A 57,435-nucleotide genomic window follows, 5' to 3' on the forward strand; every position below is an offset into this window, starting at 1 on the left:
TGCGGATTTGGGGCGGCGGCGTCCTGGGCGTCCCCCCCCACGCAAGCTCCCTGCGCCGCTCTTCGGCCGCGCTGACCCAAACCGGTGCCGCCGGCAGTGTCCGGCAACTATCCCGGTTGAAAAAAAACATTCCGCCTTCTGCGTGGCGATCTAGCCAGGGGCTGACGTGAACCACAATCTCTTAACACGAGCACGATCATGAACAAGAATATTTTCCGGCGAAAACCCCTGATGACTCTCGCCATCGTCATCCTGATTGCCGGCCGGCTGGCCTTCGTCGTATTCGACAGCAAGGCGTCCGCCGGCGCTGCCGGCGCGGAACCGGCTCCTGCTTTCACCAGGCAAGGCGAACGCATCACGGTCCCGGAACATTCGCCGTTGCGGCAGCGCCTTGCCGTGCAAACGGTGGCGGCGCTGGATGCGGCGCATGCGCTGGAACTGCCGGCGCAGGTGGAGGCGGATCCTGCCCGCACCGTCAATATCGTGCCGCCGGTGGCCGGCAAGGTGCTGGAGCTGAAGGTCGGCCTTGGCGACCGCGTGCGCAAGGGGCAGCTGCTGCTGGTGATGACTTCCGGCGATTTTGCCCAGGCTAGCGCCGAGCTGCAAAAGACCCGCGATGCGCTGCAGCTGGCCAAGCGCGCGCTGGAGCGGCAGCGCGGCGTGCAGCAGGCTGGCGCCGGAGCGGCCAAAGATCTGGAGCAGGCAGAAAGCGCTTATGTCCAGGCCCAGGCTGAATTCGCCAGCGCCGATACCCGGCTCAAATCGCTGAGCGCCGGCGGCGCAAGTGCCGCCGACCGCAGCGGCCAGCGCCTCAACCTGGTTGCGCCGAACGCTGGCAGCATCACTGAATTGGCTGTCAGCGCAGGACAGTCGGCCAACGATACGAACGCCGTCCTGATGACGATCGCCAACCTGGAGAATGTCTGGATCACCGCCAACGTGCCGGAAAACATGCTGTCGTCGATCAAGAAAGGGCAGGCGGCCAGCATCAGTTTGCCGGCTTATCCCGGTGAACGGTTCCAAGGCAAGGTGTCGTTCGTCAGCGACGTGCTGCAGGCCGATACGCGCCGGGCGCTGGTGCGTATCAGCGTGCCTAATGCGGACGGCAGGTTCAAGCCGAACATGTTTGCCAATGTGTCTTTTGCCGTGGCCCAGGCTACGGCGCCGGCGGTGCCGCCGTCGGCGCTGCTGATGAATAACGAAAACACCACGGTATTCGTCGAAGTGGCGCCCTGGACGTTTGTCCGCCGCGCCATAGAAACCGGCAGCCAGGAGGACGGCAGCGTGCGCATCCAGAGCGGACTGCAGGCCGGCGAGCGCGTGGTGACCAAGGGCGGAGTGCTGCTCAATGATTAACAACGTCGTCCGTTACTGCCTGCAGAAGCGCTATGCCGTCATCCTGGTGACATTGATGGTGACGCTGTTCGGCTATTATTCCTGGACCCGGATGGCGGTCGAGGCGTATCCCGAGCTGTCCGATGTCACTGCCCAGGTGACGACCCAGGCGCCGGGCTTGGCCGCTGAGGAAATCGAGCAGCAGATCACCATCCCGCTGGAGCGCCAGCTGAGCGGTACGCCTGGCCTGGTGCATATGCGTTCGTCAAGTACTTTCGGCTTGTCGCTGATCACGCTGACATTCAAGGACGGCGCCGAAGATTACTGGCAGCGCCAGCGCGTCACCGAACGCATGACGCAAGCGGCGCTGCCGGCCGGCATAACGCCCAGCCTGGATTCGGTGACCAGTCCTGCCGGTGAAATCTACCGCTACACGCTGGAGTCCGACAGCAAGAACCTGATGGAGCTGTCGGAGATCCAGCGCTGGATCGTGATTCCTGAACTGCAGCAGGTGCCTGGCATCGCCGAAGTCGGCAATTTCGGCGGCCTGACCATGGAGTACCAGCTGGAAGTCGACCAGAAGCAGCTGGAACGTTTCGACGTTTCCCTGTCCGACGTGACTACCGCCATCAGCAACAACAACGCCAACGCCGGCGGCAGCCGCATCACGCGCGGCGAGCAGGGCTATGTGGTGCGCGGCATCGGCTTGATGCGCAGCCTGACCGATCTCGGCAACGTGGTGGTCAAGCAGACCAACGGCGTGCCGGTGCTGGTGCGCGACCTGGGCAAGCTGCAATACAGCCACCAGGAAAGGCAGGGCATCCTTGGCAAGGACAATAATCCCGACACCATCCAGGGCGTGGTCAAGCTGCTGAAATACCAGAACGCCTCGGAAGTCATCAAGGGCGTGCACGCCAAGGTGGACCAGCTGCAAACGCAGCTGGCGGCCATGGATGTCAAGATCGTGCCGTACATCGATCGCGACGACCTGATCCAGCTCACCATACACAAGGTCGGCCATACCGTCATGGAAGGCATCGGCCTGGTCTGCATCGTGCTGATCCTGTTTCTCGGCAGCCCGCGCAGCGCGCTGGTCGCCGCCGTGACCATTCCGCTGGCGCTGGTGACGGTCTTCATCATGATGTACCTGACCAAGATGCCGGCCAACCTGTTTTCGCTGGGAGCGATCGATTTCGGCATCATTGTCGACGGCGCGATCGTGGTCACCGAAGCGATCTTGCGGCGGCGCGAAGCGCGGCCTGAAGCGGAACTGACCGAGACCGACGTGCGCGACGCCACTACCGAGGTGATCCGGCCGATTTTCTTTGCCACCCTGATCATCATCGTCGCCTATCTGCCGCTGTTCGCTTTCGAGCGCGCCGAAGGCAAGCTGCTCTCGCCCATGGCTTTCACCGTAGCCTATGCCTTGATCGGGGCTTTATTGTGCAGCATCGTGCTGGTGCCGGGACTGGCCTACATGGCTTTGCGCAAGCCGCGCCGGATTTTCCATAACAAGCCGCTGGAATGGCTGGGCGCCGCTTACCGCAAAACCCTGGGCCGCCTGCTGAACAATCCTGCGGTTTCCTATGGTGTCGGGGCGGCAGCGCTGGCCGGCGTCATCGTGCTGGGCGCGGCTACCGGCCGCGAATTCATGCCGAACCTGGATGAGGGGACGCTATGGCTGCAGGTGCAGATGCCGTCCGGCCTGTCGCTGGAAAAAGGCAGCGAAATGGCCAGCGAATTGCGGCGTACGCTGCTGGAGTTTCCTGAAGTGTCTTATGCGGTTACCCAACTGGGCCGCAGCGACGACGGCACCGATCCCTGGACGCCGTCGCACATGGAAGTGCCGGTGGGCCTGAAGCCCTACGGCACCTGGGCCAGCGGCGAAACCAAGGAACAGTTCGTGCGCCGGCTCAACGCCCGGCTGTCGCAGCTGCCCGGCTTTTCGATCGGCATCAGCCAGCCGATCAGCGATGGCGTCAACGATGCGGTGGGCGGCGCCCACAGCCCTCTGGTGATTCGCGTGTACGGCGACGATTTCAAGGAGCTGCGGCGCATCGGCAGCCAGATCGTTGAAGTGTTGAACGGCGTGCCGGGATCGGCTGATGTGGCGATCTTCCAGGAGCCGCCGGTGCCGCAGGTGGCGATCGATATCGACCGTGCCGCCGCCGCTCGCCTCGGCATCAACGTCGCCGATGTCGCCAGCCTTATCCAGACAGGCATCGGCGGCGCGCCGGTGACCCAGCTGTACCTGGGTGACAAGGTGCATAACGTCACGGTGCGTTTCCCCGTGAGCAGCCGCAACAACCCGGAGGCGCTAGGCGAATTGCTGCTGACTGCGGCCGGCGGCGCGCGCATTCCCTTGTCGCAGGTGGCGCATATCCGCACCACCACCGGCGAGAGCACCATCGCCCATGAAAATACGCATCGCCAGCTGACCGTGCGGCTCGACTATGCGGACCGCGACCTGCTGTCGTACTACAAGGATGCGCAGGCGCAGGTAGCGCAGAAAGTCCATTTCGACAAAACCAGATACCGCCTCGAATGGGCCGGCCAGTTCGAGAACCAGGAACGCGCGCAGTCGCGCCTGATACTGGTGTTCGGCCTGGTGCTGGGATTGATGGCGGTCATCCTATATGCAGGGTTCGGCAAGTTGCGCCAGGCGCTGCTGGTCCTGGGCGTGGTGCCGCTGGCGGCGCTGGGCGGCCTGATTGCGCTGCGCGTCACCAACGGCACCATCAACGTCGCAACCGGCGTCGGTTTCATCGCCTTGTTCGGGGTGGCGGTGCAGAACGGCATCATCATGGTTTCCAATATCAACCGCGTCAGGCGCCAGGGCATGGCCTTGCTGGACGCGGTCCTGGCCGGCGCCTACGAACGTTTCCGGCCGGTGCTGATGACGGCCGCCGTAGCGTCGGTGGGCATGTTGCCGGCAGCCCTGGCTACCGGCGTCGGCACCGACGTCCAGCGTGGCCTGGCGACCGTGGTGGTGGGCGGCCTGGTTGTCGCCACCATGCTGACGCTGTTCATCCTGCCGGCCTTCTATTATTCGCTGGAGAGCTGGATTGAAAAACGGCGCGGGATCAGCAAGGAAAATGACGGCCGCTAGCGCGCAACCGACCACATCTTGAGCAGGTGAAAAATGAATGCAATCAAATTGAAACTACAGATGTCGGCGCTGGCGGTGTTCCTGTCCGGCTGCGCGGCCGGACCGGATTTCAAGCAGCCGGATGCACCGCAAGTGCAGGGATATACCAAGGAGCCATTGCAGCAAAAAACCTCTTCCGCGGCTACGCTGGGAGGCGATGCGCAGCAATTTGTCGAAGGCATGGACATTCCGGCCCAATGGTGGACGCTGTTCAATTCGCCGTCCTTGAATGCGGTAATCGAGGAAGCGCTGAAAGCCAGCCCCGACCTGCAATCGGCGCAAGCCGCATTGTGTGCGGCGCAGGAGCAGGTGTCGGCGCAGCAGGGCGCGTTCCTGCCGAGCGTCAGCGCCAGCCTGGCGCCGACCCGGCAGAAGCAGCCGATATCGGCCGGCCAGGGCGCCTCGCCGTTCAACCTGCACACGGCGCAGGTCAGCGTCTCTTACACGCTTGATGCTTTCGGCGGCAACCGGCGCCAGGTCGAGGGTTTGCAGGCGCAGGCGGAACAGCAGAAATTCCTGCTGGAGGCAGCGTACCTGACGCTGACTTCAAATGTGGTGGAAGCAGCGGTGCAGGAGGCCGGATTGCGGGCGCAAATTGCAGCGGCTCAGGAAGTGCTCAAAGTGCAGGAGCAATTGCTGGCGCTGTTGCAGCGCCAGTACGCACTGGGCGATGTGGCCCAGGCCGACGTCCTGACGCAGCAGGCGGCGCTGGCGCAGACCCAGGCCAGCTTGCCGCCCCTGCAGAAATCGCTGGCGCAACAGCGCGATCGCCTGACCGCGTTGGCAGGGCGCTTCCCGAGCCAGGAACTGGAGCAGAAATTCGACCTGGCCAGCCTCAGCTTGCCGCAGAAGCTGCCGCTCAGCCTGCCGTCCAGCCTGGTGCGGCAGCGGCCGGATGTGCGGTCGGCGGAAGCGCAGCTGCATGCGGCCGGCGCCGCGGTCGGCGTCGCTGCTGCGAACATGCTGCCGCAGATCACCTTGAGCGCGAATATCGGCAGCGCCGCGGCGGAAATGGGGAACCTGTTTACCTCTGGCACCGGTTTGTGGGGACTGGTGGGCGGCTTGACGCAACCTTTGTTCGCCGGCGGCGCGCTGCTGCACCGGAAGCGCGCCTCCGAAGCGTTGCTGGAGCAGGCAGCAGCGCAGTACAAGAGTACGGTGATCCTGGCTTTCCAGGATGTGGCGGACAGTTTGCGTGCCTTGCAATACGATGCTGACGCCTTGCAGGCGCAAGACGTCGCCGAACGTGCAGCGGCGCACAGCCTGGAAATTTCGCGCAGGTCGGTGCAGCTTGGGGCGGCCAGCCCGCAGACTTTATTGGCCGCGCAACAGGCCTACCAGCAAGCGGTGATCAACCTGGCGCAGGCACAGGCAGCGCGCTTCGCCGATACGGCGGCCTTGTTCCAGGCCTTGGGCGGCGGCTGGTGGAATCGCGGCGAGCTTGCGCTCAACAATCCTGCCAAGTAAACCTCCGGGCGCATATTTAGGCAGTTTAGCAACACGGCAGCTTGTGCACTTGCCATGCCGCAGCCATTTTCTGGTATGATCGGCGACATCCAGTTGCTGCTGTTGTTATTGCCGTTTTGCGGCAGGCAGGCTGAAACGAATTCCACATCTGTAAGAGCGAGAAAGGCATCCCGGTTATGACACCGCGAACTACCACCACAATCTGTGAGCGACGCTAGTCGAGGCCTTTTTCTACCTGCATGATGAAAAAAGCGCGGCTGGTCCGCGTTTTTTTTCGTCCGCGTTTTTGTAAAGCACACGTTAATTTCATTCAATCCGGCGTCGTCCCGAGTGACCGCCGATATGGGGCTCAAAATGATAGCAGTCAAACTTCCCGATGGTTCACAGCGTCAATTCGATGCGCCGCTGACTGTGGCGCAGGTCGCCGCCAGCATCGGCGCCGGCCTGGCCAAGGCGGCGCTGGCCGGCAAGGTCGACGGCAAGCTGGTGGATACCTCGTTCCTGATAGAGCGCGATGTCGAGCTGGCCATCGTCACCGACAAGGATGCCGACGGACTGGAAGTGATCCGCCATTCGACCGCCCACTTGCTGGCATACGCGGTAAAGGAACTGTTTCCCGACGCGCAGGTGACTATCGGCCCGGTGATCGAAAACGGCTTCTACTACGATTTTGCCTACAAGCGTCCGTTCACTCCAGAAGACTTGCAGGAGATTGAAAAGAAGATGGCGGAGCTGGCCAAGAAGGACGAGCCGGTGACACGCAATGTAGTGGCGCGCGACGAAGCCATTGCCTATTTCGAATCGATAGGCGAGGCTTACAAGGCCGAGTTGATCGGTTCAATTCCCCAGGACCAGGAAGTCTCCCTGTATACAGAAGGCAAGTTCACCGACTTGTGCCGTGGCCCGCACGTGCCGTCGACCGGCAAATTGAAGGTGTTCAAGCTGATGAAGCTGGCCGGCGCGTACTGGCGCGGCGATGCGAAAAATGAAATGTTGCAGCGTGTGTACGGCACCGCCTGGGCCAAGAAGGATGAGCAGGAAGCCTACCTGCACATGCTGGAAGAGGCCGAAAAGCGCGACCACCGCAAGCTGGGGCGCGCGCTCGACCTGTTCCATTTCCAGGATGAAGCGCCGGGCCTGATTTTCTGGCATCCGAAGGGCTGGACTATCTGGCAGCAGGTTGAGCAGTTCATGCGCCGTGTTTACCAGGATAACGGCTACCAGGAAGTCAAGGCGCCGCAAATCCTGGACCGCACTTTGTGGGAAAAGACCGGCCACTGGGATAATTACCGCGACAACATGTTCACTACCGAGTCGGAAAGCCGCAGTTATGCGCTGAAGCCGATGAACTGCCCCGGCCATATCCAGATTTTCAATTCCGGCCTGCATAGCTACCGCGACCTGCCGCTGCGCTACGGCGAATTCGGCCAGTGCCACCGCAACGAGCCGTCCGGCGCCTTGCACGGCATGATGCGGGTGCGCGGCTTTACCCAGGATGACGGCCATATTTTCTGTACCGAAGAGCAGGTACAGGAAGAGGTGGCGGCCTTCGACAAGGTGGTGCGCCAGGTGTACACCGATTTCGGTTTTACCGAAGTAGCGGTGAAGCTGGCTTTGCGCCCTGAAAAACGGGTCGGCGAAGATGTGGTCTGGGACAAGGCGGAAAGCGCCTTGCGCGAAGCGATCCGGGCTTCCGGCACGGAATGGGAGGAATTGCCGGGCGAAGGCGCGTTCTACGGCCCGAAAATCGAATACCACCTGAAAGACTCGATCGGCCGCTCCTGGCAGTGCGGCACCATGCAGGTCGACTTTTCGATGCCGGGCCGGCTCGGTTCGGAATATGTCACGGAAGACAACGGCCGCAAGGTGCCCGTCATGCTGCATAGGGCGATTGTAGGTTCGCTCGAGCGTTTTATCGGGATACTGATCGAAAATCACGCCGGTGCGATGCCCTTGTGGCTTGCTCCTGTGCAAGTTGTTGTTTTGAATATCTCGGATGCACAGTCGGAATATGTTAAAAATGTTGCACAAACGCTGAAAAAACAAGGGTTTAGAGTAGAGACCGATTTGCGTAATGAGAAGATTACCTATAAAATACGGCAGCATTCTTTGCAGAAGCCGCCTTATATACTGGTTGTCGGTGATAAAGAGCGGGATGCAAACACAGTGGCCGTGCGAGCGCGGGGCAATGTCGATCTGGGTGTGATGCCTATCGACGTACTGGTGGAGCGCCTCAAGAACGAGGTTGAAACCAAAGCCTGAACGGGGCAACCCGAAGCGCAAGAGCACGGCTTAATTATTTGATTTTTAAAGGAAACTGCAATAGCTACGGACAAGTCACATCGCATCAACGGCGAAATTACTGCGCCAGAATTGCGCTTATCCGGTGTCGAGAACGAAGCACTCGGTATCGTCAGTCTGGCTGAGGCCTTCCGCCTGGCGGAAGAGGCGAACGTTGATCTGGTGGAAATCGCACCGACCGCGCAGCCGCCAGTAGCCCGTTTGATGGACTACGGCAAGTTCAAGTACCAGGAGCAGAAGAAGGCGCACGAAGCCAAGTTGAAGCAGAAGGTGATCCTGGTCAAGGAAGTCAAGTTCCGCCCAGGCACCGATGATGGGGATTACAACATCAAGCTGCGCAATTTGACCCGCTTCCTGGATGAAGACGGCGACAAGGTCAAGATCACGCTGCGTTTCCGCGGCCGTGAAATGGCTCACCAGGACATCGGCGTACGCATGCTGGAACGTCTGAAGCAAGACCTGGAGCCGTACGGACAGGTCGAGCAGTGGCCGAAGATGGAAGGGCGCCAGATGATCATGATCATTGGCCCCAAGAAGAAAAAGTAATTCCATTTTAGGCGACTTGGATGAGCAGTCATCCGGGTCGCCCAAAAGCAGCAGGCCAGATTCTGCTGCGAAATCCAGTTGCGGTCATTGGTGCAGCTGGGTTTAAACAAGTGAGAGCAGGCATCCAAGCGTAACGTTATGTTGCCACCTGCAATCATGTTAAAAAAGGAGCTGTCCCTAGAGGACAGATAGTGTCATGCCAAAAATGAAGACGAAAAGCAGCGCCAAAAAGCGCTTTCGTGTGCGTCCGGGTGGAACCGTTAAACGCGGTCAAGCGTTCAAGCGCCACATCCTGACCAAGAAAACCACCAAAAACAAACGTCAATTGCGCGGTTCCGTTGGGGTCAATGACCACAACATGGTATCCGTTTCGCGCATGTTGCCGAACGCTTAACCTCATACTAAGGAGTTATTATGCCTAGAGTAAAACGTGGGGTTACAGCTCGTGCCCGTCATAAAAAAATCTTGGTGCAAGCCAAGGGTTACCGCGGTCGCCGCAGTAAAGTCTATCGCGTAGCCAAGCAAGCGGTTATGCGCGCTGGTCAATACGCATACCGTGACCGCCGCAACAAGAAGCGCGTATTCCGTGCATTGTGGATCGCCCGTATCAACGCCGCTTCGCGTGAGCATGGCGTTACCTACAGCGTATTCATGAACGGTCTGAAGCGTGCTTCGATCGAACTGGACCGTAAGGTTCTGGCTGATATGGCAGTGATGGACAAGCCAGCGTTTGCTGCGATTGTCAATCAAGTCAAGGCCAACATCGCTGCGTAACTTATTTGCGTAACGTATTGCGTAGTTTTGCCACTGCCGCGTAGTTCAGCGGCTAGGCAATCCCGAGCGGGGCAGAGGTCAACACCTTGTGCCCCGTTTGTGTTTTTAACCGCTGGTTTTTTGACGCTGTTTTTTACTCTGTTTTTTAATTTATCAGCGTATTTCGGTTTCATTGGAGCAGGAAAACTGCATGAATTCCCTAGAACAATTAGTAACGCAAGCCCAAGCTGATTTCACCGCCGCCGCCGATGCCGCCGCGCTGGAAAACGCCAAGGCCAAGTATCTTGGCAAGACCGGCCAGATCACCGAGCAGATGAAGGGGCTGGGCAAGCTGGCGCCGGATGAGCGCAAGGTCCAGGGCGCAGTCATCAACAACGCCAAGGAGCAGATCGAAGCCGCGCTGAATGCGCGCCGTGATGCACTGGCCAACGCGCAGATGCAAGAGCGCCTGAATGCGGAAGCGATCGATGTCACCTTGCCGGGCCGCGGCCGCGGCGTCGGCGGCATCCATCCTGTGATGCGCTCGTGGCAGCGTATCGAAGAAATTTTCCGTTCTATCGGTTTCGACGTGGCCGACGGCCCCGAGATCGAAACCGACTGGACCAACTTTACCGCGTTGAACAGCCCGGAAAACCACCCGGCGCGTTCGATGCAGGACACCTTCTACATCGACGGCAAGGACAGCGAAGGCAAGCAGCTGCTGCTGCGCACCCATACCAGCCCGATGCAGGTGCGTTATGCGCGCATGAACAAGCCGCCGATCAAGGTGATTGCGCCGGGCCGTACTTACCGGGTCGACAGCGACGCTACCCATTCGCCGATGTTCCACCAGGTCGAAGGCCTCTGGATCGCCGAGGACATCAGCTTCGCCGACCTCAAGGGCGTGTACCTGAATTTCGTCAAGGCCTTCTTTGAAACCGACGACCTGCAGGTGCGTTTCCGCCCGTCGTACTTCCCGTTCACCGAACCATCGGCCGAGATCGACATTGCCTTCGGCAGCGGTCCGCTGAAAGGACGCTGGCTGGAAGTGTCCGGCGCCGGCCAGGTACACCCGAACGTGGTGCGCAACATGGGGCTGGATCCTGAGCAGTTCATCGGTTTTGCGTTCGGCTCCGGCATCGAGCGCCTGACCATGCTGCGTTATGGCATCAACGATCTGCGCCTGTTTTACGAAGGCGACCTGCGTTTCCTGAAACAATTTAATTAAACTGGCTTCTGAAACGAGCCCATCGCCGAAGACGCCCGGGTTGTCTAGCCATCGTGCTCCGATGCCCCAGCGTTCCTTGCTTCTGTGACTAAAGGTTTTTGAAGGTTTTACCTATGCAATTCTCTGAAAGCTGGCTGCGTTCCATGGTCGATCCGAAGATGACTTCGGACGAATTGTCCCATCTGCTGACCATGTCCGGTCTCGAAGTGGAAGAGGTCGAGCCGGTTGCGCCGCCCTTTACCAATATCGTGGTCGGCCTGGTGGTCGAGACCGCCAAGCATCCGAACGCCGATCGCCTCAATGTCTGCCAGGTCGATGTCGGCACCGGCGCCATGCTCAATATCGTATGCGGTGCGCCGAATGTGCGCCCTGGCCTCAAGGTGCCTTGCGCGATGGTCGGCGCAATCTTGCCGCCGGGCGCGGATGGCAAGCCGTTCGAGATCAAGCTCGGGCAGCTGCGCGGCGTCGAATCGCAGGGCATGTTGTGCTCGGCGCGCGAACTGAAACTGTCGGAAGACCATGGCGGCTTGCTGGAATTGCCGGAAGATGCGCCGGTCGGCAAGAATTTCCGCGACTATTTCGAGCTGAACGACCTGAAGTTCACCATCAAGCTGACGCCGAACAAGGCCGATTGCCTGTCGGTGCTGGGTGTGGCGCGCGAAGTGTCGGCGCTCACCGGTACGCCGCTGAAGCAGCCGGTATTCAAGGCTGTCAGCGCCAACATCGCTGAAACGCTGCCGGTCAGGATTTCGGCGCCGGACCTGTGCGGCCGTTTTTCAGGCCGCGTGATCCGCGGCCTGAACGCCAAGGCGGCGACGCCGCGCTGGATGAAGCAGCGCCTGGAGCGCAGCGGCCAGCGTCCGATTTCTGCTTTGGTCGACATCTCCAACTATGTCATGCTGGAGCTGGGACGTCCTACCCACGTCTTCGACCTGGACAAGATCCACGGCGGCCTCGATGTCCGCTGGGGCAAGGCTGGCGAATCGCTCAAGCTGTTGAACGGCAATACGGTCAGCGTCGACGACTGGATCGGCGTGATCGCCGACGACCGGCAGATCGAATCGCTGGCCGGCATCATGGGCGGCGACGCCACCGCGGTGTCGCTGGAAACGCAAAACATCTACCTGGAAGCTGCATTCTGGTGGCCGCAGGCGATACAGGGCCGCGCCCGCCGTTTCAATTTCTCGACCGATGCCGGCCATCGCTTCGAGCGCGGCGTCGATTTTGCGACCACGGTTGAACACATCGAACGCATCACTGCCTTGCTGATCGACATTTGCGGCACGCCTCAGACCCAGGTCGGCCCGATCGACGATCAAAGCGTCAACCTGCCGAAACGCGATCCGGTCAAGGTGCGCACGGCGCGCGCCATCAAGGTCATCGGCGTGCCTTTGTCGGATAGCCAGATCGCCGACATCTTCACCCGCCTGGGCCTGGCGTTCACGCAAGAGAACGGCGTGTTTTCGGTGACGCCGCCGTCGTACCGTTTCGATATCGAGATCGAGGAAGACCTGATCGAAGAAATCGCCCGCGTCTACGGCTTTGAAAATATCCCGGCCTTGCCGCCGGTGGCGCCGAACGCGATGTACATCGCGCCGGAGAACCAGCGCTCGCTGTTTACGATCCGGCGCCAGCTGGCTGACCTGGATTACCAGGAAGTGATCAATTTCAGTTTTGTCGAAGAAGCCTGGGAAGCCGACTTTGCCGGCAACCTGGAGCCGATCAAGCTGCTCAATCCGATCGCCAGCCAGATGAGCGTGATGCGTTCGTCGCTGATCGCCAGCCTGGTGGCCAACGTCAAATACAACCTGAACCGCAAGTTGAACCGAGTCCGGATTTTTGAAACGGGCGCTGTATATACGCGTAACCAGGAAGTCCAGAACGGGCCGCTGGCAGTTGCCGGTTTTGAACAGCCGAAGCGGGTCGCCGGCCTGGCCTATGGCCCGCAAGCAGATGAGCAGTGGGGGCAAGCCAGCCGCACCGTCGATTTCTTCGACGTCAAGGCGGACCTGGAAGCCTTGTTTGCGCCCGCAACTTTGCGCTTCGCCAAACTGGCGCATCCCGCTTTGCATCCGGGCCGTTCGGCGCAGGTGCTGCTGGGCGACGTCGCGGTAGGCTTTATCGGCGAGCTGCATCCGCGCCTGCAGCAGAAGCACGAGTTGCCGCTGGCCCCGGTTCTGTTCGAAGTCGACGCCTTGGCGTTGCAGCAACGGCAAGTGCCAGCGTATGCCGAGATTTCGAAATTCCCGGCCGTGGTGCGCGATCTTGCGGTGGTGGTTAAACAAGCCGTTTATGCACAGGATTTACTGGATGTTTTTGCTGCTGAGCAGCAAGGAAATCCAGCCTGCCGGATTCTGCAAGCCATTGTTTTATTTGATGAATATCACGGCAAAGGACTGGAAAATGACGAAAAAAGTCTTGCTTTCCGTTTTACCTTGCAAGATACTGAAAACACCCTTCAAGATGACACTGTAGAAGCCGCCATGTCGGCTTTGATCGCTGCTGTCAGCAAGGTGCCAACAGCAAGATTGCGCGCCTGATCTGTAATTGAATGGCTTTAATGATATCTAAACCTGCAGCAAATACCGGTGCGCTCGACACACAGCGGCGCCGGCTGCAGCAATCCCAAAAAGACGGGGGCGTAACAACAGAATGAACAATATGCAGACAGTAGAATTTGAATCCGTTCTGGACGCCGATCTGAACCGGGCGATGCGCGAAGCGCAAGCCCGTTCGCAGGCAGAAAAGAATTTGCCGACATTGACCAAGGCGGAACTGGCTGAACTTTTGTTTGAACAGGTAGGCCTCAACAAGCGCGAAGCCAAGGACATGGTTGAAACGTTTTTCGATGAAATCCGGGACGCGCTGGAGCGCGGCGAGTCTGTGAAATTGTCGGGTTTCGGTAATTTCCAGTTGCGCGACAAGCCGCAGCGTCCGGGCCGCAATCCGAAGACCGGGGAAGAGATTCCCATCACTGCGCGCCGCGTGGTCACATTCCACGCCAGCCAGAAACTCAAGGGCATGGTTGAAGCCGCAAGCCTGCAACCGATCCAGCCTATCCAACAGTTTGCCGCCGCTCTCCCAGCTAATTCATGAACGATCGCATTGGTAAGTCCGAGCTTGTCGTATTGCCGCCGATTCCGGCCAAGCGTTATTTCACCATAGGCGAAGTCAGCGACCTGTGCGGCGTCAAGCCGCACGTGCTGCGCTACTGGGAACAGGAATTCACCCAGCTCAAACCGGTCAAGCGCCGCGGCAACCGCCGTTATTACCAGCACCACGAAGTGCTGCTGATCCGCCGCATCCGCGAATTATTGTATGAACACGGCTTTACCATCAGCGGCGCCCGCAACAAGCTTGACGGCCGCCTGGGCGGCGCCGCCGAAGCCGAGCTTGCCGAGGCCAGGCAAAACGAAGTCAACCTGACAGAAGTGCGGCAGGAACTGGAACAGATACTCGATTTGCTGATACCCAAGGTAGAGCAAGCCGCTCAGTAAATATTGAATCAACGAGGGAGAGCAATCTCCCTTTTTTGTATTTGGAATAATTACACTTATGCTCAGCGATCCGCGTTTTCCCAATCTCTTCATCCTCAACCATCCGCTGATCCAGCACAAGCTGACGCATATGCGGAGCAAGGAAACATCAACCCGCACGTTCCGCCAGCTGCTGCGCGAAATCACGCTGCTGATGGGTTATGAAATCACGCGCGACTTGCCGCTGACCACGCAGCAGATCGAAACGCCGATGCAAAGCATGGAAGCGCCGGTGATTGCCGGCCGCAAGCTGGCGGTGGTGCCGGTGCTGCGGGCCGGGATCGGCATGAGCGACGGCTTGCTGGACCTGGTGCCGTCGGCGCGGGTCGGCCATATCGGCGTGTATCGCGATCCCGATACGCATCAGCCGGTTGAATACCTGGTGCGTTTGCCGGACCTGGCGGAGCGGATCTTTATCGTGTGCGATCCCATGGTCGCGACCGGTAACTCGGCAGTGCACGCGGTCGATGTCCTGAAAAAACGCGGGGTCGGCGACGACCAGATCATTTTCCTGGCGCTGGTGGCCGCGCCTGAAGGCGTGCAGGTATTCCAGGACGCGCATCCCGGAGTCAAGCTGTACGTTGCCAGCCTCGATTCGCATCTCGACGCGCATGCCTACATCGTGCCCGGACTAGGCGACGCCGGCGACCGCATCTTCGGCACAAAATAATCTACCGCAACAGTTAAATAGGGTCAGAGTCGAATTGTTGACCGCTCAACAATTCGACTCTGACCCTATTTAATGGGCGGCGGAGTGGGGGTTATCGCATCCCGTGGCCGATATCCTTCCGTATTGCGTTAGCCCAGCAATTTCAACACTTGCTGTGCTACGGCAACCGAAGAGGCTGGATTTTGTCCGGTCACCAGGTTGCCATCGGCAACGGCATAGCTCTGCCAATCGGCCAGCTTGCTGTAGTTCCCGCCCAGGCGCTTCAATTCTGCTTCGACCAGGAACGGCACGATATCGGTCAACTGCACCGCCGCTTCTTCGCTGTCTGAAAAACCGGTTACCTTCTTGCCCTTTACCAGTGGCGCACCATCTGCACCACGCGCATGGCGTAATACGCCGGGTGCATGGCAAACCGCAGACACTGGCTTGCCTGCCGCATGCATGGTTTCGATCAGCGCGATCGAATCCTTGTCTTCCGCCAGGTCCCACAGGGGGCCATGGCCGCCCGGATAGAACACTGCGTCATAATCGCTGGCCTGCGCCGCAGATAACTTGATGGTGGAGGCTAGCGCTGCCTGCGCAGCGGTGTCTTTCCTGAAGCGTTCGGTGGCTTCGGTCTGCGCGTCCGGTTCGTCGCTTTTCGGATCCAGGGGCGGCTGGCCGCCTTTCGGCGAAGCCAGGGTGAGTGTGGCGCCGGCATCCAGGAAAGCGTAGTAGGGCGCTGCAAATTCCTCCAGCCAGAAACCGGTTTTCTTGCCGGTGTCGCCCAACTGGTCGTGGGAGGTAAGCACCATTAATATTTTCATTTGAATTCCTTTTGAGTGTGTGCTGCGTGGAGCTTCATTCGTCGCCGGCCCGTATTACCAGCTTGCCGAAATTCTTGCCTTCCAGCAGGCCGATAAAGGCTTGCGGCGCATTCTCCAGGCCATCGACGACGTCTTCCCGGAATTTGATTTTGCCGGCGGCGAGCCAGCCGCTCATGTCCTTGAAGAATTCCTGGTAGCGATGGTAGTAGTCGAAGATGATGAATCCCTGCATCTTGATGCGGCGTACCAGCAACTTGCCCATCAGTCCGGGCAGATGATCCGGTCCTTCCGGCTTGCCGGCGGCGTTATAGTTGGCGATCAGGCCGCATACCGGGACCCGGGCGTGCAGGTTCAGCAGCGGCAGGACGGCGCTGAAGACGGCGCCGCCGACGTTTTCAAAATACACGTCGATACCTTTGTCGCAGGCGGCCGCGAGCTGTTGCGGGAAGTCGGCGGCGCGATGGTCTATGCAGGCGTCGAAACCCAATTCTTCCACTGCGTATTTGCATTTGTCGGCGCCGCCGGCGATGCCGACTACGCGGCAGCCTTTGAACTTGGCAATCTGTCCGACCACCGAACCGACCGCGCCGGTGGCCGCTGCCACCACCACGGTTTCGCCGGCTTGCGGCTGGCCGATGTCGAGCAAGCCCATATAGGCCGTGAAGCCTGGCATGCCAAGCACGCCTAAGGCGTAGGACGGTTTGCCGAGTTTGGCGTCAAGTTTGGTCAAGCCCTTGCCGTCCGATAGCGCGTAATCCTGCCAGCCGCTGTAGCTGAGGACCAGGTCGCCGGGTTTGTAGTCGGCGTGCTCGGAAGCTTCTACCCGCGAAACGGTGCCGCCGACCATCACTTCGCCGATTTCGACATGCGCCGCATAGGAAGGTGCGTCGCTCATGCGCCCGCGCATATAAGGATCGAGCGACAGGTAAACCGTGCGCAGCAGCACCTGGCCGGCGGCGGGCGCCGGCACCGGGCTCTGCTCCAGCTTGAAATTGTCCGGCGCCGGCGCGCCATGCGGGCGCGAGGCCAGCAGGAATCGGCGATTGATGGTTTTGCTTTGTGACATGTTGGCTACTCCTTCAGTGGAATGAATGCCGGCGATGGCCTGCCGGCATGGTCGAAATCAGCTAAACGTCAATTTCACAAGGCGGCTTCGAGGATGGTGCGGCTGACGGCCAGGGTATGGTCCTGGTGTTCGCCCAGCGCTGTCATGCCATGCTTGTCCAGCTGCCCGAGCACGGTCTCGACCGCATCCTGGCCCAGTTCATAGTCCGCCAGGCGAGTCTTGATGCCCAGGCTTTCAAAGAAGTCGCGGGTGCGCTGGATGGCCAGGTCGATGCGTGCATCTTCGCTGCCTTCGGTGATTTGCCAGACGCGTTCGGCGTATTGCAGCAGCTTGGCGCGCTTGCTGTTGCGCCGCACCGACAGCAGCGAAGGCAGCACGATCGCCAGCGTGCGCGCATGGTCGATATCGTATTGCGCGGTGAGTTCATGGCCCAGCATGTGCGTGGCCCAGTCTTGCGGCACGCCGGCGCCGATCAGGCCGTTGAGCGCGAGCGTGGCAACCCACATCAGGTTGGCGCGGGCGTCGTAGTCGTTGGGTTCGGCCAGCACTTTCGGTCCGGTTTCGATCAGGCTCAGCAGCAGGCCTTCGGCGAAACGGTCTTGCACCTGGCCTTGCACCGGATACGTCAGGTACTGCTCGACGGTGTGCACGAAAGCGTCGACCACGCCGTTCGCGATCTGCCGCGGCGGCAAGGTGAAGGTCTTGGTCGGATCGAGGATGGAGAATTGCGGGAACACCAGCGGGCTGTGGAAGGCCAGCTTGGCCTGTATCGATTTGCGGGTGACGACGCCGCCGTTGTTCATTTCCGAACCGGTGGCCGGCAAGGTCAGCACGCTGCCGAAGGGCAGGGCGCTGCGGATGTTGGCGCCGCGCTTGACCGCGATATCCCAAGCATCGCCTTCAAAATTGGCCGCCGCGGCGACGAACTTGGTGCCGTCGATGACCGAACCGCCGCCTACCGCCAGCAGGAAATCGATCTTTTGCGCTCGCACTTGTTCAACCGCCTGCATCAGCGTTTCGTAGCTTGGATTGGGTTCGATGCCGGCGAACTCGTGGATTTCGCGTTTGCCGAGCGCTGCCTTGACTTCGTCCAGGGTGCCGGTTTTCCGGGCACTGGCGCCGCCGTACAGGATCATTACGCGGGCGTCGCGGGGAACCAGGCCGGCCAGTTTGGCGATGGTGTCGCGGCCGAAGACGATCTTGGTGGGATTGTAGAATTCAAAATTCAGCATGGGGTTTCCTTGGGAAGTGATCCGCTCATCGGCGGAGTGGTAAAAAAATGCACGAACTGGTGTCGTGCTTCAGTGTGGGGGCGGCGGCGCCAGGATGTTGAGGGTAACGTCCATGGCGTTTTCCAGCGCGCTGCGGTCGCGCTGGAGCTTGGCCAGCAGGCTGGCTCCCAGCCAAAGCTGGTACAGCATCTGTGCAGTTTTCTGCGGTTCCAGCGCGGTCCGCAAGGAGCCATCCGCTATGCCTTCGGCGATGCAGCCTGCCAGGCGCGCCATTACCAGGCGTGTGCCTTCGCACAGGGCCAGGCGCATGTCCTCCGACAGGTCGGCGACTTCAGCGCTGAGTTTCACCACCAGGCATTTGTCCATGGCTTCCGCGCCGGACTGGGTGTCGAGCCAGTGGCCCCAGTAGCGCAGCAGCCGTTCGCGGGCGGGTTCTTGCGCCGGCTGCACGCCAATCTGCAAGACTTCATCCATCGCTTGCAGGTAGTTGTCGACATACTGTTCCATCAGCGCCCGGCCATACTGTTCCTTCGATCCGAAGTAGTGGTAGAACGAGCCCTTGGGTATCGCTGCCGCGCTCAGGATTTCGCTGAGGCCGACGCCGGAAAAGCCTTTGACGGCAATGATCTTTTGTCCGGCGTCCAGGATGTGGCGCTTGGTGGTGTCGTATTTTGCTCTCATGGTGCGGCTATTCTAAACCTAAATTAGACCGGTCGTCTAATTGCAGGTGATTTTGAGGTTGTTGCTCAATGGAAAAGCGCGTCCGATTCGATACCTGAAGTCACGCCAGTCATGCTTTGGCGATGGCTACCCATGCCTATGCATATCCGTTATGCTAGTGGGGTTTATTGTGCAATTTTCTTGTCTGAACGTTCGCATTCCTATACTAATTTTAGTGTAGTGTTTCGCACATAATGACACTTAATAAACGGCGTCTTTCCGTGCCATACGTCGTTGCAAATCCTCGCGATAGCTCGCTATCGCTCCGGTTTGCGCCTAGCCTGGCACGAAAATCCACCATTTCTTAAGCGCCATTATGTGCGAAATACTACACGAGCGCCGCCCATGACATCGCGTACCAACCACCATCTCGATACCTACCTGCTGCGTGTCTTGCACACCTTGCTGGTGGAAAAAAGCGTATCGCGCACCGCCATCAAGCTGGGACAGTCGCAGCCTACCATCAGCAATACGCTAAAACGCCTGCGCGAACTGACCGGCGACGCCATCCTGGTGCGCGGCAAGACCGGCATGGTGGCCACCGAGCGCGGCCAGGAATTGCTGGCGCTGGCGAAGCAGGGCCTGGAAGTCATCGAAAAAATCGCGGCGCCGGTAGCGGCGTTTGAAGCCGACAGCACGGCGCGGGTATTCCATATCGCCACGCCGGATTACCTGAACATGCTGTTGATCCCTTCCATCATCGAACAGCTGCGGCGGCGCGCGCCCGGCGCCAGCCTGATGGTGCACGCGCTGGACGCCAACCTGGACTACGCCAACGCGCTGGAAAACGGCCGCTTCGACCTGGTGATCGGCAACTGGCCCGATCCTCCCGAGCACCTGCACCTGGCGCAACTGTTCGATGACGACGTGGTGTGCATGATGCATCGCGACCATCCGGTGGCGAAGAAGGGCCTGACCCTCAAGTACTACCTGGAAATGCCGCACCTGGCGCCGACGCCCTATATCGAAGGGCATCGCAGCGGCATCGACGCCGCCCTGGCCGAGCAGGGCTTGAAGCGTAACGTGCAGGTGACGATCCCGTATTTCGCGCTGGTGCCGCACGTGCTGGCGAAATCGGACCTGATTTTCACCACCGGCCGGCAGTTTGCCGAACATATCATCGAGGACTGGCCGATCGGCATGTTCACGCTGCCGTTCGACATGCCGAAGATGCGCTTCTACATGCTGTGGCACGCGCGTTCGCATGTGGCGCCGGATGTGGTGTGGCTGCGGCGCCTGATTGCCGAAGTGTCGGCCGACCTCGGCAAGTCCAGCGGCAAGCCGCCGGCCCTGTAGCGCCAGCCACGCCGGCAGAGCCGGGCCGGGCCTGGCTCACTTGCCGCTGTAGTCGACGTTCGGCCGCTGCGGCGATTTGCGTGAAGTCGCGCGCATGTATTGCGGCGCCCATGACGTGATGTCGTGCAGCGCGTCGGCGGCGTGCAGGGGCCAGTATGGATCGCGCAGCAGTTCGCGCGCCATCAGCACCAGGTCGGCTTGTTCGGTGCGCAATATGTGTTCGGCTTGGCCGGGATCGGTAATCATGCCGACCGTGCCGCTGGGGATGCCGGCTTCATTCCTGACCCTGGCGGCGAACTGGGTCTGGTAACCCGGCCCTACCGGAATCGCGGCGGCTGCGATATTGCCGCCGCTGGAGACGTCGATCAGGTCAACCCCCGCTTCGCGCAACAAGCGGCTCAGGGCCACGGTTTCATCCACATTCCAGCCGCCGTCGATCCAGTCCGTGGCCGACAGGCGCACCAGCAGCGGCAGCTGTTCCGGCCAGACCTGGCGCACGGCTGCCACTACTTCCAGCACCAGGCGTGCGCGGTTTTCAAACGCGCCGCCGTACTGGTCGGTCCGGTGGTTGCTGATCGGCGACAGGAACTGATGCAGCAGGTAACCATGCGCCGCATGGATTTCGACGACCTTGAAGCCGGCTTGCTCGGCGCGCCGCGCGGCGTCGGCAAACGCCTGGACGACATCCTTGATGCCGTCGGCGGTAAGCGCGCTGGGCGTGGTGTAGCTGGCATCGAACGGAATCGCCGACGGGCCGTCTGTGCGCCAGCCGCCCTGGTCGGGATCGACCCGTCCTTGCTGTTCTTCCCATGGCCGCCAGACGCTGGCCTTGCGGCCGGCATGCGCCAGCTGGATGCCGGCTACCGTGCCTTGCTGCTCGATAAAGCGGGTGATGCGGCTTAGCGGCGCGATGTGCTCGTCTTTCCAGATGCCCAGGTCCTGCGGCGAGATACGGCCTTGCGGCAGCACCGCGCTGGCTTCGAAAATGATCAGGCCGGCGCCGCCGACCGCGCGGCTGCCGAGGTGCACCAGGTGCCAATCGTTGGCGAAGCCGTCTTCCGCGGAATACTGGCACATGGGGGCAACGGCAATCCGGTTCGCCAGGGTCACGCTGCGCAATGTGAGCGGGGAAAATAAGAAGGTCATGTTCTTTTCCTGTAAGTTGGTTTATGCATCCACCAGGCCGTTGAACTGCAACGCCGCGAGGCTTGCGTACAAGCCGTTTTGCGCCACCAGTTCGGCATGGCTGCCGGTTTCCACTATGTGCCCGTGTTCCAGCACGATGATGCGGTCGGCGCGCTGCACGGTGGCCAGGCGATGGGCGATGACCACGGTAGTGCGTCCCACCATCGCCGCTTCCAGCGCGCCTTGCACCGCACGTTCGGATTCCGCATCGAGCGCGCTGGTGGCTTCGTCCAGCAGCAGCAGGGGCGGATTTTTCAACAGCGCGCGGGCGATCGCAATACGCTGCCGCTGGCCGCCCGAAAGGCGCACCCCGCGCTCGCCGAGGAAGGCTTGGTAACCTTCCGGCAGGCGTTCGATGAATTCGTGCGCCGCGGCCATTTTCGCGGCTGCGATGACTTCAGCGTCGCTGGCGCCGACCCGGCCGTAACGGATGTTTTCCATTGCATTGGCAGAGAAGATGACGGTATCTTGCGGCACGATGCCGATGGCGTTGCGCAAAGTGTGCAGGTCGAGATATTTGATGTCGACGCCATCGAGCTTGATGCTGCCTTGCTGCGGATCGTAGAAACGCAGCAGCAGCTGGAACAGCGTGGTTTTGCCGGCGCCCGAAGGGCCGACCACGGCGACGGTTTCGCCCGGCCTGATGTCTAGCGACAGGCCGGACAAGGCCGCGCTTTCAGGGCGCGACGGATAACGGAAACCGATGTTTTCCAGGGCCAGCGCGGCGCCTTGCGCGGTGCGCGGCGGCAGCGTTTCGGGCAACAGCACGGATTGCACCGGCGACTGCGCCGCCAGCAATTCCAGCAGCCGTTCGGTGGCGCCGGCGGCGCGCTGGGCGTCGCCCAGCACTTCTGCCAGGGCGCCGATGGAGCCGGCCAGCAAGGCCGCATACAAGATGAACTGGCCGAGTTCGCCGCCGCTCATGCGGCCCTGGACCACGGCGTGCGCGCCCAGCCACAGCACAAACACGATGGCGCCGAACACCAGCAGGATCGCCATCATGGTCAGCACCGAGCGGGCGCGTATGCGCTCCATCGCGGTGCCGAAAGCGTTTTCGATAGAGACGTCGAAACGCTGCGCTTCGATATTTTCGTGGGTGAACGCTTGCACGGTCGGCATCGCATTGAGGATTTCGCCAGCCATCGCCGAGGCGTCGGCAACCCGGTCCTGCGACGCCCGCGACAGCTTGCGCACGCGGCGTCCGTACCAGACTATCGGCAGCACCACCAGCGCCAGCATCACCAGGATGATTGCGCTCAGCTTGGCGCTGGTGATGAACAGCATGACCATGCCGCCGGCGAACAGCAGGGCGTTGCGCAAGGCCATCGAAATGCTGGTGCCAACCAGCGCCTGGATCAGGGTGGTGTCGGTGGTGATGCGCGACAGCACTTCGCCGGTCTTGGTGGTTTCAAAAAATTGCGGGCTCTGCGTGACGACATGCGAATAGACCGCGCTGCGCAGGTCGGCGGTAACCCGCTCGCCCAGCCACGACACCATGTAGAAGCGCGCCGCGGTAGCCACGCCCAGCACACAGGCGACGCCGAACAGCGCCAGGAAATACAGGTCGATATGATTGGCCCCCTGTATGCCGCCGGTGCTGAAGCCCAGATCGATCATCTGCCGGAATGCATAGGGAATCGCCAGCGTGGCGCCGGCCGCCACCAGCAAGGCCAGGCTGGCCATGACGAATTGCCGTTTATACGGGGCCAGGAAAGGAACCAGCCCGACGAGCGTGCCCAGACTGCTTTTTTGAGGTTCTTTGGAGTTTATGGTTGTCATGTCTGTTTCGGTGGGGGCAGCGCAATCGGCTGCGAGCTTGGCCTGGCAACGTTGAAGCACGGTGCAGCGGATAGGGCGGAAAAATGTGTTTGTGCCAATATTTTCTGCATTTGTCTTGCAATCAGTTAAGAGACTGGCCGCAGCTTGCCTGCAATATGCATTCTCTTGAACGGGAACTTCAACCGTCAATCGAATATCGATATACTTTGTACAGCATGCTTAGCTTAGAAGAGCAGTTTGCTAGTGTAGTGGATGTTGCGCGATAGCGCAGGATCTCGATGCAATGGAGCGGGCTTGAATCCCGGTAGTGGAATGCGTAGTTTTCCAATGATTGCCATCTCAGGAGAATCCTTTGGCTCAATTGTCGCAAGCGATGCAAAACAGCGTGGCGCCGGACGAGATCCAACAGCAGCTGGCGGCCGGCCTGCTGGCGGCGCACGCGCACACCTCTCCCAAATATCTCTACGATGTCCTTGGTTCACGGCTGTTCGCCGCGATTTGCGAACTACCTGAGTATTATCCGACCCGCACCGAAGCGGCGATTTTCGCGCAGCATGAGCAGCAGATTGCCGCCGCGGTCGGGCCGGGTTCGGTCTTTATCGACCTCGGAGCGGGCAATTGCAGCAAGGCGGCCCGGCTGTTCCCGAGCTTGCAGCCCCGGCAGTATGTGGCGGTCGATATCTCCGTGCAGTTCGTGGCGGAAGCGGTGAATGCGCTGCAGCAGCAGTTCCCGCAGATCAGGATGACTTGCCTGGGCATGGACTTTTCTGCCGAACTTGAACTGCCGGCGACGCTGGACATGCACCATCGCCAGTTCTTTTATCCGGGATCGTCGATAGGCAATTTTGCGCCGCTGGAGGCATTGATGTTCCTGCGACGGATTCGCAAGGCCATGGCCGGCAGCCACAGCGGTTTGCTGATCGGGGTTGACCTGATCAAGGACAAAGCGATTCTGGATGCCGCTTACGACGATTCGCTGGGCGTCACTGCGGCGTTCAACCTGAATCTGCTGCATCATTTGAATCGTTTGCTGGATGCCGATTTCCGGCCGGCAGACTGGCGCCACTGCGCTTTCTACAATAGCGGCCAGTACCGCGTAGAAATGCATCTGGAAGCCAAACGCGAGCTCACCGTCCATTGGCAGGGTGGCGGCGAGCGGCGGTTTGCGCGCGGCGAGCGCATCCATACCGAAAGCAGCCATAAATATACCCGCCAGGGATTTATCGACATGCTGCAGCTGGCCGGTTTCAGCGCCGTGCAGACCTGGTCCGATCCCGACGACTGGTTCATGGTCTGCCATGCCCAGGCCGCCTGAACCAAAACCTCCAGACAGGAACGCGATGCACAAGCTGGCGAAAGCTTTTTCCACGGTACGCGACCAGACTTGCCGGCTAGTGCAGCCGTTGTCGGCAGAAGATTGCTGCGTACAATCGATGCCCGACGCCAGCCCTGCGAAATGGCACCTGGCGCATACCACCTGGTTTTTTGAAACCTTTATCCTGGAGCGGTTCGAGACTGGTTTCCAGCCGTTTCATCCCGCTTTCCGGGTGCTCTTCAATTCGTATTACGAAGGGGTGGGCGAGCAGCATCCGCGCGCGCAGCGCGGCCTGATGACTCGGCCCGCCTTGAGCGAAGTGCTGGCTTATCGGCAAAACGTCGATCAACGGCTGCTGGCGTTGCTGGGACAAACGCTGGCGCCGGAGCAGGCGCAGCAGTTGTCGGCGCTGGTCGAGCTCGGATTGCAGCACGAGCAGCAGCATCAGGAATTGTTGCTGACCGATATCAAGCATCTGCTGGCCATGAATCCTTTGCTGCCGCCTTACCTTGCCTCGAATGCGTTGGCGGACGCCGGCAACGGCGGCAACCCGGCGGCAGCCTTGTCATGGCAGCCGTTCGAGGCCGGGATTGTCGAGATCGGGCATGCCGGGCAAGGGTTTTTCTTCGATAACGAAACGCCGCGCCACCGGCAGTTTGTCGAACCGTTTTCGATGGCGTCGCGGCTGGTCAGCAATGGCGAATACCTGGCTTTCGTGGAAGACGGCGGCTACCGGAATCCCTTGCTGTGGCTGGCCGCCGGCTGGGAATGGGTGCAACAGCAAAAGCTGTCGCGGCCGCTGTACTGGCAGACCGCGCATGCGCAATTCGATTCCGCCTGGCGCGAATTCACCTTGAACGGCTTGCAGCCGCTGGCCTTGCATGAGGCAGCCACCCATCTTTCCTTTTTCGAAGCCGAGGCTTATGCACGCTGGGCCGGCGCCCGCCTGCCTACCGAGGCGGAATGGGAATGCGCGGCGGCGAGCCAGTCGGCAGATTATTTCGGCGTGGCGTGGCAATGGACCACCAGCAGTTACGCACCGTATCCCGGCTATGTCGCCTTGCCGGGCGCGGTGGGCGAATACAACGGCAAGTTCATGGTCAACCAGTATGTGCTGCGCGGCTCTTCCTGCGCCACGCCGGATGGCCACGCACGCCTGAGCTACCGCAATTTTTTCCCAGCCACAGCGCGCTGGCAATTCAGCGGGATCCGCCTGGCGCGCTCCGCCGGGCGCGCCCCTTAATCAGCGCGGGCAATTGCCGGGAGCAAGCTGCAGCTTGCTGAGATGCTCGATCAGGAAGTCGACAAATACGCGCACCGCCGGCAGCAAACCTCTCTGGGTCGGATAGACCACTTGCAGATGGCCGGCCGGCATGCTCCAGTCCGGCAGCACATGCACCAGGCTGCCCTGGTTCATCTCCTCGATGCAATATTCGGTCGGCAGCATGGTCAGGCCCAGGCTGCGCAGCGCCGCCCGTTTGCGCAAGGAAAAATCTTCGGCCGACAGGCGCGGCTCCGCCACCAGTTCGAAACGTTCCTTGTCCGGCCCGTCGAGGAACAGATGGACGCGGCGGTCGCGTTCAACCGCGCCCAGGAACGGCAGTTTGGCCAGGTCGCGCGGATGCCGCAGGGGCGCGTAGCGCGATATCAGTTCCGGCGTCGCCACCAGCACGCCGGACGCGGCGCGCAGGCGCCTGGTGGCCAGGTTCGGATCTTCGTCTTCGGGCGTTCTTACCCGCACCGCCACATCCACGCCTTCTTCCAGCAGGTTGACGCGGCGGTTGGTAAACAGCAGGTCGATATTCACCTTCGGATAACGCTCCAGGAAGGCTGGCAAAGCGGTCGCCACCTCCGACTGGGCGATCGCCACCACGCAAGTCACCCTGACCGTGCCGCTCGGTTCCGCCAGCGAACTGGTCACCGCCAGTTCCGCCGCTTCGGCCGCGGCGATCACTACCTGGCAGTGCTGGTAGTAGCGATTGCCGAGGTCGGTGAGGGAGATGCCGCGCGTATTGCGTTGTAGCAAGCGTGCTCCCAGCCGGCTTTCCAGTTCCGATATGCGCCTGGACAGGCGCGACTTGGGAATGCCCAGGCTGCGTCCGGCGGCCGTGAAACCGCCTTCCTGCACTACATTGGCGAAGAAATAGAGGTCGTTCAAGTCTTGCATGATAGTCATCCATTGTTCTGTATGTGGAACAATATATCTTGTTTTTGCTATCTAGTTCTATTTTTGAGCAGAGGGTAGGATGGTGTCAATGGTTCAGGTAACCAGGTAAATCAAACTCTGTTGGCATCGTGATGCATGGATCGCTATAGATTTTGACCCACTCTTAATTTAATCGAACGGCATATATCATGAAACTCTTACATATTGATTCCAGCATTCTCGGCGACGCTTCGGCCTCGCGCCAACTGACCCGCGAAGTAGTGGCGGCACTGCAAGCAGCGGATTCCGATCTTGAACTGACTTACCGCGACCTTAGCAAGGACGTCACTGCTCATTTGAGCGGCGCGACTTTTGCTGCAAAAGGCACGCCTGCTGAAAAACGCAATCTGTCGCAAAAGCTGGAAGTGGAGCTAAGCGAAGCGATCCTCAATGAATTCATGGTAGCCGATGTGATCGTGCTCGGCGCGCCGATGTACAACTTCAGCGTGCCGACCCAGCTCAAGGCATGGATCGACCAGATCAGCGTCGCCGGCGTCACTTTCCGTTACAGCGAAAAGGGCCCGGAAGGCCTGGCCACAGGCAAGCGCGTCGTGATCGTGTCGACTTCCGGCGGCAAGCATGCAGGCAGCCCTACTGGCGTCGCCCATGAAGACTATTTGAAATTGGTGTTTGGTTTCCTCGGGATTACCGATATCGACGTGGTTCGCGCCGACGGCCTGGCCTACAGTCCGGAAGCGAAAGAAGCCGGTTTTGCGGCAGCGCGTGCGCGCATCAGCGACCTGACCAGCGCAGTGGCAATGGCCTGATCGACAAGGCTGAAACGAAAAAAAAACCGCTACCTGGTAGCGGTTTTTTTGCGCCAGCCGTTTTTAGCCCGCGCAGAAGAAGTGATAGCGCGGCCGGACGTCATTGGTAACTGAGGTCCGGCCGCGCCGATGAAAGCATGTAGTACGGTAATACCCAGCCTGCACGATACCTGCCTGCCGCGTGATCGCCGCGGCAGGAGGATGAAAGAAAACTGCTGTTTACGCCGTGGCCGCGCTGTTGCCGATTTCCTGGTTGGCGGCCTGGCCGGCGATTTCAATCTGGCGGTTGACCGCGCTCAGGATCGCCTTGAACGAGGCGGTCAGGGTATTGGCGTCGATGCCGACGCCGAAGCCGGTTGGAGCATCGTTCAGGCGCAGCTCGATATAGCTGGCGGCCTGGGCGTCGGCGCCGGCGCTGATCGCGTGCTCATGGAAATCCATCAGCTTGATGTCCAGCCCCAGCGCATTGACGAAGGCGTCGATCGGGCCGTTGCCGTGGCCGCTGGAAGTGTGCGGCTGGCCGTCGCGCACGATGTCGATGTCGATCTTCACCGGCTGCGCCTGGCTGGAATCTTCGCTCATGCGGTGGCCGCGATACACATACGGCGTTTGCTTGTCCAGGTACTCCTGCTTGAAGATGTCATAGATGTCGCTGGCGGCAATTTCCTTGCCTGTGGCGTCGGCCGCTTTCTGGATCGCGCGGCTGAATTCGATCTGCAGGCGGCGCGGCATCGCCAGGCCGTATTCCTGTTCCAGCAGGTAAGCCATGCCGCCTTTGCCTGACTGGCTGTTGACGCGGATGACGGCGTCGTAGCTGCGGCCGAGATCGGCGGGATCGATGGGCAGGTAGGGGATTTCCCAGATAGCGTCGGCTTTTTGCGCGGCGAAGCCTTTCTTGATCGCATCCTGGTGCGAACCGGAGAAAGCGGTGAACACCAGGTCGCCGACATACGGATGGCGCGGATGGACCGGAATCTGGTTGCAGTCCTCGACGCACTGGCGCACTTCGTCGATGTCGGAAAAATCGAGGCCCGGGTTGACGCCCTGGGTGTACAAGTTCAACGCCAGCGTCACCAGGTCGACATTGCCGGTGCGTTCGCCGTTGCCGAACAGGCAGCCTTCAACCCGGTCGGCGCCGGCCATCACGGCCAGCTCGGCGGCGGCGACGCCGGTGCCGCGGTCGTTATGCGGATGGACGCTGATGATGGCCGCATCGCGCCGGGCCAGGTTGCGGTGCATCCATTCGATCTGGTCGGCGAATACGTTCGGCGTGCTGCATTCGACGGTGGTCGGCAAATTGAGGATGACTTTGCGGGTAGGGCTGGCTTGCCAGGCTTCGACCACGGCGTCGCAGACTTCTTTCGAGAAATCCAGCTCGGCCATGCTGAAAGTTTCCGGCGAATATTCATAACGCCATTGCGTTTCCGGGCGGGCGTCGGTCAGTTCCTTGATCAGGCGCGTGCCGGAGACGGCGATTTCCTTGACTTCGTCGCGGCTCTTGTCGAACACGATGCGGCGCCAGGCTGGAGCAATCGGATTGTACAAGTGGACGATGGCTTGCCTGGCGTCCTGCAGCGAATCGACGGTGCGGCGGATCAGGTCTTCGCGCGACTGGGTCAGGACGATGATGGTGACGTCGTCCGGGATATGCTTTTCTACGATCAGCTTGCGCACGAAATCGAAATCGGTTTGCGAACCGGAGGGGAAGCCGACTTCGATTTCCTTGAGGCCTATCTTCACCAGCAGCTTGAAGAAGCGCAGCTTGCGGTCGGCGTCCATCGGTTCGATCAAGGCTTGGTTGCCGTCGCGCAGGTCGGTGCTCATCCAGATCGGCGGAGCGCTGATGACCTGGTTGGGCCAGGTGCGATCGCTTAATGGAATCGGCGGGAACGGACGATATTTGACAGCAGGGTTGTGCAACATCATGGTAGGCCTCTCTTGGAGCTAGTGATTGTGCTGAAGAAAAAAGAAACGGAATGGTGCGGTGGCGGGAGGGTTGCCTGGCGGCCACTCGGAAATCAACGCGAGGCCAGGCAACCGATCGCTAGCGATAGCAGGAATAGGGCTGGCAGACGCGCTGGCGAACGCAAGGCGGCAAGCGTGTTGCTGTAGCGAAAGAAGGTAAGGCGAATTGGCTGGGATTGCATGGAATCGTGCTCTTTAAAATCGAAATCCCTTGTTGGAATCTCAGTTTTACTACCGTTGATTTCCTGGCTGGCGCTGGTGTTGCCTGTTGCTGCCAGTGGCGTCCCCGTCAGAACGGGGTCGAGATCATAGTGCGCGTAGTAGCAATAGCGCTAGTAGCGGCACTAGCAGCATTGCTGGCAGGGCGCCGGCAACGTGCAGTAGAGAGCGGGATTGGATGCGTGTGGAAAACATGCAGTTAATGTATGAGATAAAGCCTGGCCTTGTCAAGCGCCGCTTGCCGCCTGGCCGAAAATACAGCGGAATCGGTGCAGATATGCGGCCAGGGCACGGTTTTTCAGCGGCCGAACAAGCCGATCAGGCCGATCACGATCAGGTACAGGGCGATGATGTAGTTCAGCAGGCGCGGGATCGCCAGTATCAATACCCCGGCGATCAGCGAAACGATGGGGGTCAGGTGCAGGGCGGTAATCATATGCGCTCCGTTTCGAGTGAGGAATGGCGTTATTGCTGACTCGATGATACGGCGCCGGCGGCTTTACCCGTGTAGGACAACGCCGTCCGATAGCGTAGGAGTTGCACTGATTCTGGATGAAAAAAACGGCTTGGCTATCCACTGCCGCAGGAGGAGATTCTGCAGCAGTATTGGCTAATGCCGATAAGGACACACACTCCGTCAGGTGCACGAGCTGGAACTTGGCGGCCTTCGTCAGCAACGGGCAGGTCGTTGGCGATGGCCATTCCAGATCGGGCAAGAGACGGATTTACTCCCTTCCCGGGGAATGCCTTGGCGGTTTCACATGTTTGCTGAAACCTGCATTGAATCATACTGAATCAATAATGATGCTAGAGCGCGCGGGTGCCCGAAATCAGGCGCGTGATAAACGTCGAGCGCTCATTCTTTTGCTTGGGCAAGGCGCGTTCGATTACCGAAGTCCATTGCTCCGACAGCTGCTGGCAAGTGGCGCGCAGCACCGGCGCCAGTTCAGGCCAGTCGGACAGGGTGCGCAAATGCCGTTCAATTGTCCGGGCCGACTGCACGCAAGCGTCGTTGGCCAGGGTGTGCATGTTGTACTGGGAGATCAGGTGCAGCACCGCCGAAATCAGGAGCTCCGGCGGCGTGCGATAGTCCTCGGCCGCGGCCGGATCTGCTGCATTGCGTGAACTGTTCATCGGATGCTCCTTGATCGGCTGGTTTTAAATAGTAATGATTCTCATTTAAATTATTATCCAAGCCAGCCGTGAATGCAAGCGTTTTGCCGTTTTTTTATCTTGGGCGCGAGCCAGGCCCGGCAGGCAGGCAGGCTTCAGCCTGCCGCTGAAACCGGCTCCTGGCGAGGCGGACAGACCATCAGGTGTTCAGCGTCTTCCTGGCTGGTTTCCCTGAAGCCGAGCGCTTCGTATAGCCGCCTTGCCGGATTGCCGGTCAATACCTTCAGCGCGGTAGGCAGCCGGTCGCGGCTGGCCTGATCCAGTACGTTTTCAATGATGGCGCGGCCCAGGCCCTGTCCCTGGAATTGCGGCGCGATCTGGATCTGCGCGATATACCATTGGCCGGGTTCGCGATACGCTTTCAGCAGGCCGACATCCTGGCCGTTGGCGGAAACGATCCGGGCGTGTTCGAACCGGACCAGCACGCGGGCCAGCTGCGAGGCGTCATCGCGCGCGGCATTGACGCGTGCCAGGTGCTCGCTCATGGTCGCATGGCGCAGGGCAATCAGGAACGGCAGGTCCGCCGCGGTAGCGTTTCTGAATTCCAGGGCTTGCATGCCTTCCTTCCTTTCAATAGCCCACATGAACCGCTGCAGGCAGTTGCGGCTTATTTATTCACCAAGTGTTTCGGCACCGAAAGCGTCAGCAAGGCGCCCAGCACCAATGATGCCGCCAGCACGAACATGCCGCTGTTGGTGCTCTGGCTCTGGTCCTTCAGCCAGCCGACCAGGTAGGGACTGACGAAGCCGGCCAGGTTGCCCAGCGAATTGATCAGCGCAATCCCGGCCGCCGCCGCCGCGCCGCCGAGGAACGCAGTCGGCAAGCTCCAGAACAGCGGCAGTACTGTAATGATGCCGATGGTCGCCAGGGTCAGCGCCGACATCGCCAGCACGGTATTGTGGTCGTACACAGTGCTTAGGATCAGCCCGATGCTGCCGAGCAGCGCCGGGATCGCCACGTGCCAGCGCCGTTCGCGCCGGCTGTCGGCGCTGTGGCCGATCAGGATCATGGCGATGGCGGCGCTGGCGTAAGGAATCGCGGTCAGCAGGCCGATATTGAAGGTGTCTGTCACGCCGGTAGCCTTGATGATGGTCGGCAGCCAGAAGCTGACGCCGTACAGGCCCATGACAAAACAGAAGTAGATCAGCGCCATCAGCCATACGCGCGGATTGGCGAACATCTGTCCCAGCGAGGCTTCCTGCTTCTGGCTGCTTTCGGCTTGTATCTGCGCTTCCAGCAATTGCTTTTCCGCTTCGCTCAGCCAGTGGGCGCCGCGGATCCGGTCTTTCAGGTAAAAGATCACGAACACGCCCAGCAGCAAAGAAGGAATCGCCTCCAGGATAAACATCCATTGCCAGCCCGCCAGGCCGTGCACGCCAGGCATGGCTTTCATGATCCAGCCCGACAGCGGGCCGCCGATGACGCCCGAAATCGGCACGCCGGTCATGAACAGCGCCGTCATCTTGCCGCGCCGGTGTGCCGGGTACCAATAGGTCAGGTACAGGATGACGCCGGGGAAAAAGCCGGCTTCGGCTACGCCCAGCAAGAACCGCATTACATAAAACGTAGTGGGGCTGTCGACAAAAATCATGGCCCCGGAAATGATGCCCCAGGTGATCATGATGCGCGCGATCCAGAGCCGGGCGCCGACCCGGTGCAAAATCATGTTGCTCGGTATTTCAAAGATGAAGTAGCCGATGAAGAAAATCCCCGCGCCCAGGCCGTAGACGGTTTCGCTGAACTTCAGGTCGTTGAGCATCTGCAGCTTGGCGAAGCCGACATTCACGCGGTCCAGGTAGGAGGCGACATAACAGAGGAACAGCATGGGCAGCAGGCGCCAGGTGACCTTGGCGTAGGTTGCGGTTTCGAATGCACTGCTGGCAGGCGCGTTTGAATTATCTGGCATGTCTCTCTACCTTGGTTTAGTTATAAGAAACGGCGGGGGGAAACTCAGCTCGGCCGGGATGCCGGATTGCAATGCATTGTAGCCGCACCATGGTGGAATGGCTACGGCGCACTTGCGTCCGCCAAGGCATGGGGGAGTGCGGCAGCTCGCGGTGAAATGGGCCGTTGACTGTCCGATGGCGTGGCGGCCGGGATCAAAAAGCGCTCCCGTTGCAATGATCTCAACTATACTCGGCAGCATGCGGCAAAAGCCCCGATTTGCACTTCTGCCGTGCTCGCAAGAGGGGAATGCAGATCCACCCACAGCACTGAGGTTTCTATTTCATGGAGTTGCGTCAACTGCGCTATTTTGTCGCCATCGTCGACCACGGTTCGCTGTCGCGCGCGGCGCGGGTCTTGCATATCGCCCAGCCGGCCCTGACGCAGCAGGTCAAGCAGCTGGAGGATGAACTGGCGGCGCAGCTGCTGCACCGCTCGGCGCAAGGGGTGATCGCCACCGACGCCGGCAAGATTTTCTATGAACATGCGCAGGCGATCCTGAAGCAGGTGATCGACGCCCGGTCAGCCGTCTCCCAGTCCACCGACAAGCCGGCCGGCACGGTCGCCCTCGGCATCCCGCAAAGCGCTTCCGGCATCCTTGCCTTGCCTTTGCTGACTGCGATGCGCGCCCGCTATCCGGATATTTCCCTGCAATTGACGGAGGAGCTGACCGGTAACCTGATCGAACAATTGAAGACCGGCCGCATCAACCTGGCGATACTGTTCGACGATGGCCAGCTGGCTTCGTTTGCCACCACGCCGCTGGTGGAGGAGGAGATGATGTTTATCACGCGCAGCGGTTCCCGGCATGCGGGCGCGCGCCGCTCGATAACCTTCGCCCGCGCCGTCAAGGCCCGGCTGATATTGCCCGGCATGCAGCACGGGGTGCGCCCGCGCATCGAGAGCGTGGCGCGCGCCGCCGGCCTGACGCTCGACAACGTGATTGAAATCAGTTCGGTGACGATCATGAAATCGGCCATCCTGGCCGACATCGGCGCCACCATCCTGCCGGTAGCGCCGCTGCTGCCGGAAATCAAGCGCGGCGAGATGAATGCTTATTCCATCAGCGGCGAAAAGCTGTCGCGCACGCTGACGCTTTGCGCGTCGAAGAATATTCCGCTGACCACGGCGGCAGCGGCGGTAGAGCGGCTGGTGCTGGAGGTGACCGACGAATTGTGCCGCAGCGGGCAATGGCTGCATGCGAAGATCCTGGCGCGGCCATGAGTCCGGCATGCGAGCCATCGTTTTTTCTTATATCCATATCCAGAATCAGTATTTCCTGCCGGCGGCGCCAGTCACTTAGACTTCAGTCACAGCAGAGTTCAATGCGTGCTGCGAGGGCCGCCACCATGGCCGTCTGGCCTGACAGTCGGACACCTTATCGGGTGTTCACATGGCAGGTTGTTTCCGGGTCATCATCCTGGGAATCGCATGGAAAATCGCACATGCAGTGTCGTCTGCTGTTATCCGGAATCTGTGCTGCAGCTCCGTCCTGATCAAACGGAGCGAGCCGGAACCACGCACGGTCCCGGCTGTTTTTTTAAGGCGCGTTTTACTGGGGGCAGGCCAGCCTGTCGTGTTCAGCGAACACTTCCTTTGCGGCAAACATGCCGTTCAATGCCGCGGGAAAACCGGCATACAGCGCCATCTGCATGATGGCTTCCGTAATTTCCTGGCGCGACAAGCCGACGTTCAGGGCGGCCGCCAGGTGCACTTTCAATTGCGGCTGCGCGGTGCCCATCGCGGTAAGCGCCGCTACCGTCGCCAGTTCGCGCTGCTGCAGGCTGAGGCCGGGACGGGAATAAATTTCGCCGAAGCCGAATTCGATCACATAGCGCCCGAGGTCGGGAGAGATGTCGGCCAGGCTGTCGATCACCTTTTCGCCGGCGATGTCGTCGACTTCCTTCAAACGTTGCAAACCTCTTTCGTAAGTGCTTTGTTCCATGTGCTTCTCCAAGTGAATCATGCGTGGTCGAGGGCTTTCAGCTGCCGTTCCATGCCGGCATACAGGGCGACTTTGTCGCGCAGCATCTCCAGCGTTTCCTGCAGCTCCAGCAGTTCGGCTTCCAGCGCAGCCGCATGCTGTTGCAGCAACGTCTTGCGCTCTGACACACTGCCAAGCTGATCCCCCAGCCTGCGCAGTTCGGCGTAGCGCAGCATCTGCTGTATCGACATTCCTGTAGCGCGCAGCCTGAGCAGGAACTCAATCCAGCGCAGGTCTTCCTGGCGGTACAGGCGATGCCGGTTGCTTTGCCTCGGGACAGGGTCGATCAAGCCTATCTTTTCGTAGTAGCGCAAAGTGTGGACGCTGAGTCCGGTGGCTGCCGCAGCTTGCTGGATCGTGATGGAAGTGGCCATGGAATAAAGTTTAGAAGTTAGAGTGCACTCTAGGTCAAGCGTTTATTATCGCAGCACCGCGATTTATCCGGCCGACGGCGCGCCAAAAATCCGGATAGCCGTTACGGGATATGATTACCGGACGATTTCTCCCTGCTTTTGCGGATTTTTTTTTCATCCCATTTCTTTAAACGAAAGGCTCATCATGGACTACCGACGTTTAGGAGCATCCGGATTCACGGTGCCGGTACTGAGTTTCGGCACAGGCACGTTTGGCGGCAAAGGCGATTTTTTTGGCGCGTGGGGCAATACCGATGTCGCCGAGGCAAGGCGGCTGGTGGACATCTGCCTGGATGCCGGGCTGACCATGTTCGACAGCGCGGACATCTATTCCGACGGCGTCGCCGAGGCGGTGCTAGGCGAAGCGATCAAAGGCCGGCGCGACCGCGTGCTGCTGTCGACCAAGGCGACTTTCCGCACCGGCGAGGGACCGAATGCGGTCGGCTCTTCCCGCTATCACCTGATCCAGGCTTGCGACGCCGCGCTCAAGCGCCTCGGCACCGACTACATAGACCTGTTCCAGCTGCACGGATTCGATGCCCTGACCCCGGTCGAAGAAGTGTTGTCGACGCTGGATGACCTGGTGCGCGCCGGCAAGATCCGCTATGTCGGCGTATCGAATTTCTCCGGCTGGCACCTGATGAAGTCGCTGGCCGTCGCTGAGCGCTACGGCTATCCGAAATATATCGCCAACCAGACTTATTATTCACTGATCGGCCGCGACTATGAATCGGAACTGATGCCGCTGGGCCTCGACCAGGGAGTCGGCGCCGTGGTCTGGAGTCCCCTCGGCTGGGGCCGCCTGACCGGCAAGATCCAGCGCGGCCAGCCGCTGCCGGAACACAGCCGCCTGCACAAGACCGCGGACATGGGGCCGCCGGTGGCGGATGAACTGCTGTACCGGGTGGTAGATGCATTAAAGGAAATCTCTGCCGAAACCGGCAAAAGCATCCCGCAGATCGCCCTGAACTGGCTGCTGCAACGGCCTACCGTCGCCACGGTGGTGATCGGCGCCCGCAATGAAGAACAGCTGCTGCAGAACCTTGGCGCCATCGGCTGGAACCTGGACGCCGGGCAGGTCGCCAGGCTGGATGCCGCCAGCGCGGTGACTGTCGCCTATCCATACTGGCACCAGCGCGGCTTCACGGAGCGCAATCCATTGCCGGTCTGACGGCCAGGGCCCGGTTCTTGATCCGCCATCGGAATTGCCAAAAATAAAATGTTCAAAATAGCTGCATCATCATTAAAATCAGCGACTTATTTGTGAGTAACCGTTGCAGCTAAGGAAATCAAGTGCATATTCTTTTGGTGGAAGACGATTCGGTGCTGGCGGACGGCATCTTGCGCATTTTCAAAGGCCACGGCATGGTGGTCGACGTGGTGAAGAACGGCAACGACGCCGATGCGCTGCTGCAGCGCACGGAAATCTCGGCGGTGGTGCTGGATATCGGCTTGCCTGGCATCGACGGCTTTGAAGTGATCCGCCGCCTGCGCGCGCGCGGCAGCCAGGTCCCGGTGCTGTTGCTGACCGCGCGCGACTCGGTGCAGGACCGGGTCTACGGCCTGGAGCTGGGCGCCGACGATTACCTGGTCAAGCCGTTCGCGACGCAGGAGCTGGTGGCCAGGGTGCGCGCGCTGCTGCGCCGTAGCGCGCCGCAGCCGCTGGAAATGCATCTGGGCGGGCTATCGCTGAACACCTCGGCGCGGCGCGCAAAAATCAACGGCAAGGCGATCGACCTGTCGGTGCGCGAGTGGGCGGTGCTTGAATACCTGCTGCAGCAAGCGTCGCGCGTCGTATCCAGGCAGCAGATCATCGACGCCATCCTGCCATGGGGCGCGGAGCTGACCCTGAATGCGGTCGAGGTGTACATATCCAGGATCCGCTTGAAAATCGCCGATGCCGGGATCGAGATCCGCACCATACGCGGGTTTGGCTACATGCTGGAAAAAACCGAACCATGAGCAAGCCCAGCATCCGCATCGGGCTGCTGAAGTGGCTGCTGGCGCCGCTGCTGGTGGTCAACCTGGCCGGCGCCGGGCTGGCGTACTGGCTGGCCTGGATCCCGGCCCAGACCGCTTTCGACCAGAGCCTGGCGGACGCCGGCTGGGCCCTGATCCCACGCTTGCACGAAGCGGGCGCCGGGGTCGAGATCGATCTGTCGAAGCAGGCCGAGCAGGTATTGCGGGTTGATCATTTCGACGCCATTTTCCTGGTCGTACGCGATAGCCAGGGCAAGCTGCTTGCCGGCGACGCCGATTTTCCGGCGCTGCCGTCAAGCGAACGGCTGGATGATCCGACGCCCTACGACGGCATCATGCGTGACGAACCGGTGCGCATCGTGGCCTTGAAAACCATGGTCGGCCAGCAGCCGGTATATATCGGCGTGGCTGAAACCTTGCGCAAGCGCATCGATATCCGCGCCAGGATTTTCATGGCGCTGGTGTGGCTAGAGGCGGGATTGGCGCTGGCGCTGGTTGTCGCCATCTGGCTGGCAGTCGGCAAGGGGCTGCAGCCGCTGAAGAAAATGAAGGCAGACCTGAACGCGCGCAGCGACGATGACCTGTCGGCGCTGGATGAGCAGCATGTGCCGCTCGAACTCAGCCCGGTAGTGCAAGCCATCAACCGCCTGTTGGACAAAGTGCAGCAGGACGCCAAGGCGCAGCAGAATTTTCTCGCCAACGTGGCCCACCAGCTGCGCACGCCGCTGGCCGGATTCCGGACGCAGCTGGAATGGCTGCTGCAGAAGCATGCCGGCGAACCGGAAAGCGCGCACTCGATCGCGCTGATGACATCGTCGACCGAACGCATGATCCGCCAGACCAACCAGCTGCTGACGCTGGCGCGCGCGGAACCGGCCAAGTTCGAGAAGGAGCGCTTGCGGGTGGTCGAGCTCAACCGGCTGGTGGAGGAATCGATCCAGCATTTTGTCGAACAGGCGGACCGGAAGAACATTGACATTGGCTTCAATTTGCAGCCGACACGGGTGATGGGCGATCATTTCCTGCTGCGCGACCTGATCGACAACCTGGTCGACAATGCCATCCGCTATTCCCCCTCGAACAGCAAGGTGACGGTGAGCACGCTGCATGGCAAGGACGGCGGCATTTTTTCAGTGGAAGATTCCGGTCCGGGGATTACGCCGTCCGAGCAGGAACTGATCTTCAACCGTTTCCGCCGCCTCGACGACAGCGTTGCCGGCAATGGCCTGGGGTTGGCGATCGTGCGCGATATCGCCAAAGATCACGGCGCCAGGATCAGCGTCGAATCCGGCGTCTCTGCCGGCACGATTTTTTCGGTGCATTTCCCATTCCCGATTTTGGGCATGCCGTCGAAATTACCCGCATAAATACGTGCACGGCTCACGCAAGTAGTCGCTTGTAACCGTCTATTGCCAGCGTACAAACAACTGTTGTCGAAGTGCCAGCGGCGAGGTCCCGGGAGTCAGTCGAGGGCCGACACTATGCACTAAATCATTTCCCCGGAACACAATTTTTACGCTTGTTACTCTTTCTGAGCGCGAAATGTTGTATCCCATTTACACCTGCATTCTTCCATCCCCATTAATAATTTCTTTGCGGTAATTTATGTCCCGGGCGATCGCTCCTCCGCGCCCTGGCGCGCCATTGCTGGCTCTCCAGACGGAGAGGCATGGCTCAGTGTCGATATGTTTTGTGGCATGTTTGTTGCTTAGTGTGTCTGTGGAAATGTTTTTGAGTGGCAATTACAAATCGCGATTTGAAAACGGATCCACAAGAAAGAGCCTCACCGCTGAGGAACCTGTTTCAGTTGCGCATGGGTTTCGAAGCATCGCTCAGAAGGCGATTAACAAATCTGTTTGATTTTTTACAAAACTGTAAATTTCTACTCTGAAACTTACCTATAGGGAGTTGTGATGATAAAAGAAAGAAGATTGCCGCATTTGCTACGATTGATGTTTTCCGGCAGCGTAGTGGTGGGAGTGGGGCTGCTGGCTCACTCGGTGCAGGCACAGGAGACAAAGACCGACGATGCGCCGCAGCAAATGCAGCGCGTTGAAATTACCGGGTCTTCCATCAAACGCATCACGAAAGAAGGCGCTCTGCCGGTGCAGACGCTGACCCAGGAAGATATCGCCAAGAGCGGCGCCAACAGCGTCGCCGACCTGATCCAGGCCCTGCCGGCGATGCAGGGGTTCATCCCGCAATCGAGTTCGGTCAACGGCAACGGCGGCGGTGTCGAGACAGCCTCCATCCATGGCATCGGTTCGGGTTACACCCTGGTGCTGCTGAACGGACGGCGCATCGCCAAATCGGCGATTTCCCACAACGACTATGCGGTCAACCTCGGCAGCATTCCGCTGGCGGCGGTCGAGCGGGTTGAAATCCTGACCGACGGCGCTTCCGCGCTGTACGGCTCCGACGCGATTGCCGGCGTGGTCAACTTCATCCTCAAGAAAAATTCCACCGAAGCCACCATCACCGCAACCTATAACGCGCCCACCAAGGCCGGCGGCAAGAGTTTCAATGTAGGCCTCTCCAAAGGATTCGGCGACCTTGACAAGGATGGCTACAACATATTGCTGGCATACAGCCACGACGAGCAAAAGAACCTGGTTGCCGGACAGCGCGGGTTCGCCAGCAGCGGCGTGGTGCCTTTCAGCGTCGGCGGCCAGAATTATTCGCTCTACCAGCTGAGCAGCTATACCGCACCCGGCGGCGTTTCATTGCGCCATGCCGACGGTTCCGATCCAACCCAGTTTTCGCCCAACTTCCTGAAAAACGGCAGCTGCGGCCCGAATACTTTCCAGGCCGGGAACTACTGTAAATTCAACTACGCGGCAACGGTCGAACTGATACCGGAATCGCAGCGCGACAGTTTTGTCTTGTCGGGCAACCTGAAGCTCAACAGCGACACCACCCTGTTTGCCGAGGCGGTTGCTTCGCGTTATTCCATCACGCCGCAATATGCGCCGTCGGCCCAGCCTTTGGCGCTGTCGCTGAGCAGCCCCCTGTATGCCAAATACGTGACGCCTTACCTGGCCCAGCTGGGAGAAAACCCTGCCAACATCTCGGGCGCGGTGATGAACCTGCGCCTGGTCGATGCCGGCGGCCGCACCGATGAATACCGCACCGACGCCTTGCACCTGGCATTCGGCGTCGACGGCAACTTCAAAGGCTGGGATTACAACGCCTCCTACACCCATTCGCAAAACAAGTTCTACGACAAGGCGATAAACGGCTATCTCAGCAACAACGCGTTCCAAAGCATCGTCGCTGCCGGCAATTTCGATCCGTTCGCACCATCGGGTTCCGGGGTGGCGGCGCTGGCGCCAGCAGTATTGCACCAGACGCTGGACGAAGCGACCTCCAAGCTGGATGTGATCAACCTGCACGGTTCGCATGACCTGTTCAAGGCGCCGGGCGGCATGGCGCAGATCGGCCTCGGCGTGGAAGCGACCAAGGAACAGCATACCGACAGCCCTAGCGCGATTTTGCAAAGCACCAACGCTCTGCAGCCGAACTATACCGATTCCATCATCGGCGGCAACGCCGGCGCCTTGCCGTTTTCGGCAAGCCGGATGAACTACGGCACGTTTGCCGAAATGCTGGTGCCGGTCATGAAGAACCTGGACGTCACGGCGGCGCTGCGTTACGACAGCTACGATGCGGCGAAAAACGATGCGAACTTCGACAACGCCGGCAACCCGCTCGGTTCAGCGACCCAGGGCAACTCCGCCAGCAAATCGACGTACAAGATTTCTGCGCGCTGGCAGCCGGTCGAGTCGCTGCTGCTGCGCGGTTCCTACGGCACCGGCTTCAAGGCGCCGACCCTGTCGCAGATCACTTCGCCGATCCAGTTCAGCGGCAATACCGCGCAGCAGCACCCGTGCCCGGTTTCTGCGCCGGATCCAAGGGCTGCCGGCTGCCAGGGCGTGACCCAGTATGACGTGCTGCAAGGCGGCAACCAGCTCAGCGGTTCCAGCGGCCTGAAGCCGGAAACCTCGAAACAGAGCACCGTCGGCTTCCGTCTTGAACCGATACGTAATGTATCGATCGGTTTCGACCTGTGGACCGTCAGCATCAAGAACCAGATCAGCATCCTGCAGGAAAATATTGCATTCGCCAATCCGGCGGCTTATTCCAACCTGTTCACGCTGTTCAACGATCCGATCCAGGGATCGCAGACGATCGCTTTCATGCAGACCCCGGTCAACCTGGCCAGCGCCAAGTACCAGGGGATCGACTGGGACCACAGTTTCAAGACCAAGACCCCGATCGGCGACATGAGCCTGCAATGGACCGGCACCTACATGCTGAAAGCCGAGCAGGATTTCCCGGGGACCGGCACCCAGAGCAGCCTGGGCAAATACGGCGCCGACCAGAACGTGGTGTTCCGCGTGATTTCGCGCCTGGCAGGATCCTGGAAGCAGTCGGATACGTTTACCCATACCCTGACCGCCAACTACCGCTCCGGCTATCACGACCAGACCTACACGGCTGACGACGCCACGGTCCGCATCGTCAATCCTGACGGCTCGTACGGCGCCTTCGTCGCCATGCCTAACCATAACGTGGCTTCCTACACCACGTTCGACTGGCAGACCAAGATGACGGTCAAGAAAGGCCTGGAGTTCACGGGCGGCATCAAGAACCTGTTTGCCCGTACTCCGCCGCTTTCGCTGGTGACGGCGGGCGGCGGCAACCAGGTTGGTTACGATGCCCGCTATACCGATCCGCTGGGACGCCAGTTCTATATAACGGGCACCTACAAGTTCTAAGCGTTTTTGGTTTGAAAGCTGCCAAGGCCGGCCGGATGCGATGTTTGCGTCCGGCCGGTTTTTTTTCGCCGCGCGGTTTCCTTGCACCAAAATGTTCCAGTGAAGAACTGATAAGATAGGCCGGTCAATTTGATCGAAACAGACGGCGAGTGCTGTCGATTTCCTAACAGGAAGGCCTGCCCATGAACTTATCGAGCCGCCCAGCGGTGCTGGACCTGATCGGCAATACACCATTGATAGAAGTGACGCGGCTCGATACCGGCTGCTGCCAGCTGTTCCTCAAGCTGGAATCGCAAAATCCCGGCGGCTCCATCAAGGACCGCATCGGCCTGTCCATGATAGAAGCGGCCGAGCAGGATGGCCGCCTGCGGCCCGGCGGCGTCGTGATCGAAGCTACTGCCGGCAATACCGGCCTGGGCCTGGCGCTGGTGGCCTGCGCCAAGGGCTACCGCGTGATCCTGGTGGTGCCGGACAAGATGTCGGGAGAAAAAATACAGCACCTCAAGGCACTGGGCGCGGAAATCCATATCACCCGTTCGGACGTCGGCAAAGGCCACCCGGAGTACTACCAGGATTATGCCGCGCGGCTGGCGCGCGAAATGCCGGGCGCTTTTTATGCCGACCAGTTCAACAACCCAAGCAATCCGCTGGCGCATGAACAAAGCACCGCTCCCGAAATCTGGGAGCAATGCGGGCACCGGCTCGACGCCATCGTCTGCGGCGTCGGCTCGGCCGGCACCATCACCGGCCTGACGCGGTTTTTCCGCAAGGCGCAGCCGGCGCTGGAATTTGTGCTGGCCGATCCCAAGGGTTCTATCCTGGCCGAATACATCAATACCGGAAAAATAGAATCGATCCCCGGTTCGTGGGCGGTGGAAGGCATCGGCGAGGATTTTGTGCCGTCCATCGCCGACCTGTCCGGCGTCAAGCATACCTATACGATCAGCGACGAAGAGAGTTTCAGCAGCGCGCGCGAACTGGTGCGCGCGGAAGGCATCCTCGGCGGTTCTTCCACCGGCACCTTGCTGGCCGCGGCGCTGCGCTATTGCCGCGAACAGAGCCAGCCGAAGCGTGTCGTCACCATCGTTTGCGATACCGGCACGCGCTACCTGTCCAAGGTGTACAACGACAACTGGATGCACGACCAGGGTTTGCTCAAGCGCGAGATCGTCGGCGACCTGCGCGACATCATCGGCCGCCGCTACGAAGAGGGCAGCGTGATCAGCGTGGCGCCAGGCGATACCTTGATGACCGCATTCAACCGCATGCGCAGCGCCGAGGTTTCGCAGCTGCCGGTCATCGACGGCCAAGAGCGGCAGGTGATCGGAATCATCGACGAATCCGACCTGCTGCTCAAGATCGCCGCCGACGCCGCCAATTTCAGCGAGCCGGTAAGCAGCACCATGACCAGCGCGATCGAAAAACTGGCGCCGACAGCAAGTGTCGATGCGCTGCGCAGCACCTTGGCCCGCGGCCTGGTCGCCATCATTGCCGACGGCGACCGTTTCTACGGCCTGATTACCCGATTCGATCTACTCAACCATCTTCGAAGGAGTCTCTCATGAGCAGCAGCAAAGACGCCGGACATCAATCCGACCTGCATTTCGCCACGCGCGTGATCCACGCCGGGCAAAGTCCCGACCCTACCACCGGCGCCATCATGCCACCGATTTACGCCACGTCGACTTTCGTCCAGCAAAGCCCGGGCGTCAACAAGGGGCTCGACTACGGCCGCTCGCACAACCCGACACGCTGGGCGCTGGAGCGCTGCGTGGCTGACCTGGAACAAGGTTCTCAGGGGTTTGCCTTCGCCTCCGGCATGGCTGCTGCCGCAACCGTCCTGGAATTGCTGGACAGCGGCGCCCATGTGGTCGCCGGCGACGATTTGTACGGCGGCACCTATCGCCTGTTTGACAAGGTGCGCAAGCGCAGCGCCGGCTTGTCGTTCAGCTTCGTCAACCTGGTCGATCCTGCCAACCTGCTGGCGGCGATACGGCCGGAGACCAAGATGGTGTGGGTCGAGACGCCGACCAATCCGATGCTGAAGCTGGCTGACCTGGAAGCGATCGCCAAGATTTGCCGCGAGCGCGGCATTATCGCGGTCGCCGACAATACCTTCGCCAGCCCGATGGTGCAGCAGCCGCTGACTTTGGGTTTTGACGTGGTGCTGCATTCCACCACCAAGTACCTGAACGGCCACTCCGACATCATCGGCGGCATCGCCGTGGTCGGCCGCGAAGCGCGCCAGGCGGAATGGCGCGAACGCCTGGCTTTCCTGCAAAACGCGGTGGGCGCCATCGCCGGGCCGTTCGACAGCTTCCTGGCCTTGCGCGGCGTCAAGACGCTGGCGCTGCGGGTCGAGCGCCATTGCCAAAACGGACTGGAGCTGGCCAGCTGGCTGGAAAGCCAGCCGCTGGTAAAACGGGTCCACTATCCGGGCCTGGCTTCGCATCCGCAGCACGAGCTGGCGCAACGCCAGATGCAGGGTTACGGCGGCATCATCTCGGTGGAGCTCGACAGCGACCTGGCCGGCGCCAGGCGTTTCCTGGAACGCTGCGAGATTTTTGCGCTGGCCGAGAGCCTGGGCGGGGTGGAAAGCCTGATCGAACATCCGGCCATCATGACCCACGCCACCATTCCGGCAGAACACCGTGCCAAGCTGGGGATCAGCGATTCGCTGGTCCGGTTGTCGGTCGGGGTCGAAAATATCGAAGACCTGAAGAACGATATGCGCAACGCGCTGGCAGCCATCAAGCAATGAGCGAAGGTGCGCATGATTGGGAAGCACGGGTAGCCGCGCTCTGGAAGCAGGTGGATGCGATGCCGCCCGAGGAACTGGTCGGCCGCATTGATACGCTGGCGGCGGAGCGGCCTGCGGATGACGCCCTGGCCTTGTTCGAGCGCGCTTGCGCGCGCGATACCGCCGGGCTGGAATCCGCCGCGGAGCCGCTGTACCGGGCTGCCTTGGCAAGCCATGGACTCGATCCTTATCGCCAGGCGCGGGCAACCATACAGCTGGCCAGCACCTTGCGCATCCTGGGGCGGCTGGAGGAGAGCGAGCAACTGGTCAAGGTGCAGCTTGAGCGCTATGCAGATGCGGGCTATGGTTTGGCGCTGTACGACGAAACGCGGGCGACCCTGGCTTTGACGTACCTGGTCCAGGGACGGGCGGTTGAAGCAGCCTGCCTTGCGCTTACTACGCTGGCGCCGCATTTGTCGCGCTACAACCGTTCGGTAGCCGGCAACGCTGCGGAAATTCTCAAGGGCAGCGTTTCCAGCTGGTCCTGAACAAACTGCCTGTATTGAACAAGACCCCGGTCGCGCCTGAGCGGCCGGGGTCTTGTTATCTTGCGCTTACTGGTAGTTCGCTACCAGCGAAACGCCGCTGATGGAGCGGTAGGCGTTCAGCAGCAGGTAGTAGGTGCCTGCCGATGGTGCGCCTATCGTCACATTTTCCGAGGTGGTGCTGCCGTCGGATTTGCCGTCGTAAGACGAAGTGGTTGGCGTCGCGTTGAATTTGACATAGATGTCGCCGTCACCGCTGCCGCCGGACAACTGGAAGCTCAGGTTCCTGGCGCCGGCCGGCACCGTGATGCTGTACACGTTGCTGGCGCCGGTGGCAAGTGCGATGCCCGTGACCGGTACGCCCTTGACCAGCACGTTGCCGCTGCTGGTGCTGCAGCTGACGCCGACTGCCTTGAACGCCGCCGTCACGTCGGCCACGACATAACCGCGGTTAGTGGCGGCCTTCTCGACACCGCAGGCGCCTTGGTTAAAGGTGCTGTTGGCAGTCCAGTAGAGGTGGTTGGCGTCAGCCATCACTTCGAACGCCTTGCGGGTGCTCCAGCCGGCGGTGGTAGCCAGCAGGTAGAACGCCTTGTTGTACACGCCGCTGCTGTAGTGTACGTCCAGGCTGCTGGTGTAGTTCCTGGCGTTGTCGATGGAACGGCCATCCTGGGTCGGGTTTGCCATGTAGCGCAGCGCGCCGCTGCCCTTGAAAATATCGGTCCCGACCAGGAAGTCGTTGGTGCCCTTCATGTAATTCTCGGAAGCTTCGCCGGCCATGTCGGAAAAAGCTTCATTCATGCCGCCCGACATGCCGCTGTACACCAGGCCGGAATTCTGCTCGGTGAAACCATGGCTGACTTCATGGCCGGATACGTCCAGTGCAACCAGCGGATAAAAAGTGGAAGCGCCATCGCCGAAATTCATGGCGCTGCCGTCCCAGAACGCGTTTTCATAGCTGTTGCCGTAGTGGACCTTCATGTACAGGGTCTGGCTGATAGGGCGCAGGCTGAGCCAGTCGCGGTACATGTTGAACACGACGTTGCCGAAGTAGTGGGCGTCGTTCAGCGGCGAAAACGCGCCGTTGACCGCCTTGTATGTATTGCGCGGGCAGGTGAAGTGGAAGGGCGTGCTGCCGCTGGTGCCGTTTTGCAGGTCGACTGTCACCACGTTGGTAGTGATCATGTTGCAGTTGCTGTCGACAACCAGCGGACCGTATATGCCGCCTGGCTGGTACTCGTACTGGCCGGTCTTGGCGTTGCCGCCGGGACCGCTGGCTTCATAGTGCGTGATGCCTTCCCATTTTTTCAGGACGGCGCCGGTGTTGGCGTCAATGATGAAATATGGACGGCTTGGCTTCGCTGCGCTCTTGTTGACGAAGGACACCACATAGATCAGCTGCGCCACATTGTTGCTGCCGAGCTGGACGTACAGCTTGGCCTGCTCGTTTTCGGTGACCGCGGCGCGGGCAATCGACTTGGCTTGCAGCAGCACGTCAGCTGCGGCGTAGGCCGGCTTGGCGCTGGGCAGGTCGTTGTCGATATTGCGGATCAGGCTGCCGGACATGGCTGGCAGCGCCTGGTTGGCCGTGCGTTGTTCGACAATCGCCTGGTCCCACAGCGGCACGCCCTGGAAATATTGCTGGTAGCGGGTGACGACTTTGCCGTTGGCATAGTTCTGGCTGCGCAGCGGCTTCAGTTCATCGCTGGTGAGGCCGAGAAAGGCTTGCGCCGTTACCGGTCCGGCCTGTTTTGCCGCAGCTGCCTGCGGGGCGTAGCTTTCAAGGTCAACGCGGTCGGCTGCGATGGCGCTTGAGCCTGCTGCTAGCAGCAGTGAAAGAAATAAAGGGCCTTCGACGTGACGTAATGCTGGCTTCATGTTATCTCACTCTCTTTAAATGGATGCGTGGATATTTCATAAGATTGACCAGATACTTCGCGAACAAAAACTCAACCGGCTATCGAGGACAGCGGCGATGACTTTCACAGATGGAAATACGTGACTAAAGTTACGTATTGTTACAAAATGAATGCCATGCGGCAACATACCTGCATTCATGAAGCCGAAACAGCTGTTATTTCTTACAGGATGTGTTGGTGGTGCTTGGCGCCGGATGAGGAAGGAGGAGCAGGGTGCTGCGCGGCTGGATAAAGGCAGGAAACGTCAGGAAACGCTAGGAAATTGATGCTGTCGAAGTAGAATTACACATATACAAAATGTTTCATTGAATGGAGAAAAAAATGAAAATCAAATCCATGCTGGTCCTGATTGCCTGCGGCTCGTTCGCCGCCTGCGCCGCAAGCCCGTACAACGACGGTTATAACCCGTATCAGCCTGCTGCCGCCGGCGGTTATGGCAATGCCCCGATTGTTGCCTATGGCGGATACGGCGACTCCCCATCCTACGGCGACCGCCGCGACGACCGCTACGACGACGACCGCGGCGGCTGGACGCCGCCCGGCAGCTACCGCGATTCCTGCCGCGATATCGTGGTCCGGCGCGGCATGCTGGAAGCCACTTGCGGCGGCGACAACGGCGGCCGCAGGACGGCCATTCCCCTGTCATCCTGCCGCAGCGGCAGTTTTGAAAACATCAACGGCAACCTGCAATGCATGGGCGGGGGCGATCGGGGCTACGGCGGTTCCAGCAGGGACGTGCCGCCTGGGAGCTACCTCCAGTCTTGCTCGGAGATCGGGGTTTACGGCGGCACGCTGCAAGCAACTTGCGGCGGCAGGGATAACAGCAGGATACGGTCTTCCATCTCCATACGTTCCTGCCGCAGCGGCAGCTTCGCTAATATAAACGGCTACCTGCAATGCGACAGGTAGCCGCAGCTGTCAGAGCAGTTCTACGCTCAGCAGGTTGACGTAGCAGCTCTCGCGCGTGGTCCTGACAAAATCGGCCAGGTACGATTGCTGCGACATCTCCGGCAGGCAAGCCGCATACAGCCGCCCGGTCAGGCCGGCGGCGGTGATCCTCTTGGCCAGCACATAATCGCGCGTCAGGTAATTCTGCGCGGCCCAGATCGGCAAGGTAGCGATGCCGCGCCGGCTGGCGACCAGCTGCAGCATCGCCACCGTCAGTTCGGTGGTGCGGCGCGCGGTCTGGATGCCGGCCGGTTTCAGTACCTGGCGCACCACGTCAAGCATGTCGTCCGGCACAGGATAGGTGATCAGCGTGTCGCCGGCGAAGTCTTCCGCCACCAGGTACTCCTTGGCCGCCAGCGGATGGTCATGCGCTACCAGCGCCACGATCTCGAAACTGAACAAGGCGTGGTAATCGACCTTCTCGTCAGGATCGACTTCCGCCACGATCGCAACATCGGCGCGATGCTCATATAACAGGCCGACCGGATCGGCCTGGAAGCCCGAGACGATATCGAGCTCCACTTCCGGCCAACGTTTGCGAAAGATGTCCATGGCCGGCATCAGCCAATCGAAGCAAGTATGGCATTCCACCGCAATCCGCAGCTGGCCGGCCACGCCTTGCGCCAGCCGCACCAGGTCGCGCTCGCTTTCCGCTACCTGCGGCAACACCGCATCCGCCAGCTTGAGCAAGCGTTCGCCGGCCGGGGTAAAACGCACCGGCACCGATTTGCGTTCAAACAAGGTAGTGCCGTGATGATCTTCCAGCTGCTTGATCTGGTGCGACAGCGCCGACTGGGTGACGTTGAGCAGCGTCGCCGCGCGCAGCAGGTTGCCGGCTTCGCGCAGCGCGTGCAGGGTTTTCAGGTGGCGTAATTCCAGGATGGATTGCATATTGGTTGCTTAAAGGATAATCAAATAAGATGTATTAGTAAAATTCAAGTTGATTCTTAATATTTATCGTTTGAATCATAATCCAAGCTGGCCCAACATGCGAGTCATCGAACTTGTTTTTTATGGAGATAAAGATGGCATTGGCACACGTATTAGGGTTTCCGCGCATTGGCGCTCACCGCGAACTGAAGTTTGCCCAGGAGTCGTTCTGGAAGGGCGCTTCCGATGAGGCCGCATTGCGCGCTACCGGTGCCACGCTGCGCGCCCGCCACTGGCAGGCGCAAGCCGATGCCGGCCTCGATTTCGTCACTGTCGGCGATTTTGCCTGGTACGACCAGGTGCTGGGCACGCTGGCCCTGCTGGGCGCGATTCCGAGCCGCTTCGGCTTCGATCCGAAACAGCTGACGCTGGCCGACTATTTCACCCTGGCGCGCGGCAGCAAGCATCACTTCGCGATGGAAATGACGAAATGGTTCGACACTAACTACCATTACCTGGTGCCGGAATGGACTGCCGATGTGCAGTTCGACGGCGGTGTCGACTGGCTGCACGATGAGATTGCCGAAGCGCGCGCGCTCGGCCACAAGGTCAAGGTGGCGCTGGTCGGCCCGCTGACCTTGCTGTACCAGGGCAAGATCAAATCAGGAATCGCGCACAAGCTGGACTTGCTGCCCAAGGTTGTAGCCGGCTATCAGCAACTGCTGCAGCGCCTGCACGCCGCCGGCATCGAGTCGGTGCAGATCGACGAGCCTATCCTGGCGCTGGAACTGGATGCCGCCTGGCGCGCCGCCTTTGCGCCGGTTTACGCGCAATTGAGCCGCACCGCTCCGGCGCTGCTGCTGACCACCTATTTCGGCGAAGTCAGCGAACATGCCGAACTGCTGCGCGCGCTGCCGGTAGCGGGCGTCCACCTGGACCTGGTGCGCGGCGCCGATCAGCTGGAACAGATCGCCGCCGGCTGGCCGCAAGACAAGGTGCTGTCGCTCGGCGTGGTCGACGGCCGCAACCTGTGGCGCACCGACCTCGACCAGGTCCTGGCCAAGCTCAAGCCTTTGCAAGCGCAACTGGGCGACCGTCTGTGGGTAGCCTCAAGCTGCTCCCTGCTGCACGTGCCGGTGGACCTGGCCAATGAACCCAAGCTCGACGATGAACTGAAGAGCTGGCTGGCGTTCGCTACGCAAAAGCTGGCGGAAATCGTCGCCCTCAAGCTAGCGCTGAACGGCAAAGCGGCTGAAGTCGAAGCGCAATTCGTTGCCTCGCGCGCGGCCCAGGCCAGCCGCCGCAGTTCGAGCCGCATCCACAATCCGCTGGTGCAAAAGCGCCTGGCCGCGGTGACCGCGGCTGACGCCGAACGCTCGGCCGGTTTTGCCGCCCGCATCGCCAAGCAGCAAGCCAAATGGCAGTTGCCGGCTTTCCCGACCACCACCATCGGCTCGTTCCCGCAGACCGCCGAAATCCGCCAGGCGCGCGCCGCCTACAAGCGCGGTGAAATCGGCCACCTGGACTACCTCGACAAGATGCGCGAAGAAATCCGCGACGTGGTGGAGAAGCAGGAACAGCTCGGCCTCGACGTGCTGGTGCACGGCGAACCGGAGCGCAACGACATGGTCGAGTATTTCGGCGAACAGCTGTGGGGTTACACCTTCACCGCCAACGGCTGGGTGCAAAGCTACGGTTCGCGCTGCGTCAAGCCGCCTATCATTTATGGCGACGTCTACCGTCCGGAAGCGATGACCGTCGGCTGGAGCCAGTTTGCCCAGACCCTCACTGCGAAGCCGATGAAGGGCATGCTGACCGGTCCGGTGACCATGCTGCAATGGTCCTTCGTACGCGACGACCAGCCGCGCGAAACCACGGCGCTGCAAATCGCACTGGCCTTGCGCGACGAAGTGTGCGACCTGGAAAAGGCCAACATCGGCATGATTCAGATCGACGAACCGGCGTTCCGCGAAGGTTTGCCGCTGAAGTCGCGCGACTGGCCGCATTACCTGGACTGGGCGGTGCGGGCATTCAAGATCAGCGCCGCCGGCGTCGGCGACGAAACCCAGATCCACACCCACATGTGCTATTCGGAATTCAACGACATCCTGCCGTGGATCGCCGCGATGGACGCTGACGTCATCACCATCGAGACGTCGCGTTCGGACATGGAGCTGCTGGATGGCTTCGGGCAGTTCGCCTATCCTAACGACATCGGCCCGGGCGTCTACGATATCCACTCGCCGCGCGTGCCGCAGGTCGACGAGATGGAGCGCCTGCTGCGCAAGGCGCGCGGCGTGATTCCCGATGCGCGCTTGTGGGTCAATCCGGATTGCGGCCTGAAGACCCGCGGCTGGCCCGAGACATACGAGGCGCTGGAGAACATGGTGCTGGCCGCCAAGCGCCTGCGTGAGACGGTGGAGCAGGAACGCAAGGCAGCATAAGCTGGGATGAAAAAAGGGGCGAATATCATTCGCCCCTTTTTTTTCGCCTCTTATTTCAAGCCGGTTGCGGCCAGCCGCAACCTTGGCTTATGAAACTTCCCTGGCGCTGACGATGGATTTGGACACCAGGCCATACTCTATCGCTTCCGGCGCCGACATCCAGAAATCGCGGTCGATATCGGCCATGACTTTTTTCGGATCCTGCCCGGTTTCCTTGGCGATCAAGGCGCCGATCCTTTCGCGCACGCGGATGATCTCGCGCGCCTGGATGGCGATATCGGAAGCCTGGCCGCCGACGCCGCCGCTCGGCTGGTGGATCAGGAAGCGCGTATTCTGCAGGCAGAAGCGGCGTTCTTTCGGCACCGACAGGAAAACGTTGACTGCGGCGCTGCCGACCCAGCCGCTGCCGATCATGTTGACCGGGGCGTCGATGAAGCGGATCACGTCATGGATCACATCGCCCGATTCCACATGGCCGCCCGGCGAACAGACCAGGAAATTGATCGGCGCCTTGGATTCGCCGGAGAGAGCGATCAATTGGCGCACGACATCGCGCGCCACGGTGTCGTTGATCTGGCCGAACAGCAGCACGGTGCGTGACTTGAACGCTTTCTCTTCGAGGAAGGCGTCGCGCTGGGATGCATTGGTTTCCACTTTTTCTTCCATGATGTGCCTCTAAGGTGTTGGGGAGTTCATTAACCGCAAAAGAACCAGTGTAAACCAAAAAGCCCCCGCAAATCGCGAGGGCTTCTTTTGTTATTGCTGCCTGACAGCGATCCGGGCGATCAGAATGCCGGAACCACCGCGCCTTTGTATTTCTCTTCGATGAATTTCTTCACTTCCGGCGAATTCAAGGCTACCGCCAGTTTCTTGACGGCGGCGCTGTCCTTGTTGTCCGGACGGGCAACCAGCAGGTTGGCGTAGGGCGAATTGGCGTCTTCGATGAACAGCGAATCCTTGACCGGATTGAGCTTGGCTTCAATCGCGTAGTTGGTGTTGATCAAGGCCAGGTCGACCTGGTTCAGCACGCGCGGCAAGGTAGCCGCTTCCAGTTCCTTGAACTTCAGGTGCTTGGGATTTTCGATGATGTCTTTCTGGGTCGCCGAAATATTGCTCGGATCCTTCAGTTTCAGCAGGCCCTGGCGCGACAGCAGCAGCAAGGCGCGGCCGGAGTTGGACGGGTCGTTCGGGATGGCGACCGTGGCGCCGTCCGGCAGGTCGGCCAGTTTCTTGTATTTGGCCGAATAACCGGCGAACGGTTCGACGTGGACCTTGGTGATCACTACTTCGATATCGTTCTTGTGGCTCTTCTTGAATTCATTCAGGTAGGGCTGGTGCAGGAAAAAATTGCCGTCGACCCGTTTCTCGTTGGTCTGCACCGCCGGCTGGATATAGTCGGTGAACACCTTGACCTGCAGGTCGACGCCTTCCTTGGCCAGGATCGGTTTGACGAAATCGAGGATTTCCGCATGCGGCACCGGCGTGGCAGCGATCACCAGCTTGTCGGCGGCTTGCGCCGGCGCGGCGGCGATCAGGCTGAAGGTCGAGAACACGGCTGCGGCCAGTCCCAGGGACAGTGAAAATTTGCGTGACATATAAACTCCCATTTTGGATTTTAAAAACAACGTTGCTGCATTACCTGCAAAAAAGACATTTACAAATCATTTGCGCGTGAAATGCTGCACCAGGCGGTCGCCGGAAAACTGCAGCGCCTGCACCAGCACCACCAGCACGGCAACGGTCGTGACCATGACTTCAGTCTGGAAGCGCTGGTAGCCGAAACGGATCGCCAGGTCGCCCAGGCCGCCGCCGCCGATCACGCCGGACATGGCGGCGTAAGACATCAGCGCGATCGCGGTGACGGTGGTGGCGGCGATCAGGCCGGGCAGGGCTTCCGGCAGCAGCGCGCCGAAGATGATCTGGCGCTTGCTGGCGCCCATGGCCTGGCAGGCTTCCACCACGCCGCGGTCGATTTCGCGCAGCACGTTTTCAACCAGGCGCGCGAAGAACGGCGCGGTGCCCAGCACCAGCGGCGGGATCGCGCCCTGCACGCCGAGCGAGGTGCCGACCAGGATCACCGTCACCGGGATCATCACGATCAGCAGGATCAGGAACGGCACCGAGCGCAGCACGTTGACGACCAGCGACAGCACGCGGTAGATGCCGCGTTGTTCCAGCAGCTGGCGCTTGCCGGTGATGAACAGCAGGATCCCGAGCGGCAGGCCGAGCAGTATCGTGAACAACAGGGAAAAGCCGGTCATGGCCAGGGTTTCCCAGGTGGCTTGCCAGATATCGGCCCAGTCGATGAGAGAGAAATCCATTATGCGAGCACCTCATGACGGATGTTGTGCTGGTCGAGCGTGGTGAACACTTGCGCTACATCGGCCGGTTCGCCGCGCAGTTCCACCAGCAGCTGGCCGTAGGGCGTGTCCTTGATGCGGGCGATGGTGCCCTGCAGGATGGTGATCAGCGCCGGCGTCGCGGCCGCGATGCTGCTCAGGATCGGCTGGTAGGTGATGTCGCCGACATAGGTCAGGCGCACCAGCAGTCCGCGCAGCTGGCTGGCGCCGGGCACGGCCGACGGCAGCAATGCGGCCTCGGCTGAAAACGGCGTGCTTTCGGCGACCATGCTTTGCGTCACCGCATGTTGCGGATGGAGGAACACCTCTGCCACATCGCCGCTTTCGACGATGCGGCCGGCCTCGATCACCGCCACCCGGTCGCAGATGTTGCGGATCACCTGCATCTCGTGCGTGATCAGCACGATGGTCAGGCCCAGCTTGCGGTTGATGTCGAGCAGCAGGCGCAGGATCGCCTGGGTGGTTTCCGGATCGAGGGCAGAGGTGGCTTCGTCACACAGCAGCAGGTGCGGCGTATTGGCCAGCGCGCGGGCGATGCCGACGCGCTGTTTCTGGCCGCCGGACAGTTGCGCCGGATATTTGTCGCGATGCTCGCTGAGCCCGACCAGTTCCAGCAGTTCGCTGACCCGGGCCGCGCGTTCCTGCTGCGTGTATTTGCCGGTGATCTTCAGCGGCCAGTCGATATTGGCGGCCACGGTCTTGGCGCCCAGCAGGTTGAAATGCTGGAAAATCATGCCGATGCGCTGGCGCAGCCGGTGCAGGCCGCTGTTGTCGAGCGCGGTGATGTCTTCGCCCTCGATCAGCACTTGTCCGCCGGATGGGCGTTCCAGCATGTTGAGGGTGCGGATCAGGGTGCTTTTGCCGGCGCCGGAGCGGCCGATGATGCCGAAAATTTCACCTTTCTTGATATGCAGGTTGATATCGGACAATGCGGCGACGGGAGTGCCGGCGGTTTTGGCATTGCGTTCCAGCGGATAGGTTTTATGCAGGTGCTCGATGCGGATCACAGGTTTGCTTCACGAATTCAGTCAGGCTTGCCATTTTATCAGCGAGCCTATATACGCCAAAGTTATATATCGTTATTTATATATAACAATCCTGTTGGTAAGCCGTATTTTCGTTTGGTAAAGATGTTGTGACGGGAACATGCAAGAGATGTTTTTTTATGGCATAGTAAAGACACTATGAAAGCACTCCAAAGCGAACTGGCCAAAAAGATTCTCGCCGACCCGAGGGCTGCGCTGCAATTGCGCGCTTACCTGGCCAGCAAGAACTCCAAGTCATCGTTATCCGCCGCGGTCGAGACCGATAACGTGATCAGCTTGCATTCCGAGCAAGAGGGAACCGTCCAGTACCGCATCACCGTTGTCCCTAGCGCCGCCTGAGCGCATCGATGAACGTAGCGCTGCCTGCTTTCATTGTTTTCCTGCTGTTGCTCCCCGGTTTTATCGCCCGTTCCCGCTTCAAGCGGGCAGAGCGCGCTTCGTTTGATTATTCCCCGTTTGGACAGATTGTCACCGAGGCGGTGCTGTGGAACTGCATTTTCCATTCCTTGTGGCTGTTGCTGTCCGCCGTCCTGTTCGGACGTGTATTGCAGCCGCTGCTGTTGCTGGAGCTGCTGTCTTCCGATCCCGCCAGCCAGTCCAGGGCGATCCATGGCATCGCCCTGGAATTTTCCTGGATCAGCGCCTATTTCCTGACCCTGTATGCGGGCGCCTGGATCGTGCCGAACGGGTTCCGGCTGCTCATCACCCGTTTCGGGCTGGACCGATCCGGGGCCGGCTGGTTTGTGCCCTGGCTGCGCTTTAACCAGGCGCCGTGGTACTACCTGCTGACCGGCGCCGATTTTGAAGAAGGGCGGCGGCCGGACCTGATCGCAGTATCGGCGATCGTCAACGTGGCCGGCCAGGCGGTGTTGTTTACCGGCCTCCTGACGGATTATTTTTTCGATGTCAACGGCGTCCTCGACCGGCTCATCCTGCAGCAGGTGATGCGGCGGCCGCTGGTCGCGGACAAAGAGACGGACGCCACGGTGGAGCAGGACCTGGCGCGCTTCTATGGCGTCGACGGCGATTATTTCGTGCTGCGCTATAGCGAAGCGATTACCTTGAACATCGAATACATCAAGCTGGCCAAGCTTGCGGCAGAAACGCCGGCCGGTGAAAGCGTGCCGGCAGGTTAGCCGGCGCCGCCGTCATGCTCAGGGCAGGGGAAAGACCAGGCAGGTAGTGGTCGCATGGGCGTAGATCTTGCCCTCGGCATCGACGATATTCGCCTCCGCCACGCCGACCCTGCCGCCGACCTGTATCACCTTGCCGATGGCGCGCACCGGCCCGGTCTTGTCGGTCAGGGCGCGAATCAGGTTGACCTTCAGTTCCAGCGTGGTGTAGCCGCTGCCCTTGGCCAGGGCCGACTGCACCGCGCATCCCAGCGCCGAATCGAGCAAGGTGCAAAAGTAGCCGCCATGCACGCTGCCGATCGGGTTGTAATGCTGCATGGCCGGCGTCCCCTGGAACACGACGCGGCCGAATTCAGCTTCGATCAGGTTGAAATCCAGCGTTTGCGCAATCGGCGGGATCGGCAATTCGCCCCTCAGGATGGCTTGTAAAAATTCAACGCCGCTGTATTGCTTGAGCTGTTCCAGCGAAGCCACGCCGGGCGCCGCCAGTTTGGCACGCACGGCCTTGTCCTGCGCCTGCCATTGCGCCACGGTTTCTTCTCGATTCGACATTCGTTCTCCTGTTTGTTGCTGATGAGGGGCTGGGCTTGCCGCCGTTGCGGCGCAAGTTCAGGCCAGGGCAATCGATTGTAAGCGGGATTTCAGCCGCGCATCGGGCAACGAGTCGACCTGGCCGCGCCTGGGTTTGCCTGACAGGTAACATATGGCTTAATCCGTGCAACTGTGTTGCAATTACCTTGCAAGCGATGCCGGTTCGCGATTACACTTGCAGCTTCAGGTCTTTGATTTTTTACCAGAGACATAACCAGGCCGAACCGCATGTATCGTCAGCAAACCAGCTTCACCGTGTCTTCGCCGTGCCTTGCATGCGCGGCCGGTGCGCGTTTGCCCGAAGCGGACGTAGCCGACAGCTGCGCGGGTGCTGCATGCGCCTGATCGTCGAACCGCATTTCCACGCCAGGCGCCGCTTCAAGCTGCGCCTGCAGCAGTTCGCGTTATGGCTGGCGCTGGCTGTCCTGGTGCTGCAGCTGGTCGGGATGGCTTTCCACCATCACAGCCTGGCTGAAATTTCATCCGATTGCGTCAGCTGCGACCTGGCTGCCGATTTCCCTTCTCCGGTCCCATCCAGCCCGGTGCCGGCGCTGGCGCCGGTCCTGGTATTTGCCTACCGCAACGCCGTCGAACTGGTGTATGCGTTCATTCCGGCGCAGAAGCACTACCTGACTCCGCATTCCCAAGCTCCGCCGATCTTCATCGCCTGACTCTCCGTGTTTTTTCCTATTTGTTTCTGACCCAGCCTTGAGGCTGCGCCATTTCCGATCGCGTTGCGGCGCTTGCCGCCGCACCTGAAATGGTGGTCCGGCGATCCGGCGGTCGGGTTACCTGCGGGGTTGTTCCCGCTATTGGAGTTCTGAGAATGAAAATACGCTTGTCGCGCCGAGTACAGCTAGGCGCCCTGATTGCGCTGGCTTACGGGTTTGCTGTTCCTGCTGCCTATGCGCAGTCCACCGTCAAACAAATCAGCGGCGCCATCCACGATGCGCTCGGCCATCCTTTGCCTGACGCCACGGTCGCCCTGAAAGATGCGGCCGGCAAGGCGGTCGGCAGCACCAGGAGC

51 protein-coding genes (1 of these 51 running past the window's edge) are annotated in these 57,435 nt (G+C 60.4%); 30 read left to right on the forward strand and 21 right to left on the reverse strand.

The genetic code is table 11. The features are described from left to right. The first annotated feature begins 198 nt into the window (after positions 1–198). The 12 genes from AC07RZ_RS00745 (at position 199) to upp (ending at position 14,984) form a co-directional block, all read left to right on the forward strand. Positions 199–1,356, forward strand: a complete 1,158-nt coding sequence (locus AC07RZ_RS00745; RefSeq protein WP_494666529.1) for an efflux RND transporter periplasmic adaptor subunit — start codon at positions 199–201, stop codon at positions 1,354–1,356. Next, the gene (locus AC07RZ_RS00750) at positions 1,349–4,444 is read left to right on the forward strand and encodes an efflux RND transporter permease subunit (protein ID WP_494666530.1); all 3,096 of its coding nucleotides are present in this window, start codon (positions 1,349–1,351) and stop codon (positions 4,442–4,444) included. The genes AC07RZ_RS00745 and AC07RZ_RS00750 overlap by 8 nt, the downstream gene beginning before the upstream one ends. A gap of 33 nt (positions 4,445–4,477) precedes the next feature. Continuing rightward, the gene (locus AC07RZ_RS00755) at positions 4,478–5,950 is read left to right on the forward strand and encodes an efflux transporter outer membrane subunit (protein WP_494666531.1); all 1,473 of its coding nucleotides are present in this window, start codon (positions 4,478–4,480) and stop codon (positions 5,948–5,950) included. A 354-nt stretch (positions 5,951–6,304) separates the two neighbouring features. After that, complete coding sequence (gene thrS / locus AC07RZ_RS00760; RefSeq protein ID WP_494666532.1) at positions 6,305–8,212, forward strand: threonine--tRNA ligase; 1,908 nt, start codon at positions 6,305–6,307, stop codon at positions 8,210–8,212. 60 nt (positions 8,213–8,272) lie between these two features. Further along, positions 8,273–8,797 carry a translation initiation factor IF-3 gene (gene infC, locus AC07RZ_RS00765; protein ID WP_082814671.1) on the forward strand — a complete coding sequence of 175 codons (525 nt, stop codon included), beginning with the start codon at positions 8,273–8,275 and terminating at the stop codon, positions 8,795–8,797. A 196-nt stretch (positions 8,798–8,993) separates the two neighbouring features. Then, on the forward strand, positions 8,994–9,191 hold the full coding sequence (rpmI, locus tag AC07RZ_RS00770) for a 50S ribosomal protein L35 (RefSeq protein ID WP_061539612.1): 198 nt from the start codon (positions 8,994–8,996) through the stop codon (positions 9,189–9,191). A 20-nt stretch (positions 9,192–9,211) separates the two neighbouring features. Continuing rightward, complete coding sequence (gene rplT, locus AC07RZ_RS00775) at positions 9,212–9,571, forward strand: 50S ribosomal protein L20 (RefSeq protein ID WP_014005489.1); 360 nt, start codon at positions 9,212–9,214, stop codon at positions 9,569–9,571. A 190-nt stretch (positions 9,572–9,761) separates the two neighbouring features. After that, on the forward strand, positions 9,762–10,778 hold the full coding sequence (gene pheS / locus AC07RZ_RS00780) for a phenylalanine--tRNA ligase subunit alpha (RefSeq protein WP_092399038.1): 1,017 nt from the start codon (positions 9,762–9,764) through the stop codon (positions 10,776–10,778). A gap of 113 nt (positions 10,779–10,891) precedes the next feature. After that, complete coding sequence (gene pheT, locus AC07RZ_RS00785; protein ID WP_494666533.1) at positions 10,892–13,318, forward strand: phenylalanine--tRNA ligase subunit beta; 2,427 nt, start codon at positions 10,892–10,894, stop codon at positions 13,316–13,318. 112 nt (positions 13,319–13,430) lie between these two features. Then, a complete protein-coding gene (locus AC07RZ_RS00790; protein ID WP_014005494.1) occupies positions 13,431–13,874 on the forward strand; it encodes an integration host factor subunit alpha in 444 nt (147 codons plus the stop codon). Next, the gene (locus AC07RZ_RS00795) at positions 13,871–14,275 is read left to right on the forward strand and encodes a MerR family transcriptional regulator (RefSeq protein ID WP_494666534.1); all 405 of its coding nucleotides are present in this window, start codon (positions 13,871–13,873) and stop codon (positions 14,273–14,275) included. The genes AC07RZ_RS00790 and AC07RZ_RS00795 overlap by 4 nt, the downstream gene beginning before the upstream one ends. Positions 14,276–14,333: 58 nt before the next feature. Beyond that, positions 14,334–14,984: a uracil phosphoribosyltransferase gene (upp, locus tag AC07RZ_RS00800; RefSeq protein WP_092399032.1), complete on the forward strand. Its 651-nt coding sequence runs from the start codon at positions 14,334–14,336 to the stop codon at positions 14,982–14,984. Positions 14,985–15,112: 128 nt separating this feature from the next. Here upp and AC07RZ_RS00805 read toward each other — a convergent pair whose 3' ends face one another. From AC07RZ_RS00805 to AC07RZ_RS00820, 4 genes are all read right to left on the reverse strand, one after another. Next, positions 15,113–15,790 carry a type 1 glutamine amidotransferase domain-containing protein gene (locus AC07RZ_RS00805; protein ID WP_494666535.1) on the reverse strand — a complete coding sequence of 226 codons (678 nt, stop codon included), beginning with the start codon at positions 15,788–15,790 and terminating at the stop codon, positions 15,113–15,115. Between the two features lie 34 nt (positions 15,791–15,824). After that, positions 15,825–16,856: an NADPH-dependent curcumin/dihydrocurcumin reductase gene (gene curA, locus AC07RZ_RS00810; protein WP_494666536.1), complete on the reverse strand. Its 1,032-nt coding sequence runs from the start codon at positions 16,854–16,856 to the stop codon at positions 15,825–15,827. A gap of 74 nt (positions 16,857–16,930) precedes the next feature. Further along, positions 16,931–18,088: an iron-containing alcohol dehydrogenase gene (locus AC07RZ_RS00815; RefSeq protein WP_494666537.1), complete on the reverse strand. Its 1,158-nt coding sequence runs from the start codon at positions 18,086–18,088 to the stop codon at positions 16,931–16,933. Between the two features lie 69 nt (positions 18,089–18,157). After that, positions 18,158–18,769: a TetR/AcrR family transcriptional regulator gene (locus AC07RZ_RS00820; protein ID WP_494666538.1), complete on the reverse strand. Its 612-nt coding sequence runs from the start codon at positions 18,767–18,769 to the stop codon at positions 18,158–18,160. Between the two features lie 384 nt (positions 18,770–19,153). Here AC07RZ_RS00820 and AC07RZ_RS00825 point away from each other — a divergent pair, with 384 nt between their 5' ends. Continuing rightward, positions 19,154–20,104, forward strand: a complete 951-nt coding sequence (locus AC07RZ_RS00825) for a LysR family transcriptional regulator (RefSeq protein ID WP_494666539.1) — start codon at positions 19,154–19,156, stop codon at positions 20,102–20,104. 36 nt (positions 20,105–20,140) lie between these two features. Here AC07RZ_RS00825 and AC07RZ_RS00830 read toward each other — a convergent pair whose 3' ends face one another. Together AC07RZ_RS00830 and AC07RZ_RS00835 are read right to left on the reverse strand one after the other, a co-directional pair. Next, positions 20,141–21,250, reverse strand: a complete 1,110-nt coding sequence (locus tag AC07RZ_RS00830; protein ID WP_494666540.1) for an NADH:flavin oxidoreductase/NADH oxidase — start codon at positions 21,248–21,250, stop codon at positions 20,141–20,143. A 21-nt stretch (positions 21,251–21,271) separates the two neighbouring features. Then, positions 21,272–23,068: an ABC transporter transmembrane domain-containing protein gene (locus AC07RZ_RS00835; RefSeq protein WP_494666541.1), complete on the reverse strand. Its 1,797-nt coding sequence runs from the start codon at positions 23,066–23,068 to the stop codon at positions 21,272–21,274. Between the two features lie 352 nt (positions 23,069–23,420). Here AC07RZ_RS00835 and egtD point away from each other — a divergent pair, with 352 nt between their 5' ends. Then, positions 23,421–24,383, forward strand: coding sequence for an L-histidine N(alpha)-methyltransferase (gene egtD / locus AC07RZ_RS00840; RefSeq protein WP_494666542.1), 963 nt, complete (start codon positions 23,421–23,423; stop codon positions 24,381–24,383). A 25-nt stretch (positions 24,384–24,408) separates the two neighbouring features. Then, positions 24,409–25,626: an ergothioneine biosynthesis protein EgtB gene (egtB, locus tag AC07RZ_RS00845; RefSeq protein WP_144735965.1), complete on the forward strand. Its 1,218-nt coding sequence runs from the start codon at positions 24,409–24,411 to the stop codon at positions 25,624–25,626. Here the strand turns inward: egtB and AC07RZ_RS00850 are convergent, their stop codons facing one another. Further along, positions 25,627–26,559 (reverse strand): LysR substrate-binding domain-containing protein, encoded by a 933-nt coding sequence (locus AC07RZ_RS00850; RefSeq protein WP_494666543.1) that lies wholly within the window; start codon positions 26,557–26,559, stop codon positions 25,627–25,629. It abuts the gene before it with no gap. A gap of 179 nt (positions 26,560–26,738) precedes the next feature. On the opposite strand from AC07RZ_RS00850, the gene AC07RZ_RS00855 reads away from it, so the two are divergent. Beyond that, positions 26,739–27,356, forward strand: coding sequence for an FMN-dependent NADH-azoreductase (locus AC07RZ_RS00855; protein WP_494666544.1), 618 nt, complete (start codon positions 26,739–26,741; stop codon positions 27,354–27,356). A 219-nt stretch (positions 27,357–27,575) separates the two neighbouring features. On the opposite strand, the gene leuA is transcribed toward AC07RZ_RS00855, so the two are convergent. The 5 genes from leuA to AC07RZ_RS00880 all read right to left on the reverse strand — a co-directional run bounded on the left by leuA (position 27,576) and on the right by AC07RZ_RS00880 (position 32,619). After that, positions 27,576–29,282, reverse strand: a complete 1,707-nt coding sequence (gene leuA / locus AC07RZ_RS00860) for a 2-isopropylmalate synthase (protein ID WP_494666545.1) — start codon at positions 29,280–29,282, stop codon at positions 27,576–27,578. 556 nt (positions 29,283–29,838) lie between these two features. Beyond that, a complete protein-coding gene (locus AC07RZ_RS00865; protein ID WP_092402138.1) occupies positions 29,839–29,976 on the reverse strand; it encodes a DUF3096 domain-containing protein in 138 nt (45 codons plus the stop codon). Positions 29,977–30,347: 371 nt separating this feature from the next. Next, positions 30,348–30,674 carry a hypothetical protein gene (locus tag AC07RZ_RS00870; protein WP_494666546.1) on the reverse strand — a complete coding sequence of 109 codons (327 nt, stop codon included), beginning with the start codon at positions 30,672–30,674 and terminating at the stop codon, positions 30,348–30,350. A gap of 134 nt (positions 30,675–30,808) precedes the next feature. Further along, entirely contained in the window at positions 30,809–31,297 is a 489-nt protein-coding gene (locus AC07RZ_RS00875) for a GNAT family N-acetyltransferase (protein WP_494666547.1), read from the reverse strand. Between the two features lie 23 nt (positions 31,298–31,320). Further along, positions 31,321–32,619: an MFS transporter gene (locus AC07RZ_RS00880; protein WP_494666548.1), complete on the reverse strand. Its 1,299-nt coding sequence runs from the start codon at positions 32,617–32,619 to the stop codon at positions 31,321–31,323. A gap of 323 nt (positions 32,620–32,942) precedes the next feature. Between AC07RZ_RS00880 and AC07RZ_RS00885 the strand changes: the two genes are divergently transcribed. After that, the gene (locus tag AC07RZ_RS00885; protein ID WP_144735971.1) at positions 32,943–33,881 is read left to right on the forward strand and encodes a LysR substrate-binding domain-containing protein; all 939 of its coding nucleotides are present in this window, start codon (positions 32,943–32,945) and stop codon (positions 33,879–33,881) included. Between the two features lie 328 nt (positions 33,882–34,209). Here AC07RZ_RS00885 and AC07RZ_RS00890 read toward each other — a convergent pair whose 3' ends face one another. Then, on the reverse strand, positions 34,210–34,602 hold the full coding sequence (locus AC07RZ_RS00890) for a carboxymuconolactone decarboxylase family protein (RefSeq protein WP_494666549.1): 393 nt from the start codon (positions 34,600–34,602) through the stop codon (positions 34,210–34,212). A gap of 17 nt (positions 34,603–34,619) precedes the next feature. Further along, positions 34,620–35,015 carry a MerR family transcriptional regulator gene (locus AC07RZ_RS00895; protein WP_494666550.1) on the reverse strand — a complete coding sequence of 132 codons (396 nt, stop codon included), beginning with the start codon at positions 35,013–35,015 and terminating at the stop codon, positions 34,620–34,622. Between the two features lie 184 nt (positions 35,016–35,199). Between AC07RZ_RS00895 and AC07RZ_RS00900 the strand changes: the two genes are divergently transcribed. The 7 genes from AC07RZ_RS00900 to AC07RZ_RS00930 all read left to right on the forward strand — a co-directional run bounded on the left by AC07RZ_RS00900 (position 35,200) and on the right by AC07RZ_RS00930 (position 45,100). Then, positions 35,200–36,225: an aldo/keto reductase gene (locus AC07RZ_RS00900; protein WP_494666551.1), complete on the forward strand. Its 1,026-nt coding sequence runs from the start codon at positions 35,200–35,202 to the stop codon at positions 36,223–36,225. A 122-nt stretch (positions 36,226–36,347) separates the two neighbouring features. Next, positions 36,348–37,016, forward strand: coding sequence for a response regulator transcription factor (locus AC07RZ_RS00905; RefSeq protein ID WP_494666552.1), 669 nt, complete (start codon positions 36,348–36,350; stop codon positions 37,014–37,016). Next, on the forward strand, positions 37,013–38,401 hold the full coding sequence (locus tag AC07RZ_RS00910) for a sensor histidine kinase (RefSeq protein WP_494666553.1): 1,389 nt from the start codon (positions 37,013–37,015) through the stop codon (positions 38,399–38,401). Before AC07RZ_RS00905 ends, AC07RZ_RS00910 begins: the two co-directional genes overlap by 4 nt. 546 nt (positions 38,402–38,947) lie before the next feature. After that, positions 38,948–41,812, forward strand: a complete 2,865-nt coding sequence (locus AC07RZ_RS00915; protein WP_494666554.1) for a TonB-dependent receptor domain-containing protein — start codon at positions 38,948–38,950, stop codon at positions 41,810–41,812. 182 nt (positions 41,813–41,994) lie between these two features. Beyond that, entirely contained in the window at positions 41,995–43,377 is a 1,383-nt protein-coding gene (locus AC07RZ_RS00920) for a pyridoxal-phosphate dependent enzyme (protein ID WP_494666555.1), read from the forward strand. Then, entirely contained in the window at positions 43,374–44,573 is a 1,200-nt protein-coding gene (locus tag AC07RZ_RS00925) for a trans-sulfuration enzyme family protein (protein ID WP_494666556.1), read from the forward strand. Before AC07RZ_RS00920 ends, AC07RZ_RS00925 begins: the two co-directional genes overlap by 4 nt. Further along, complete coding sequence (locus AC07RZ_RS00930; protein ID WP_494666557.1) at positions 44,570–45,100, forward strand: tetratricopeptide repeat protein; 531 nt, start codon at positions 44,570–44,572, stop codon at positions 45,098–45,100. The genes AC07RZ_RS00925 and AC07RZ_RS00930 overlap by 4 nt, the downstream gene beginning before the upstream one ends. 66 nt (positions 45,101–45,166) lie before the next feature. On the opposite strand, the gene AC07RZ_RS00935 is transcribed toward AC07RZ_RS00930, so the two are convergent. Continuing rightward, complete coding sequence (locus tag AC07RZ_RS00935) at positions 45,167–46,975, reverse strand: M4 family metallopeptidase (protein ID WP_494666558.1); 1,809 nt, start codon at positions 46,973–46,975, stop codon at positions 45,167–45,169. A 362-nt stretch (positions 46,976–47,337) separates the two neighbouring features. Between AC07RZ_RS00935 and AC07RZ_RS00940 the strand changes: the two genes are divergently transcribed. Next, a complete protein-coding gene (locus tag AC07RZ_RS00940) occupies positions 47,338–47,925 on the forward strand; it encodes a CVNH domain-containing protein (RefSeq protein ID WP_342827774.1) in 588 nt (195 codons plus the stop codon). Between the two features lie 9 nt (positions 47,926–47,934). On the opposite strand, the gene AC07RZ_RS00945 is transcribed toward AC07RZ_RS00940, so the two are convergent. Then, positions 47,935–48,855 (reverse strand): LysR family transcriptional regulator, encoded by a 921-nt coding sequence (locus tag AC07RZ_RS00945; protein ID WP_092402093.1) that lies wholly within the window; start codon positions 48,853–48,855, stop codon positions 47,935–47,937. Between the two features lie 134 nt (positions 48,856–48,989). On the opposite strand from AC07RZ_RS00945, the gene metE reads away from it, so the two are divergent. Further along, a complete protein-coding gene (metE, locus tag AC07RZ_RS00950; protein WP_494666559.1) occupies positions 48,990–51,278 on the forward strand; it encodes a 5-methyltetrahydropteroyltriglutamate--homocysteine S-methyltransferase in 2,289 nt (762 codons plus the stop codon). Positions 51,279–51,365: 87 nt separating this feature from the next. Here metE and AC07RZ_RS00955 read toward each other — a convergent pair whose 3' ends face one another. From AC07RZ_RS00955 to AC07RZ_RS00970, 4 genes are all read right to left on the reverse strand, one after another. Next, entirely contained in the window at positions 51,366–51,944 is a 579-nt protein-coding gene (locus AC07RZ_RS00955) for an ATP-dependent Clp protease proteolytic subunit (RefSeq protein ID WP_144735984.1), read from the reverse strand. Between the two features lie 119 nt (positions 51,945–52,063). Next, the gene (locus AC07RZ_RS00960) at positions 52,064–52,873 is read right to left on the reverse strand and encodes a MetQ/NlpA family ABC transporter substrate-binding protein (protein ID WP_494666560.1); all 810 of its coding nucleotides are present in this window, start codon (positions 52,871–52,873) and stop codon (positions 52,064–52,066) included. Positions 52,874–52,939: 66 nt separating this feature from the next. Next, positions 52,940–53,599 carry a methionine ABC transporter permease gene (locus AC07RZ_RS00965; RefSeq protein WP_494666561.1) on the reverse strand — a complete coding sequence of 220 codons (660 nt, stop codon included), beginning with the start codon at positions 53,597–53,599 and terminating at the stop codon, positions 52,940–52,942. Further along, complete coding sequence (locus AC07RZ_RS00970) at positions 53,599–54,645, reverse strand: methionine ABC transporter ATP-binding protein (RefSeq protein WP_494666562.1); 1,047 nt, start codon at positions 54,643–54,645, stop codon at positions 53,599–53,601. The genes AC07RZ_RS00965 and AC07RZ_RS00970 overlap by 1 nt, the downstream gene beginning before the upstream one ends. A gap of 177 nt (positions 54,646–54,822) precedes the next feature. Here AC07RZ_RS00970 and AC07RZ_RS00975 point away from each other — a divergent pair, with 177 nt between their 5' ends. Then, on the forward strand, positions 54,823–55,023 hold the full coding sequence (locus tag AC07RZ_RS00975) for a hypothetical protein (RefSeq protein WP_092402320.1): 201 nt from the start codon (positions 54,823–54,825) through the stop codon (positions 55,021–55,023). Between the two features lie 8 nt (positions 55,024–55,031). Further along, complete coding sequence (locus AC07RZ_RS00980) at positions 55,032–55,820, forward strand: hypothetical protein (protein WP_494666563.1); 789 nt, start codon at positions 55,032–55,034, stop codon at positions 55,818–55,820. A gap of 18 nt (positions 55,821–55,838) precedes the next feature. Here the strand turns inward: AC07RZ_RS00980 and AC07RZ_RS00985 are convergent, their stop codons facing one another. Continuing rightward, the gene (locus AC07RZ_RS00985; RefSeq protein WP_092402326.1) at positions 55,839–56,369 is read right to left on the reverse strand and encodes a PaaI family thioesterase; all 531 of its coding nucleotides are present in this window, start codon (positions 56,367–56,369) and stop codon (positions 55,839–55,841) included. 374 nt (positions 56,370–56,743) lie between these two features. Here AC07RZ_RS00985 and AC07RZ_RS00990 point away from each other — a divergent pair, with 374 nt between their 5' ends. Continuing rightward, complete coding sequence (locus AC07RZ_RS00990) at positions 56,744–57,079, forward strand: hypothetical protein (RefSeq protein ID WP_144735988.1); 336 nt, start codon at positions 56,744–56,746, stop codon at positions 57,077–57,079. Between the two features lie 155 nt (positions 57,080–57,234). After that, on the forward strand, positions 57,235–57,435 hold the beginning of the coding sequence (locus AC07RZ_RS00995) for a TonB-dependent receptor (RefSeq protein WP_494666564.1). The gene runs 2,178 nt beyond the window's last position; the window shows 201 of its 2,379 coding nt (coding positions 1–201); it begins with the start codon at positions 57,235–57,237; the stop codon falls past the right edge of the window.

This window comes from Collimonas sp. GW821-FHT07E08, assembly GCF_059418905.1.

Coding starts and splice junctions, on each gene's coding strand:
- AC07RZ_RS00745 (WP_494666529.1), top strand. CDS start 199: ATGAACAAGAATATTTTCCGGCGAAAACCCCTGATGACTCTCGCCATC.
- AC07RZ_RS00750 (WP_494666530.1), top strand. CDS start 1,349: ATGATTAACAACGTCGTCCGTTACTGCCTGCAGAAGCGCTATGCCGTC.
- AC07RZ_RS00755 (WP_494666531.1), top strand. CDS start 4,478: ATGAATGCAATCAAATTGAAACTACAGATGTCGGCGCTGGCGGTGTTC.
- thrS (WP_494666532.1), top strand. CDS start 6,305: ATGATAGCAGTCAAACTTCCCGATGGTTCACAGCGTCAATTCGATGCG.
- rpmI (WP_061539612.1), top strand. CDS start 8,994: ATGCCAAAAATGAAGACGAAAAGCAGCGCCAAAAAGCGCTTTCGTGTG.
- rplT (WP_014005489.1), top strand. CDS start 9,212: ATGCCTAGAGTAAAACGTGGGGTTACAGCTCGTGCCCGTCATAAAAAA.
- pheS (WP_092399038.1), top strand. CDS start 9,762: ATGAATTCCCTAGAACAATTAGTAACGCAAGCCCAAGCTGATTTCACC.
- pheT (WP_494666533.1), top strand. CDS start 10,892: ATGCAATTCTCTGAAAGCTGGCTGCGTTCCATGGTCGATCCGAAGATG.
- AC07RZ_RS00790 (WP_014005494.1), top strand. CDS start 13,431: ATGAACAATATGCAGACAGTAGAATTTGAATCCGTTCTGGACGCCGAT.
- AC07RZ_RS00795 (WP_494666534.1), top strand. CDS start 13,871: ATGAACGATCGCATTGGTAAGTCCGAGCTTGTCGTATTGCCGCCGATT.
- upp (WP_092399032.1), top strand. CDS start 14,334: ATGCTCAGCGATCCGCGTTTTCCCAATCTCTTCATCCTCAACCATCCG.
- AC07RZ_RS00805 (WP_494666535.1), bottom strand. CDS start 15,790: ATGAAAATATTAATGGTGCTTACCTCCCACGACCAGTTGGGCGACACC.
- curA (WP_494666536.1), bottom strand. CDS start 16,856: ATGTCACAAAGCAAAACCATCAATCGCCGATTCCTGCTGGCCTCGCGC.
- AC07RZ_RS00815 (WP_494666537.1), bottom strand. CDS start 18,088: ATGCTGAATTTTGAATTCTACAATCCCACCAAGATCGTCTTCGGCCGC.
- AC07RZ_RS00820 (WP_494666538.1), bottom strand. CDS start 18,769: ATGAGAGCAAAATACGACACCACCAAGCGCCACATCCTGGACGCCGGA.
- AC07RZ_RS00825 (WP_494666539.1), top strand. CDS start 19,154: ATGACATCGCGTACCAACCACCATCTCGATACCTACCTGCTGCGTGTC.
- AC07RZ_RS00830 (WP_494666540.1), bottom strand. CDS start 21,250: ATGACCTTCTTATTTTCCCCGCTCACATTGCGCAGCGTGACCCTGGCG.
- AC07RZ_RS00835 (WP_494666541.1), bottom strand. CDS start 23,068: ATGACAACCATAAACTCCAAAGAACCTCAAAAAAGCAGTCTGGGCACG.
- egtB (WP_144735965.1), top strand. CDS start 24,409: ATGCACAAGCTGGCGAAAGCTTTTTCCACGGTACGCGACCAGACTTGC.
- AC07RZ_RS00850 (WP_494666543.1), bottom strand. CDS start 26,559: ATGACTATCATGCAAGACTTGAACGACCTCTATTTCTTCGCCAATGTA.
- AC07RZ_RS00855 (WP_494666544.1), top strand. CDS start 26,739: ATGAAACTCTTACATATTGATTCCAGCATTCTCGGCGACGCTTCGGCC.
- leuA (WP_494666545.1), bottom strand. CDS start 29,282: ATGATGTTGCACAACCCTGCTGTCAAATATCGTCCGTTCCCGCCGATT.
- AC07RZ_RS00865 (WP_092402138.1), bottom strand. CDS start 29,976: ATGATTACCGCCCTGCACCTGACCCCCATCGTTTCGCTGATCGCCGGG.
- AC07RZ_RS00870 (WP_494666546.1), bottom strand. CDS start 30,674: ATGAACAGTTCACGCAATGCAGCAGATCCGGCCGCGGCCGAGGACTAT.
- AC07RZ_RS00875 (WP_494666547.1), bottom strand. CDS start 31,297: ATGTGGGCTATTGAAAGGAAGGAAGGCATGCAAGCCCTGGAATTCAGA.
- AC07RZ_RS00880 (WP_494666548.1), bottom strand. CDS start 32,619: ATGCCAGATAATTCAAACGCGCCTGCCAGCAGTGCATTCGAAACCGCA.
- AC07RZ_RS00885 (WP_144735971.1), top strand. CDS start 32,943: ATGGAGTTGCGTCAACTGCGCTATTTTGTCGCCATCGTCGACCACGGT.
- AC07RZ_RS00890 (WP_494666549.1), bottom strand. CDS start 34,602: ATGGAACAAAGCACTTACGAAAGAGGTTTGCAACGTTTGAAGGAAGTC.
- AC07RZ_RS00895 (WP_494666550.1), bottom strand. CDS start 35,015: ATGGCCACTTCCATCACGATCCAGCAAGCTGCGGCAGCCACCGGACTC.
- AC07RZ_RS00900 (WP_494666551.1), top strand. CDS start 35,200: ATGGACTACCGACGTTTAGGAGCATCCGGATTCACGGTGCCGGTACTG.
- AC07RZ_RS00910 (WP_494666553.1), top strand. CDS start 37,013: ATGAGCAAGCCCAGCATCCGCATCGGGCTGCTGAAGTGGCTGCTGGCG.
- AC07RZ_RS00915 (WP_494666554.1), top strand. CDS start 38,948: ATGATAAAAGAAAGAAGATTGCCGCATTTGCTACGATTGATGTTTTCC.
- AC07RZ_RS00920 (WP_494666555.1), top strand. CDS start 41,995: ATGAACTTATCGAGCCGCCCAGCGGTGCTGGACCTGATCGGCAATACA.
- AC07RZ_RS00925 (WP_494666556.1), top strand. CDS start 43,374: ATGAGCAGCAGCAAAGACGCCGGACATCAATCCGACCTGCATTTCGCC.
- AC07RZ_RS00930 (WP_494666557.1), top strand. CDS start 44,570: ATGAGCGAAGGTGCGCATGATTGGGAAGCACGGGTAGCCGCGCTCTGG.
- AC07RZ_RS00935 (WP_494666558.1), bottom strand. CDS start 46,975: ATGAAGCCAGCATTACGTCACGTCGAAGGCCCTTTATTTCTTTCACTG.
- AC07RZ_RS00940 (WP_342827774.1), top strand. CDS start 47,338: ATGAAAATCAAATCCATGCTGGTCCTGATTGCCTGCGGCTCGTTCGCC.
- AC07RZ_RS00945 (WP_092402093.1), bottom strand. CDS start 48,855: ATGCAATCCATCCTGGAATTACGCCACCTGAAAACCCTGCACGCGCTG.
- metE (WP_494666559.1), top strand. CDS start 48,990: ATGGCATTGGCACACGTATTAGGGTTTCCGCGCATTGGCGCTCACCGC.
- AC07RZ_RS00955 (WP_144735984.1), bottom strand. CDS start 51,944: ATGGAAGAAAAAGTGGAAACCAATGCATCCCAGCGCGACGCCTTCCTC.
- AC07RZ_RS00960 (WP_494666560.1), bottom strand. CDS start 52,873: ATGTCACGCAAATTTTCACTGTCCCTGGGACTGGCCGCAGCCGTGTTC.
- AC07RZ_RS00965 (WP_494666561.1), bottom strand. CDS start 53,599: ATGGATTTCTCTCTCATCGACTGGGCCGATATCTGGCAAGCCACCTGG.
- AC07RZ_RS00975 (WP_092402320.1), top strand. CDS start 54,823: ATGAAAGCACTCCAAAGCGAACTGGCCAAAAAGATTCTCGCCGACCCG.
- AC07RZ_RS00980 (WP_494666563.1), top strand. CDS start 55,032: ATGAACGTAGCGCTGCCTGCTTTCATTGTTTTCCTGCTGTTGCTCCCC.
- AC07RZ_RS00985 (WP_092402326.1), bottom strand. CDS start 56,369: ATGTCGAATCGAGAAGAAACCGTGGCGCAATGGCAGGCGCAGGACAAG.
- AC07RZ_RS00990 (WP_144735988.1), top strand. CDS start 56,744: ATGCGCCTGATCGTCGAACCGCATTTCCACGCCAGGCGCCGCTTCAAG.